Raw genomic sequence first — 57671 nt, 5'->3', positions numbered from 1 at the left:
TTGAGGATGCGGGCGAAGCATTGTAGGTCTTCGCGCAGGCTCAGGTCCTTGTGCTCGATGATGCGCGTGAGGTATTTGATGGCTGGCCGGTACTGCCCGCTGCCGAAATACACGCAAGCGATTTTGTAGTAAAAAACCAGCGTGCGGTGCAAATCGAGCTGGTTTTTGTGCTCGCCGAGCTGCTCCAGCAGCTCCGGCAGCAGCTCCACGCCGTCGCTGAAGCGGGCTTCGAGGAAAATCGCATTCAGTCGGTTGGTCCAGATGTACTGAAAAAGTAACGTGTCAGTATTGGGTGTGGCGCGGCGAGTCTGGCTGGCGGCAAAGTCTTCGAGTACTTGCAGCACCTCCATGAACTTACTGTAATACAGCATATTGAAAAGCGCGGCCAGCAAATTATGCAAGCCCTTAATGTAGAGCATGGTTTGGCTTTCCTTTTGGTCGGGCTGCTGCTCAAACAGGTCTACCCACTTCTGGGCGTAGCGGTAGCAGGATTTAAAGTCTTGATTGATTGTATTATACCACACGTGCGCCTGGTAGAAGTACAGCTTCTCCCAGAAGCCGCTGCCGGGCGGCAGGCGCTCGGGCACGTGGGCCCGAAAAAATTCAGTAAATTGCTCGTGGTCAGCTTGGTTGCGGGCGTGGCCGGCCTGCAAGTACAAGCCATAGAGCCGCAGCGAGGCATTGGACAGGGCGTGTTGCTGGCTGAGGTGCGCGGCCGTGGCTGTGGCCTCGGCCGCCAATTCCTCGGCCCTACCGTGTAAGCTGCGCGTGATGTACTGCGATTCGATAAGCTTCTCAAAATCAAGGGCCAGCAGGGCTACGTGGGGTAGCTCGGCCACCTGAGCCGCCTGCTTCACGCGGGCCAGCATCCGCAGTGCCTGCTGGTAAAAGCCCTTGTTATAGAGCACACGAGCGTAGTCGAGCTGCTCGTGCAGCTGAATATCAAGGTTTTGGCCGGCGTGGTAGAGGCGCAGACTGGCCAGCAGCTGCCGGTAAAGGTTGGCCTTGAGATTGGCGAGCTGCGCCCGCTTGAGGGTGGGAACCTGGGCTAGCACGCGCTCCTCGTCGGGCTGCTCCTGGGCATCGAAAGCATCGAAAAGCTGCAAGAATTTCAGGCCCTCGGTAGAGCCCTGGCGGTTGGTAAAGAGGCGAAAATGCCGCTTTTCGGACTGCGTAAGAGATTTTATCAACTGAAAAACCGCCTCAGGATTCTTATTAGACATTGTAGGATAGTTTCTAGCAACTTATTTATTTTCAGTAAATTACGCAGACAAAAGGCTGACTTGGAAATAATAGAAATGCTTAAAAAATGTTTTTGTCGCGGCGCGACCGTCCGCTACTTGCAGCCTAATAACAAAGCTGGCCTCGTGCCGGCACGTTTTTTACCGCTATGGGCCCGCACCACATCCAGATTTTCGATACCACGCTCCGTGACGGCGAACAGGTGCCGGGCTGCAAGCTAAACCAGCAGGAGAAGCTCGTTATTGCGCGGCAGCTCGAAGCGCTGGGCGTGGACGTGATTGAGGCCGGCTTCCCAGTGTCGAGTCCCGGCGACTTTGCCGCCGTGGCCGCCATCGCCGCCCAAACTCGCGAGGCCACCGTCTGCGGCCTCACCCGCGCCGTCGAAAACGACATTCGGGTGGCGGCCGAAGCCCTACGCGGGGCGCGCCGGCCGCGCATCCACACCGGCATTGGCACCTCCGATTTGCACGTACAGCAGAAGCTGCGCACTACCCGCGCCGACGTGCTGCAACGCGCCGTGGCCGCCGTGAAGCTCGCCAAGAGCTTCGTGGAGGATGTGGAATTTTACGCCGAAGATGCTGGCCGCACCGATAATGAGTTTCTAGCAAGAGTCTGCGAGGCGGCCATTGCGGCCGGCGCTACCGTCCTCAACATCCCCGACACTACTGGCTACTGCCTGCCGCAGGAATATGGGGCCAAAATTAAGTACCTGTATGAGAACGTAAAAGGTATCGAGAAGGCTACCCTCTCCACGCACTGCCACAACGACCTGGGCTTGGCCACGGCCAACTCCATCGCGGGCGTCACGAACGGGGCACGCCAGATTGAATGCACCATCAACGGCGTGGGCGAGCGCGCCGGCAATACGGCCCTGGAAGAAGTGGTGATGATACTGCGCCAGCACCCCTACCTAAATCTCAATACTAACGTCAAAACCAAGCTCTTAGCCGAAACCTCGGCCCTGGTTTCGCACCTGATGAGCATGCCGGTGCAGGCCAACAAAGCCATCGTAGGGGCCAATGCTTTCGCGCATAGCAGCGGCATTCACCAGGACGGGGTAATCAAGTGCCGCGAAACCTACGAAATTATTGACCCTAAGGAGGTTGGCGTAGCGGATTCGAGCATCGTGCTCACTGCCCGTTCGGGCCGCGCGGCCCTCGCCTTCCGCCTCCAGAAGCTGGGCTACGACCTGGAGCGCCCGGCGCTCAACACGGCCTATGTCAGCTTCTTGCAAATGGCCGACCGCCAGCGCGAAGTATTTGATAATGACTTACATATTCTCATTGAGCAAGAAAAACTGGTAGTTATCGGCTAACCGGCCAAGGAAGCGGAGTGGCAGGCGCTGCCAGTGGGTGGGAGCAGGGAAATCAGGGGGTCGGGTTAAAATCCCATAAACGCCACTCTTTCACACCCTTAACACGACCAAAATTTCCCCCTGTCGCTTCGTTTTCTTGGCCGGTTAGTCGGCTACCATTTGTATTTTTTATTGAGCTTCTTGAAATCATAAAGGCCGTCATGCTGAACGCAGTGAAGCATCTCTACCGCTTCCTCCGTGCCGTTCAACGAGGCAGCACAGATGCTTCACTACGTTCAGCATGACCGTTCTACTTACTTCTTGATTCCTACTATCCTATCCCTACCCCCCCAAATGTCCCGCACGCTATTCGATAAAATCTGGGATGCCCACGTAGTCTGCTCCGTAGAAGGGCTGGATGTGGTTTATATTGACCGTCATTTAATTCACGAAGTCACTAGTCCTCAGGCATTTGACGAGTTAGCGGCCCGCGACCTGCCGCTGTTCCGGCCGCGCCAGATTATTGCCACCGCCGACCACAACGTGCCGACGCTGCACCAAGACCAGCCCATCGCGGAGCCGCTGTCGCGCTCGCAGGTGGATAAGCTGACCGAGAACTGCGCGAAATACGGGATTGAGTTGTACGGCTTGGGGCACGCGCGCCAGGGCATTGTGCACGTGATTGGGCCGGAGCTGGGGCTGACGCTGCCGGGCACCACCATCGTGTGCGGCGACAGCCACACCAGCACCCACGGCGCGTTTGGGGCGGTAGCCTTCGGCATCGGCACCAGCCAGGTGGCGCAGGTAATGGCCTCGCAGTGCCTGCTGCTGAGCCGGCCCCAACGGATGCGCATCGCGGTGGAAGGCGAGTTGGGGCCGGGCGTGACCGCTAAAGACCTGATTCTCTACGTTATCGCACAGCTTGGCACGGGCGGGGCCACCGGGCATTTCGTGGAGTACGCGGGCAGCGCCATCCGCGCCCTGAGCATGGAAGGCCGCATGACGGTCTGCAACATGAGCATTGAGATGGGCGCGCGCGGCGGCCTTATCGCTCCCGATGCTACCACGTTTGCCTACGTAGCGGGCCGGCCGTTTGCACCAAAAGAGGCGGCTTGGGACGCGGCGCTGGCCTACTGGCAGATGCTATTTTCGGACGACAGCGCCGAATTTGACGTGGAGCATACGTTTGATGCCCAGGCTATTACGCCGATGATTACTTACGGCACCAACCCCGGCATGGGAATTCCGCTCACCGGCCGCGTGCCGAGCGAGGTACCGGCCAGCGAAGCCGAAAGCTTCGATAAATCTCTGAAATACATGGGCTTCGAGCGGGGCGAGTCGTTGCTGGGCAAGCAGATTGACTACGTATTCATCGGCAGCTGCACCAATTCGCGCATTGAGGACCTGCGCGCCGTGGCCGCCTACGTGCGCGGCAAGCACAAGGCCGGGCATGTGAAAGCCATCATCGTCCCCGGCTCCAAACAAGTGGAGCAGCAGGCTATTGCCGAAGGCATTGACCAGGTGCTCGCCGCCGCCGGCTTTGAGCTGCGCGAGCCCGGATGCAGCGCCTGCCTGGCCATGAATGAGGACAAAATACCCGCCGGCAAGTATTGCGTGGCGACTTCCAACCGCAACTTCGAGGGGCGGCAGGGGCCGGGCTCGCGCACGCTGCTGGCCTCGCCGCTGGTGGCGGCCATCACGGCGGTGCAGGGACGGATAGTGGATATTACGAAGTACTTGAATTAGATAATATAAGGCAAAAGGACGTCATGCTTAATCTAGCGTCCGCTTGCCGAAGCATCTCTACCGCATTATCCGCGCCGTTCAATAGAGCGGCAGAGATGCTTCACTGCGTTCAGCATGACGTTCTTTTTTCTGCTATACAAACAATGGATAAATTCCAAACCCTGCATACCACTGGCGTGCCGCTGCCGCTCGAAAACGTTGATACCGACCAGATTATCCCGGCCCGGTTTCTAAAGGCAACGACGCGGGCGGGCTTCGGCGAAAACCTGTTTTGCGACTGGCGCTACAACGCCGACGGCTCGCCCAAGCCGGAGTTCGTGCTGAACGACCCGCGCTATGCCGGGCAGGTGCTGGTAGCGGGCAAGAACTTTGGCTGCGGCAGCAGCCGCGAGCACGCCGCCTGGGCGCTGTACGACGCGGGTTTTCGGGCGGTAGTTTCGAGCTACTTCGCCGATATTTTTCGGGGCAATGCCCTGAATACCGGTCTCCTACCCCTGCAAGTGAGCGACGACGTGCTACACCGTCTGTTAGTCGCTATCGAAACCAACCCGCAGTTGGAATTAGCCGTCGATTTGCCTTCCCAAACGTTGGCGGTGCCAGCCTGGGGCGAAACCTTCAGCTTCGCCATTGATGCTTATAAGAAGGAGTGCCTGCTGAACGGCTACGACGATATTGACTTTTTAGTGAATCAGAAATCGGCCATCGCGGCCTTTGAAAAACAACGCGCCTGGACATGGTAATCAAGAAAATAGCTTTGCTGCCGGGCGACGGTATTGGGCCAGAGGTGTGTCGGCAGGCTGTAAAGGTGCTCGATGCCGTGGCCGAGCGCTTTGGGCACCGTTTCGAGTTTACCTCGCACCTGGTGGGGGCCTGCGCCATTGATGCCACCGGCGACCCCCTACCCCCCGAAACGCTGGCCGCCTGCCGCGCCGCCGATGCGGTGCTGTTCGGGGCCATCGGCGACCCGAAGTATGACAACGACCCAGCCGCTAAGGTTCGCCCCGAGCAGGGCCTGCTGCGGATGCGCAAGGAGTTGGGCTTGTTTGCTAATATTCGGCCCGTAACGGCTTATAAAGCCCTACTAAAGCACTCGCCGCTGAAAGCCGAACGCATTGAAGGCACCGATTTAGTGATTTTTCGGGAGCTGACGGGCGGCATCTACTTCGGCGAGAGGGGCCGCACGGCCGACGGCTCGGCCTACGATACCTGCACTTACTCGCGCCCCGAGATTGAGCGCATCGCGCACCTGGCGTTTCAGTCGGCCGCCGGCCGCCGCCAGCACCTGACGCTGGTGGACAAGGCTAACGTACTGGAAACCTCACGCTTGTGGCGCGAGGTGGTGCGCGAAATCGCCCCGCAGTACCCCGCCGTGACGGTGGACTACCTGTTTGTGGACAACGCCGCGATGCAGCTCATCACCGACCCCAAGCAGTTCGACGTGGTGCTGACGGAGAATATGTTCGGTGACATTCTCTCGGATGAAGCATCGGTCATTGCCGGGTCGATGGGGCTGTTGCCCTCGGCTTCGGTGGGCGCGGCGGTGGCGGTGTTTGAGCCCATTCACGGCTCCTACCCCCAGGCCAGGGGGAAGGGCATTGCCAACCCGCTGGCGGCTATTCTGTCGGCGGCCATGCTGCTCAACCACCTGGGTCTCACGGCCGAAGCCGACCTGGTGCGCGAGGCGGTGGACGAGGCGTTGAACAATCAAATTCTGACTCCCGAGCTGAACGCCACGGCTCCTTATACCACTGAGCAAGTGGGTAGTTACGTAGCCTTCTGGATTGCGGACTCCAATGAGCAGCAGTGGAACGCCCACAACATTGCGGTGGGCGTGAGCACGATTATTTAAGCGAAGTACGGGTGCGGCGAGTCCGCGCGTGAGCACGTTTTTCCATACCAAAAAGCGCGGACTCTCCGAGTTCGCGCCACCCCATCTAACTCCATGCCCCTTAATAAATTCAGCCGCATCTATACCCAGGACGACAGTTTGCCCGCCTCGCAGGCCATGCTGATTGGCGCGGGGCTGTCGGACGCGGACTTGCGCAAGCCGTTCGTGGGCATCTGCTCCACGGGCTTCGAGGGCAACACCTGCAACATGCACCTCAACGGCCTGGCCGATGAGGTGAAGCGCGGCGTGGCGGCCCAGGGCCTGGTAGGGCTGCGCTTCAACACGATTGGCGTGAGCGATGGCATTACGAACGGCAACGCGGGGATGCGCTACTCGCTGGTGTCCAGGGAGATAATTGCCGACTCGATTGAGGCGATGGCGGGCGCGCACTACTACGACGCGCTGGCTTGCGTGGTGGGCTGCGATAAGAATATGCCCGGCGCGCTCATCGCAATGGCGCGGCTCAACCGGCCGTCGCTCATGGTGTATGGCGGCACCATTCGGGGCGGTGAGTTTAAGGGGCAGCAGCTCAATATTGTGTCGTGCTTTGAAGCATATGGAAAGAAAGTGAACGGGCAGATTTCGGAGGAAGACTACCAGGGCATCATCCACAATGCCTGCCCTGGGCCGGGCGCGTGCGGCGGCATGTACACCGCTAACACGCTGGCTTCGGCCATCGAAACGCTGGGCATGAGCGTGCCGGCCTCGTCGTCCTTGCCCGCCGAAAGCCCGGCTAAAATGCAGGAATGCCTCGACACCGGGGCCTACCTGCGCCACCTGCTGGAGCTGGACCTCAAGCCCCGCGACATCCTGACCCGCGCGGCATTCGAGAACGCGATGGTAATGATAACGGTGCTCGGCGGCTCCACCAATGCCGTGCTGCACCTCATCGCCATTGCTCACGCGGCCGGCGTGCGGCTGACGATGGACGACTTCCAAGCCGTGAGCAACCGCGTGCCGGTACTAGCCGACCTCAAGCCCAGCGGCCGGTATCTGATGGAGGATTTGTCGAAAATCGGCGGTATCCCCGCTGTGCAGCGCACGTTGCTCGACCACGGCTTATTGAATGGCGACCTGCTGACCGTGACCGGCCGCACCCTGGCCGAAAACCTGGCCGACGTGCGCCCCCTGGGCGCGGAGCAGGATTTATTGCGTCCGCTCAGCAATCCCATCAAGGCCGATGGGCACATTCAGATGCTTTATGGCAACCTCGCCCCCAAGGGGGGGGTAGCAAAAATTACGGGTAAGGAAGGACTACGGTTTGAAGGCCCGGCCATCGTTTTCAACTCGGAAGAAGAGTTGAACCAGGGCATTATCGACCACAAAATTAAGGCCGGGCAGGTGGTCGTGATTCGCTACGTGGGGCCGAAGGGCGGGCCGGGAATGCCCGAAATGCTCAAGCCAACTTCAGCCATCATGGGCGCGGGCTTGGGCGATAAAGTGGCCCTGATAACGGACGGCCGCTTTTCGGGCGGCACCCACGGTTTCGTCATCGGCCACATCTGCCCCGAAGCCTACGACGGCGGCGGCCTGGCTTTAGTAGAAGATGGCGACTGGATAGTGCTGGATGCCAGCGCCAACACCATCGATGTGCAACTGCCGGACGAGGAGCTGGCCGCCCGCCGCGCCGCCTGGCGGCGGCCGCCGCTGCCCGTGCGCCAGGGCGTGCTGCTCAAGTACATCCGCAGCGTGAGCGACGCCAGCCACGGATGCATAACTGACTTATTAGAAGAAGATTATGTTTCAGAACCAGCTCTCAGCCCAGCCCACCGCTAGCCCGGCCGCCGCCCCTACCCTCGCCCCCATGACCGGCGCGGTAGCCACGCTGCAAGCGCTGGTAGCCGAGGGCGTAGACACGATTTTTGGCTATCCCGGCGGGGCCATCATCCCGATTTACGACGCGCTATACGACTTTAAGGACCAGCTCCACCACGTGCTGGTGCGCCACGAGCAGGGCGGCATCCACGCGGCGCAGGGCTACGCCCGCGCCTCGGGGCGGGTAGGCGTGGTGCTGGCTACGAGCGGGCCAGGCGCGACGAACCTAGTAACTGGCCTGGCCGATGCGCTCATCGACAGCACGCCGCTGGTGTGCATCACGGGGCAGGTGTTCGCGCACTTGCTGGGTACAGATGCGTTTCAGGAGACGGATATTATCAACATTACTACCCCCATTACGAAGTGGAACTACCAGGTAACCAAGGCCGAGGAGATACCGGAGGCGCTGGCAAAGGCATTCTACATTGCGCGCAGCGGCCGGCCGGGACCGGTGCTGATTGACATTACCAAGAACGCGCAGCAGCAAGCCTTCGACGCGCCGGACTACCGGCCGTGCACGCACATCCGCAGCTACCGGCCCGCGCCGGTGGTGCGCCCGGAGTATATCGAGCAGGCGGCGGCGCTGATTAACAGCGCCAAGCGGCCATTCATCCTCTGGGGGCAGGGCGTAGTGCTGGGCGCAGCCGAGCGCGAGTTTCGGGCATTTGTGGAGAAAAGCGGCATCCCGGCGGCGTGGACTATTCTGGGGGTAGGGGCGCTGGCCACCGACCACCCGCTGAACGTGGGGATGCTGGGCATGCACGGCAACTACGGCCCCAACGTGCTCACCAACGAGTGCGACGTACTGATTGCCATCGGGATGCGCTTCGACGACCGGGTAACCGGCCGGCTCGATAAGTACGCCCGGCAAGCGCAGATTATTCACCTCGACATCGACCCCACCGAGATTGACAAGAACGTGCAGACCACCGTGCCGGTGTGGGGCGACTGCAAGGAAACCCTACCCCTGCTCACGGCGCTGGTTGAGCACAAGGCGCACCCTGAGTGGCTGGCCCGCTTCCACGACCACATGGCCCAGGAAGTGGATGCCGTGATTCGGGAAGAATTATTCCCGACTTCGGATGAGCTGACGATGGGCGAGGTGATGCAACAGCTGAACGAGCTAACTGGCGGCGAGGCCGTTATCGTGTCCGACGTGGGGCAGCACCAGATGGTGGCCTGCCGCTACGCCCGCCAAAACCAGTCGCGCAGCCATGTCACGAGCGGCGGGTTGGGCACGATGGGCTTTGCGCTACCGGCCGCCATCGGGGCCAAGTTTGGCGCCCCCCACCGGCCGGTGGTGGCCGTGATTGGCGACGGTGGCATCCAGATGACGATTCAGGAGCTGGGCACCATCATGCAGACCGGCGTGGACGTGAAAATCATCATCCTCAACAACCAGTTTCTGGGCATGGTGCGGCAGTGGCAGGAGTTATTTCACCAGCGCCGCTACTCGTTCGTGGATATTCAGAGTCCTGATTACGTGGCTGTAGCGGCGGGCTACCGAATCGCCGGCCAGCGCGTGGATGCCCGCCCCGACCTACGCCCCGCCCTGGCGCGGATGCTGGCGCATCCCGGCTCCTTTTTGCTGGAAGTGATGGTGACGAAGGAGAATAACATTTTTCCAATGGTGCCGCAGGGGTGCAGCGTGGCGGAAATCCGGCTGCGATAAAATAAGCAAAAAAGAACGTCATGCTGAGCTTGTCGAAGCATCTCTACCGCATCGTTGGATGACGTGGATGAAGCGGTAGAGATGCTTCGACAAGCTCAGCATGACAGACGACTTTATTCAGCCAAACCTATGGACCGCCAGGAATACAACATCACTGCGTACACCGAAAACCAGGTGGGCTTGCTCAATCGCATTGCCATCATCTTTTCGCGCCGCAAAATCAATATTGAGAGCCTCAACGTGTCGCCCTCGGAAATTGAGGGCATCCACCGCTTCAACATCGTGATTGTGGAAACGGAGGAGGTGGTGCACAAGCTGGCCAAGCAGATTGAGAAGCAGGTGGAAGTGCTGAAAGTCTATTTTAACACCAACCAGGACGTAATTTGGCAGGAAATGGCGCTTTATAAAGTGCCCACCGACATCATAGCCGAAAAGGTGCTCGTGGAGCGCCTGCTGCGCGAAAACGGGGCCCGCGCCGTGGTTATTCGCAAGGATTATACGGTGTTTGAAACCACCGGCCACCGCGAGGAAACAGACAACTTAATCAAAGCCTTGCAGCCCTACGGGTTGATTGAGTTCGTGCGCTCGGCGCGCATCGCCATCATCAAGGCCAGCGACGGCTTTCACCTCAAACTGCAGGAATTTGAGCAGCGCGAGCCGAGCGAGGAGGTGGCCGAGAATGAGTTTTTGAACGACCGCGACGCGGTATTTACGATGTAATGTAGCGTGGACTCTGCGAGTCCGCGCGTTTGAACGAAACCCTTTTTTACCCCCACGCGCGGACTCGCAGAGTCCACGCTACAAAACCCCTATCCCAATGGCAACCATTCACTTCGGCGGCGTACCCGAAACCGTTATTACCCGCGACGAATTTCCGCTCGCCAAGGCGCTCGATTTTCTTCAACACGATACCATTGCCGTGATTGGCTACGGGGTGCAGGGCCCCGGCCAGGCGCTGAACATGCGCGACAACGGCTTCCATGTGATTGTGGGTCAGCGCGAAGGCACGCCTTCGTGGGAGCGCGCTTTGCGCGATGGCTGGGTGCCGGGCGAGTCGCTGTTCAGCATCGAGGAGGCGGCCGACAAGGGCACCATTCTCTGCAACCTACTCTCTGATGCGGGGCAGATTGCGCTGTGGCCGACCCTCAAAAAGGCCCTTACCCCCGGCAAAACGCTGTACTTCTCGCACGGCTTCGGCATCACATTTAAGGACCAGACCAACATCATTCCGCCCGCCGATGTGGACGTGATTCTGGTGGCTCCTAAGGGCAGCGGCACCAGCCTGCGGCGGCTGTTCGTGGCCGGTGGCGGGCTGAATTCGTCGTTTGCGGTATATCAGGATGCCAGCGGGCACGCCTACGAGAAGGCCATTGCAATGGGCATTGGCGTGGGCTCGGGCTACTTGTTCGAGACGGATTTTAAGAAGGAGGTGTATTCCGACCTCACCGGTGAGCGGGGTGTGCTGATGGGCGCGCTGGCCGGCATCATCGAGGCGCAGTACCAGGTGCTGCGGCAGCGCGGGCACTCGCCTTCGGAGGCGTTCAACGAAACCGTGGAGGAACTGACCCAAAGCCTGGTGCCGCTGGTGGGCGAAAACGGCATGGACTGGATGTTTGCCAACTGCTCGGTGACGGCCCAGCGCGGCGCGCTTGACTGGAAGGGTAAATTCCGCGATGCGACCCTACCCGTGCTGAATGAGCTGTATGACAGCGTAGCCAGCGGCGAGGAAGCCCGCCGCACCATCGAGCGCGGCTCGACACCCAACTACCGCGCCGAGCTAGAGGCCGAGTTGAAAGAAGTGCGTGAGTCGGAGCTGTGGGCCACCGGCGCGACTGTGCGCGAGCTGCGTTCGCGCAGCAGCGCGAGCGTGGAGGCGTAGATTTTGTAAAACGGAGTGCCACTTCGTTGTACAACAAGGCCGTCATGCAGACCGAAGGGAAGCATCTCGCGTGCAGCAGTAACTTCTTATGCAAGGGATTACTACCACATGCGCGATGCTTCCTTTCGGTCTGCATGACGGCCTTTTTTAATATATTAGTTGGTTACCCCCTACCCCATGCCCGACCTGCTAGCCCCGGCCGCTACCCCCGTTACCCTGGAAAACGTGGAGGCCGCTGCGCGCCGCCTCAAAGGCGTGATTACCAAGACGCCTCTGATGCTGAACCTGGGGCTCTCGCGCACTTACGACGCGACCATTTTGCTCAAGCGCGAGGACTTGCAGGTGGTGCGCTCCTATAAAATCCGGGGGGCTTACAACAAGATTTCGACGCTACCGATTACCGTGCCGGGCCGCCAAATAGTGTGCGCCAGCGCCGGCAATCACGCCCAAGGTGTGGCCTACGCCTGCCAGCTGCTGGGCTTGCAGGGCGATATTTTCATGCCCGCCCAAACGCCCGCCCAGAAGGTGGATAAAGTGCGCCTCTTCGGCAAAGACATGGTGACGGTGCACCTCACCGGCCGCACCTTCGACGACTGCTACCAGGCGGCGCAGGCGTTTTGCGATGCGCAGGGCGGCACCTTCGTGCATCCGTTTGATGACCTCGCCATTGTGGAGGGGCAGGCCACGGTGGGGCTGGAAATACTAAAAGCCGCTCAGCATAAGTCGATTGACTTTTGCTTCATGCCCATTGGCGGTGGCGGGTTGGCCTCAGGCTTGTCGAGCATGTTTCGGCAATTAAGCCCGAATACCAAGCTCATCGGGGTGCAGCCGCTGGGCGCACCGAGCATGCACGATGCCATCCGGGCCGGGCGGCGGCAGGCCCTACCCCACCTCGATACCTTCGTGGATGGCGCGGCCGTGAAGTGCCCCGGCGAACTCACGTTTGAGATTTGCCAGGCCCTGCTCGATGAGGTGCACCTGGTGCCCGAAGGCCAGGTGTGCGAAGATTTGCTGAAGATGTACAACGAGGAAGGCATGGTGCTGGAGCCGGCGGGCACGCTCGCCATCTCGGCCCTGCACGCCTACGCCGACCAGATTCGGGGTAAAACGGTGGTGTGCGTGGTCAGCGGCTCCAACAACGACATCACCCGCATGGAGGACATCAAGGAGCGCGCCCAGCGCCACCAGGGCCTCAAGCACTACTTCATGGTAACCTTCAACCAGGCTCCCGGCGCGCTCCGGCGCTTCGTGAACAACGTGCTGGCCGAGGGCGAGGACATTATTCAGTTTCAGTATATCAAGAAAAACAACAAGGAGAAAGGCCCCGTTTTCATTGGGGTGGAAGTCAAAATGCCGCACGACGTGGATGGCATCAAGGCCCGCATGGCGGCCGAGGGTTTCGGGTTTGAATATCTCAATGGAAAGCAGGATTTTTTGAATTTATTGGTGTAACGGTATAGCTTTGTGAAGCACCTACCCTACCCCATGTTTCTACGTCTGCTCACGTTGCTGCTCCTGCTGCTGGGGGCTACCCTTCCCTCACGTAGCCAATCGGCACCCGCGCCGCCGGCCGGCCGCGAGCACTTGCTGTTGGATTTTGGCTGGCGCTTCGCCTTCGGCCACCCCTCCGACCCCAAGCTGGACTTCTATAACGGCACGGGTTATTTTTCCTACCTGGCCAAAACGGGTTATGGCGACGGGGCGGCGGCGGCCAACTTCGACGACCGGGCCTGGCGGCAGCTCGACCTGCCCCACGACTGGGCCGTGGAACAGCCGTTCAGCGAAAAGGCCAGCTTCAGCCACGGCTTTAAGGCCATCGGGCGGCCGTTTCCGAACGCCAGCGTGGGTTGGTACCGCAAGTCATTCACAGTGCCGGCCAGCGACCTGGGGCGGCGCATCAGCCTGGATTTTGACGGGGTGTTTCGCAACTCCATCGTGTGGGTGAACGGGCACTACCTGGGCACTGAGCCCAGCGGCTATCTGGGTTTTCAGTACGATATTTCGGACTACCTCCACTACGACGGCCAGCCCAACGTGATAGCCGTGCGCGTGGATGCCACGATGGAGGAGGGCTGGTTTTACGAAGGAGCGGGCATTTATCGGCACACGTGGCTGACTAAAACGGCGCCCGTGCACGTGGCCCCCGATGGCACGTTTGTGACGACGCAGCTGGCCGGCAGCACGGCCACGCTCACGGCCCAGACTACCCTGCTGAATGGCGGCCCTACCCCCCAAAATGCGGACGTAGTGCAGGAAGTAGTGGATGCCGCGGGCCAAACCGTGGCCACTGCCCAGACCGCGCCGGTACGGCTGGCCGGAACCGGGCAGCACGAGGTTGCCGTGCAAATTCCGGTGGCCAACGCTCATTTGTGGTCGCTGGAGTCGCCCTACCTCTACACGCTGGTGACGCGGGTGCGGCAGGGCGGCCAGGTGGTGGACGAGTACCGCACCCGCTTCGGCGTGCGCACCATTCGCTTCGATGCCAACGAGGGCTTTTTCCTCAATGGGAAACACGTGAAAATCACCGGTACCAACAACCACCAGGACCACGCGGGGGTAGGGACGGCCCTGCCCGACGCCTTGCAGGACTGGCGCATTGCGCAGCTGAAAGCCTTCGGCTGCAATGCCTACCGCACCTCGCACAACCCGCCCACGCCCGAGTTGCTCGATGCCTGCGACCGGCTGGGGATGCTCGTTATCGACGAGAACCGGCTGATGGGCATCACCCAAAATAACCTGGGCGCCCTGCGGCGAATGATAGTGCGCGACCGCAACCACCCGAGCATTATCAGCTGGTCGATTGGCAATGAGGAATGGGCCATTGAGAGCAACGTGCTGGGGGCGCGCATCGGGGCCACCATGCAGGCATTTGCCAAAACCGTGGACTCGACGCGGGCCATTACGGCGGCCATCAGCGGGGGCTGGGGCCAGGGTACGTCCACGGCGATTGACGTGATGGGCTTCAACTACATCGGCCAGGGCAACACCGACGCGTACCACGCCAAATTTCCGGACAAGCCCAGCTGGGGTACCGAGGAAGGCTCGACCCACGCCACGCGCGGCATCTACTTCACGGACAAGGACAAGCATTACATCGCGGCCTACGACGCCAAGCCGAGCCCCAAGTTCTACAGCATCGAGGGTGGCTGGCAGTACTACGCGGCACGGCCCTACCTGGCGGGCATGTTCATCTGGACGGGCTTCGACTACCGGGGCGAGCCAACGCCCTTCGGCTGGCCCTCCATCACCTCGTACTTCGGCATGATGGACTTGTGCGGCTTCCCGAAGGACAACGTGTGGTACCTGAAAGCGTGGTGGACGGACCAAACTGTGCTGCACCTGCTACCCCACTGGAACTGGGCCGGCCGCGAGGGCCAGCCCATTGCCGTGTGGGCCTACAGCAACTGCGACGAGGTGGAGCTTTTCCTGAATAAAAAGAGCCAGGGCCGCAAGCCGATGACCAAAAACTCGCACCTCGAATGGCAGGTGCCCTACGCGCCCGGCACCCTGGAGGCCGTGGGCTACCGCCAGGGCAAAAAAATTGCGACCGATGTGGTGCGCACCACCGCCGAGCCGGCGGCCATTCAGCTGCGGCCCAACAAGCCCACCGTGCAGGCCACCCGCGAAGACCTGGCCGTCGTCACGGTGCAGCTCACCGATAAAAACAACCGCCCGGTGCCCACCGCCAACCAGGAAGTTACCTTTAGCCTGAGCGGCCCCGGCCGCATTATCGGGGTAGGCAACGGCGACCCGACTTCGTTGGAACCCGACCGGTTTATTGAAACGGTACGCGTCCTAACCCTCGACAACCTGAGGGAGCGCGGAGCCGACAGCCCGACCAGCGGCCCGGAAATCAGCGCTGACTTTGACGATGCTGGCTGGGCACCGGCCTTCACCTCGCGCCAGTACGATGCCGCGCAGCTGGTGCCTACCTCCAGTTATTACGTAACGCGCGGCAGCTTCGAGCTGCCGCAGACGCTGGCCGGCTCGGCGGTTACGCTGTTCTACCAGCCCATCGGCCGCGAGCAGACCATCTACGTGAATGGCCACGCCGTTGCCCAAAACCTGACCGGCGAGCAGGCGACCAAAAACAGCTTTACCCTGGATATCGCCTGGCTGAAGCCCGGCAAAAACAGCATCGTGTTCGTGGCTACGCCCCTGCTCAGGAAGCAGTACTGGGACGTGCCCAACATGCTGCCCGGCACCATTCAGGTGCGCACGCCCGCCGCGGCCTGGCAGCGCAAAACCTTCAATGGCCTGGCCCAGGTGCTGGTGCAATCGACCCAGGCGGCGGGCGATATCACGCTCACCGCCACCGCGCCCGGCCTGAAAACCAGCGTGTTGAAGATTAAGTCGGTTGCCGCTCCCCAGCGCCCGGCCCTTTAGCGGGGGGTAGGGCGGGCTGGTACGAATCGAGCTGATTATTATCAGTTTAAGCATTCGCACGGCGAAGTCAGGGGCCGGGGACTACTTTCCGGCCTCATTCTCTTTTTCCTACCCCCATGTTCTTCTCCCTACTCCCACGGCTGGCGCTGGCGGCGCTTTTGCTGCCGGGCGGGGCAGCGGCCCAGGCCCCTACCCCCCCTGTTTCGGTATACAACATCCGCGCCTACGGGGCCGTGGGCGACGGCCGGGCGCTCGATTCCGGGGCCATCAACAAGGCCATTGAGGCGGCGGCGCAGGCGGGCGGCGGCCAGGTGTACCTGCCGGCCGGCGACTACCTCTCGGGAGCTATCCGGCTGAAAAGCAACATCTCGCTCTACCTGGAGCAGGGCGCTACCATTATTGCCACCACCGACAACCCGGCCGCCGTGTACGACCAGGCCGAGCCGTCGGCCAATACCACCTTCCAGGATTCGGGCCACAGCCACTGGCACGACGGCCTGATTTGGGGCGAGAATCTGCATGACGTGTCCATTCTGGGGCCGGGCAAAATCTGGGGCAAGGGCCTGCTGAAAGATTACGCCAAGGATGCCAAGCTGGCCAATAAAGCCATTAGCCTGCTGCGCTGCCGCAACGTCATTATCCGCGACGTGACCTTGCAGCACGGCGGCTGGTTTGCCATTCTGGCCACTGGCGTGGATAATTTAACCATTGATAACCTGAAGATTGACACCAACCGCGACGGCATGGACATCGACTGCTGCCGCAACGTGCGGGTGTCAAACTGCCTGGTCAACTCGCCCTACGACGATGGCATTTGTCTCAAAAGCTCCTTCGGCCTGAACGAGGCGCGGGCCACCGAAAACGTGACCATCACCAACTGCCAGGTGAGCGGCTACGACGAGGGCACGCTGCTCGACGGCACCTTCCGGCGCACTAACAACCCCGAGTACACGCTGCATCCCACGGGCCGCATCAAGTTCGGCACCGAGTCGAACGGCGGCTTCAAGAACATCGCCATTTCCAATTGCGTGTTTGACTACTGCCGCGGCCTAGCCCTCGAAACCGTGGATGGGGGCTTGCTGGAAGACGTGAGTATCAGTAACATTACGATGCGCGACGTGGTGAACTCGCCCATTTTTCTGTACCTGGGCGAGCGGATGCGGGGGCCGGCCGGCACGCCCGTGGGGGCGCTGCGCCGCGTGAGCATCAGCAACCTGGTGGTGTACAATGCCGACCCCGAATTTGCGTCCATCATCACGGGCGTGCCCGGCCACCCCATCGAAGACGTGCGCCTCCACAACATCCGCATTTACTACAGAGGCGGCGGCACCGCCGCGCAGGCGGCCCGCACCGTGCCCGAAGCCGGCAAAAGCTACCCCGAGCCGTCGATGCTGGGAGCCATTCCGGCCTACGGCTTCTACATTCGCCACGTCAAGGATTTGAAAATGAGCGACGTAGAAGTTCGCTACCTAAGCCCGGAAGCCCGCCCGGCCTTCGTGGCCGACGGTGTGCAGGGCCTCACCCTACGCAACGTCACGGCCCAAAAATCAGCCGAGGGCAAGGTGCTGACGCTGAAAAACGTGACTGATTTTCAGCTGCGCCAAAGCCTTGACTTGCCCGACACCCAGCTGGCAAAAACCGCCGAAAAAGCGTGGTAGCGGCGCGCCGTGGCCCGGCCAACGGCTACGGGCCGGGGGCCAACGCCGGCCTACCGCCTGGGTCCGGCTTCGGCCACTGGCCCCGGATGGCCCCCAGCCGTAGCAGCAGCTGGCCCCGGCCGGTAGCCGAGATTTTGGCCAGCGGGCTTTGGTAGAAATACGCGCCGGCTTCCACCAGCAGTGGCCCTGTTAGGATGACTTTGGCACCTGGTAACAACTCCAGGGCTGCGCCGGCTGGCACGCGCAGGCTGGTGCCGGGGCCGATGCGCAGCGTGGCCCCTACTCTCGTTTTTCCGCTAAGCGTCAGCGTATTGGTTAGCTCCGCTTCGGCGCTAAGCGTCGCGTCGGCGCGCGGCTCTGCGCCGGGCGGTTGGCTGCTCGTCAGCGAATTATCGCCGCTGAAAACTACGCCCGCTAGTACGCTGGCTGCGCCCAGCGGCGGCTCGTCGGCGTAGGCGAGCACGAAGGCGCAGCCCCGCACCCGAAAGGCGCTGGCCGAGTCGGGTGCGGCCGGTACGGCGCGCAGCAGGCCGGTATGGTGGGCCACGAAGCGGCAGTTGGTGAAGCTCATCCGGCGCGCTTCGTGGTCGGAGTCTACCAGGAAAATGCCGTAGGCGGGCTGGCCGCGGTAGGGCCGGTCCTCGAAGGTGCAGCCCACGAAGCGGGTGGCGTAGGCGGCCAGTGCGCAACCGGTGGTGAATGCGCCATAGAGTCGGCAGTTTTCAAAACGAAAATCGGTTTGCCGCACCCAGGCCGACCAATTCGTAGTGCCCCACAACAGGCAGTTGCTGAACACGATATCCTGAGTAGTGGGCGGCCCGTCGCCGTAGCGGTCCGATACCAGGCCCTGGCCGGCATTGTCTACCAGGCGGCAGTTCTCGAAGCGAACGTGGCTAGCAAAGCCGCCTTCCGGCTCCACGTCCACGCCCGCGCCGGGGTTGGAAAACAGCGCCTTACCCAGCGCCGCAATCAGGACCCGCCCAGTATGGCTGAAACTGCAATTGGTGGCCCGCAGGCCATTGACCCCGGTCAGGGACAGGCCCTGGCGGCCGTTGTAGTGGAAGGTCGAGCTTTCGAGGAGAATATTTTCCCGGTTGGGGTCGTCGAGGCTTTTGGCCAAGTGATTGAGTACCTGCACACCATCGCGGCCGAAGTGGTGCACAGCCAGCCGCCGCAACGTAATGCGCCGCGAGTCGCCCACGAAAATACCGTCGGCGCTGAGCTGGATACCGGTGTCGCCCCAGTGCCCACCCACCAGCAGGTGCGCGGCGTTACCGTCCAAATTCAAGCCGCTAATTTCTACGTTATCACACTTTTGCAGATTAATACAATTCCCTACCCTGGCCCCCCAGGCCCAGTCCGTGAAGAAGGCTTTGGGCGACTCGTAGGGTAGGCGCGTGGCGGGGTCGAAGGCCCCGTAGCGCAGGCTGTCGACGTAGCGGATAATGGTATGGGTGCTGTCCTGGCCCACGATGCGCAGGTTGCGGCAGCCGGTGAGGGGTAGCACGTCGGCCCCGTTGCCGGCCGCGTCCTGGCGGCCTACCCGGTAGGTACCGGCCGGAATGAAGAGCATGGCCGGCCTGGCCCCGGCGGGCATGAGGGCGCGCTTGTTGAAAAAATCGGCGGCTCGCTGGAAGGCGGCGTGGTCGTTGGCTCGGCCGTCGCCCACGGCCCCGAAGTCGCGCTTGAGGTCTTTGCGGAGGGTAGCCTGGGCGGGGGCGAGTAGCGGTAGCAGCGTCAGCCATAAGAAGGCGAGGTGGCGCAGGCCGCTCACCCTACCCCTTACCCTTCGGGCGGAAGCGGAATTAGGCCCTGGAAATGACCTCATCAACTCGGCTACTTTTATCACGGCGGTAAAAATACCCCGCTCGCCCCCTGATTCCCCGTAACTTTGACCCCCGTCATGCCCGAACGCAATTCTACCCCCAGCGCGTCGGCCGCGAAGTATATCTTCGTCACCGGCGGCGTCACCTCTTCTCTCGGTAAAGGAATAATTTCCGCCTCCCTGGCCAAGCTTTTGCAGGCCAGGGGGTTCCGCGTCACAATTCAAAAATTCGACCCATATATTAACATTGACCCCGGCACGCTCAATCCTTATGAGCACGGCGAATGCTACGTGACCGACGACGGGGCCGAAACCGACCTCGACCTGGGCCACTACGAGCGCTTCCTGAACGCGCCGACCTCGCAAGCTAACAACGTGACCACCGGCCGCATCTACGACACCGTGATTCGGCGCGAGCGCGAGGGCGCGTTTCTAGGCAAAACGGTGCAGGTAATTCCGCATATCACCGACGAGATTAAGCGCCGGATGCTGCTGCTGGGCCAAAAAGGCGAGTTCGACGTGGTAATAACCGAGATTGGCGGCTGCATCGGCGACATTGAGAGCCTGCCCTTTGTGGAGGCCGTGCGCCAGCTGCGCTGGGAGCTGCCGCCCCACGATTCGCTCGTGATTCACCTCACCCTGCTACCCTACCTGGCGGCGGCCGGCGAGCTGAAAACCAAGCCTACCCAGCACTCGGTCAGGGACTTGCGCGAGGCGGGCCTGCAGCCCGACATTCTGGTGTGCCGCTCCGAGCACCCGATTCCGGCCGAGATGCGCAGCAAAATCGCGCTCTTCTGCAACGTCAAAATCAACTCCGTTATCGAAAGTCTCGATGCCGACAGCATCTACTCGGTGCCGCTGCTCATGCTGAAGGAGGAGCTGGACGCCCGCGTGATTGCCAAGCTGCGCCTCAACGGCGGGCACCCGCCTGACCTGGAGGAGTGGAAAGAGTTTCTGGGCCGCCTCAAGAACCCGACCGAGGAAGTAACCATCGCGCTGGTGGGCAAGTATGTGGAGCTGCCCGACGCGTACAAGTCTATCATTGAGGCATTTATTCACGCCGGAGCGGCTAACGAATGCAAAGTGAAGGTGCGCACTATTCAGAGCGAATTTCTGACCCCCGAAAACGCCGTGCAGCAGCTCGAAGGCTGCGACGGCGTGCTGGTGGCCCCCGGCTTTGGCGAGCGGGGCTTTGAGGGAAAGGTGGCGGCCGTGCGCTACGTGCGCGAAAACGGCATCCCGTTTTTCGGTATTTGCCTCGGGATGCAGGTAGCCGTGGTGGAATACGCCCGGCACGTGCTGGGCCTGCCTGATGCCAGTTCGACGGAGATGAACCCGCTCACGCCCGACCCGGTAATCGCCCTCATGGCCGACCAGAAGGACATCACCCAAAAGGGCGGCACCATGCGCCTCGGGGCCTACGCCTGCGAGCTGAAGCGTGGCTCCAGGGCCGCCAAAGCCTACGGCCGCAACACCATCAGCGAGCGCCACCGCCACCGCTATGAGTTTAATAATGAGTACTTAGCGCGTTTCGAAGAAGCGGGCATGTCGGCTTCGGGCATCAACCCGGCCACGGGCTTGGTGGAAGTGATTGAGCTGCCCAAAACGGTGCATCCGTGGTTCGTGGGCGGGCAGTTCCACCCCGAGCTAAAGAGCACCGTGGAAAACCCGCACCCGCTGTTTGTGCGCTTCGTGAAGGCCGCCATTCAGCGTAAGAAAGGACTGTAAAATCGTTTGTCCTGGCGAGCGCGGCGCGGCAATCGTCCCAGAATGACACCCGCACGACTCGTTCTGAGGCGATTGCCGCGCGGTGCTCACCAGGACAAACGTTTCTCAGCATCGGCCCCCGCCCCGCCGTACCTTTGCGTTTCGTATTTTTTTTAGGATTAAATGGACCGCAACCAAGCGACTGGCCTCTTTCTCATTTCGGCCTTGCTCCTGATTTACTTGTTTTTCTTCTCGCCTAAAGCGGAGCCGGAGAAAAACAAGGCGCAAGCCCCCACTACCGCCGCCACGCCCGCGTCGGCCACCGCCCCTACCCCCGCCCTCGCGCCCGATGTCAAGCTGGACTCAGCGGCCGGGCCGGTGCGCGGCATCGAGTTGAAAAATCCCGAGCTAACGCTCCTCTTTTCGACGCAGGGCGGGCGCGTAACCGCCGTGCGGCTGAACGGTTACAAGACGTTTTTTGGCAAGCCGCTGAATTTGTTTGATGCCCAGAGCGCCCGCTACAATACTACGCTCACTACTACGGGCGGGCAAAAAGTGGACTTCGCGGGGCTGAATTTTCAGGCCGATGCGCCGACTACTACCCCCGACGGCGGGCAGCAGCTGACGTTCCGCGCGGCCGTGGGCGGCGGCACCGTGACGCAAACCTACACGCTGCCCAAAACTGGCTTCGAGGTGAAATACAACCTGAAGCTGGCCGGCGTGCCGGTGCAGGAGCCGCTGAAATTCAGCTTCGTGGACCACGTGCGCCAGACTGAGCAGGACCTCAAGCAGAACCGCAACCACACCACCATCAACCACTACCAGGCCACCGGCGACCACAACGCCCTGGCCGAAGCCAGCGAAAAGCCCGAAGAAGTGACCGTGGCCGCGCCCCTGCTGTGGGCCGCCGACAAGCACGACTTTTTCGTGGCCGGCTTCGTGGCCGACTCGCAGCCCTTCGCCAGCGGGCAGTTTAACGCGACGGTGAACCTGGCCGACTCGACCTTTATCAAGACGCTGAGCACGACGCTGGCCCTACCAGCGGCCGACGTGACGAGCGCGGCTGGCGGGCAGTATCGCTTCTTCTACGGCCCGAACCAGTTCAGCTTGCTCAAGAGCGTGGCCCCCGGCTTCGACCGCAACGTGTACCTGGGCTGGGGCGTGTTTCGGTGGGTGAACCGCTTCGTGATTATCCCGGTGTTCAGCTTTTTGCAGCAGTACATCAGTAACTACGGCATTATTATCCTGCTGCTGGTAGTGCTTATTAAGCTGGTAACCTGGCCCTTGACCTATAAAACCTACGAGAGCCAGGCCCGCATGAAGGTGCTCAAGCCCGAAATAGATGCGATAAAGGCCAAGCACCCCGACGACCAGGTGAAGAACCAGCAGGAGACGATGAAGCTGTATAATCAGTTTGGGGTGTCGCCGCTCAGCGGCTGCGTGCCCACGTTGCTTACGCTGCCGATTTTGTTCGCCATGTTCCAGTTTTTCCCCAACGCCATTGAGCTGCGGCAGGAGCCTTTCCTGTGGGCGAAGGACCTGAGTACCTACGACAACCCGATTCTGCTGCCCTTCACCCTGCCCTACCTGGGCAGCCACATCAGCCTGTTCACGGTGCTGATGACGATTTCGACGCTCTTCATGACCTACCAGAGCAATCAGATGAACGCCTCGGCCATGCAGGGGCCGATGAAGTTTTACAGCTACCTCATGCCGCTGATTTTCTTCTTCGTTCTTAACAGCTTCGCCGCGGGCCTTACCTGGTACTACTTGGTTTCCAACGTGGTAACCCTGGGCCAGCAGGCCCTGACCCGCTCCTTTGTGAACGATACTAAGATTCGGGCGCAGCTCGATGCCAACAAGATTAAGAACAAGGACAAGAAGCCCGGCGGCTTCCAGGCCCGCATCGCCGAGGCCATGCGCACCGCCCAGGAGCGCGACGCCCAGGCCAAAAAGAAGGGGTAGGGAAATATGTGGTAGGCGTTAGCTTACCGGGAAAAGTATTGGGGAAGCGCTAGCTGGCCGTAAGTAGCAAGCAACTACCTTACGGCCAGCTAACGCTTCCCCAATACTTTTTTTATGCGCTTCCTTCTCTGGCTCCTGCTGCTAACCCTGCCCGCCTGCGCGCAGAAAAAAATGCCCCGCGCCAGCCGGGCCGCTACTGCCCCTACCCCCCCGCGAGCGGCTCAGCCCGAGCCGGTGCTGGTGTTTCAGCGCACGCCCTGCTACGGCACCTGCCCGGCCTACACGGCCACCATTTTCGCCGATGGCCGGGTGGAGTATGAGGGCCAGCGCTTCGTGCCGGTGGTGGGCAAGCGCACGCTCAGCCTACCTCCCACCAAAGTAGCCGCCCTGCTGGCCGAGGCTCAGCGCATCGGCTTCAGCCAGCTCGACGAGCGCTACGCGGGCAATACCTCCGACCTGCCGGCTACCCTCATCAAAGTGCACCCGGCCGGGCAGCCGGCCAAAAGCGTGTTTGCCGAAGAGAATATTCCGGCCAATTTGCAGGGCTACATCAACTACTTGAAAGGGCAGCTGGACCCGCTGGCGGGCATGGCGCTGAAAGAATGAGGACTACTCCTTCCGCACCCGCTCTAGCTCCAGCTGGTTCATGGGGTTGGGCGCGAGGCCGCGCACGTTGCGCTGAGTGAGACGAATCACCTCGTCGTAGTAGAGCGACAGCACGGGCGCGTCGCGCACCACCAGGCGGTCCATTGCCTGGTAGAGGGCCGTGCGCCGGGCCGCGTCATGCTCCCGGATGGCCTGCTGGTAGAGCTGGTCGTATTCGGCTGCTTTATAGTGCGTTTTGTCGGGACCGGCGGGGCTGAAGTTGGGCGAATAGAACAGGGCCAGGTAGTTTTCGGCATCGGGGTAGTCGCCGAGCCAGCTCTTGGTGAAGAAGGCGACGCGGCCGTTGTCCACCAGCTCCTGCTGGGCTGCCGACTGGTTGATGTCAATCTGCACCTGTACGCCCACGTTGGCCCAGTTTTTCTGCAGGTATTCGCCCACCGCCTTGCGCTCGGCCACGGTGCTGAGGCGCAGCTGCAGCGGGTGGCGCGGGCCGTAGCCGGCCGCCGCCAGCAGCGCCCGCGCCCGGTCGGGCTGAAAGGTGTAGCCGGGCACCTTAGCCGCCGAAAAGGAGGGTAGTGCGGCCGGCACAAAGCCCGCCGTGCCCGGCCGCCCCACGTGGTTGAGCACGTAGGCCAGCAGTTCGGGCCGGTTGAGGGCGTAGCCCAGGGCCTGGCGCACGCGCGGGTCGCGCAGGGCGCGGCCTTGCGCCGCCTGCTCGCCGGTGAGGTGGGCGCTATCGAGCTGAAAGCCCAGGTACTCCGTGTTGAGGTAGGGCGCTTTTTGAAGGTTGAAGCGGCCCCGGAAGTCGGCCCGCACTGTACCATCAGGGTTCAGAATCAGGTCGCGGGAGCCCTCGCGGATACCGCTCAGAAAGTCCAATTTTCCCTGCAAAAAGGTTAGAAACTCGGTTTTGCGGTCGGCGATGAAGCTGATGGCTACCGCGTCGAGGTAGGGTAGGGCGCGGCCCTGCGCGTCGCGTCGCCAGTAGGTTGCGTTGCGTTGGTAAAGCAGCACGTTGCCCTCGTCCCAGGCGTGAAACCGGAACGGCCCGGTGCCCACCGGATGCGCCCGGAAATCCTTACCGTACTTTTCCACTGCCTCGTGCGGCACCACGTAGGCGTAGGGCATGGTGAGCAAGCTCAGAAACGGAATAAACGGCGCTTTCAAGTGAATGCGCAGCGTAGAGTCGTTCGCCGCCACGAAGCAGGTGTCGCTGATATTTCCCTGCTTGTCTTCCAGCACCTTACCCCGAAAAATCCAGCCGCCCGGCGAGGCCGTTTTGGCATCAAATAAGCGGCGAAAGCTATAAACGAAGTCGGCAGCCGTTACCAGCCGCCCCCTACCCCCCTGAAACGCCGCATCGTCGTGGAAGCGCACCCCGCGCCGCAGCGTGAAGGTATACGTCAGCCCGTCGGGCGAAATGTGGTAGCGGCGGGCCAGCGCGGGCGCGAGCTGCAGGGTCGAATCCAGCGCCAGCAGGCCGTTATACAGCTGCGCGGTGGCCCAACTATTGGCCTGGTTGCGGGCAAAGGCGGGGTCGAGCGAGGTGAGGGCTTCGGGCTGGTTGTAGCGAAACACCCGGCGCTCGTCGGCCGCCGAAAGGCCGTTGCCCTGGCAGGCGGCCAGCAGCGCCGGGCCGGCCAGCAGTGCCAGCCAGCGGCCAAGTCGGAGGCGCAGCGCGGGTAGAAACATCAGCTTGGAGTGTCGGTTGCAAAGGTAGGGGCGCGGGCGGGCCGCGCCGGGCACCGCCGCACGGCTGGCTTGGCGCGACGCATCCGGGTGCGGCCGGGACGTGGCGCTTGGGGTATCCGTTTTTTATAGCCTTATTTTGTAGATTGAACGCGGTTAGCTTAGTCGTTCAATTCGTGCGTTTCCTCGTATAGCTTTTGTTATGGGTAAGATTATCGCGGTAGCCAACCAGAAGGGCGGCGTCGGCAAAACCACCTCAGCCATTAACCTGGCCGCCTCGCTGGCGGCTCTGGACTACCGCACCCTGCTCGTGGATGCCGACCCGCAGGCTAACGCCACTTCGGGCGTGGGCTTCGACCCCAAGGACATCGAAAACAGCGTGTATGAGTGCATGGTGGACGGCATCGCGCCGCAGGATATCATCCTGCAAACTAATATTCTACCCCACCTCGACCTCATGCCCTCGCACATTGACCTGGTGGGGGCCGAAGTGGAGATGATAAACCTGCCCAACCGCGAGGAGAAGATGAAGGAGGCCCTGCGCCCCCTGGCCGACCAGTACGACTTCATCATCATTGACTGCTCGCCCTCGCTGGGCCTCATCACGGTGAACGCCCTCACGGCGGCGCACTCGGTCATCATCCCGGTGCAGTGCGAGTATTTCGCGCTCGAAGGCTTAGGTAAGCTCCTGAATACCATTAAGATAATTCAGAGCCGGCTCAACACCAACCTCGAAATCGAAGGCATTCTGCTCACGATGTACGACGTGCGCCTGCGCCTCAGCAACCAGGTAGTGGAGGAAGTGCAGCTGCACTTCCAGCAGCTCGTGTTCGACACCATCATCCCGCGCAATGTGAAGCTGAGCGAGTCGCCGAGCTTCGGCATTCCGGTCATTCTGCATGATGCCGAGAGCAAAGGGGCCATCAGTTACCTCAACCTGGCCCGCGAAATCGTGGAGAAAAACAGCGTGGAGGCCCGGCCGGAGGAAGCGGCTGAGGACGAGCTGGCGTAAGTGTAGCCTGGGCTTTGCATTCCGCGCTTACGTGTTCTTATCTAAGCTACTAGCTAAAAGTGTGTGCTTTCCTCACCCGCCCATCCGCTCATTGGCATCGACCCCGAAATCCGGTTTGGCCGGCCGTGTATTGCGGGCACTCGCATCAGTGTGCGCGACGTGTTAGGCTGGCTGGGTAAAGGGATGGATGTGGCCGGGATTCTACAAGATTTTCCAGAACTGACGCAGCAAGCAATTGAGGCCGCCCAGGCCTACGCAGCTGACCAGCCAACAGATTACACAAAAACGTTTGGCCGCGAACCGGACTTTCGCGTCACCTACCGATTATTTACCGTTGAGGAGGGGGGCCGGAAAACTCCGGCTTATCAAGGCATCCGTTGGGATTTTTGCTACGAAGACAAGACCATTGTGCCAGGATGGCGTTTTATGATTTATCCAGAGTTTCTGGACCCTGACGGCTACGTTATCCCCAATGGCCCTTTTTCGCCAGTCGGGCAGGCTAATATGTTTATTCTAATGCCGGAAAGACGTGACTTTCACCGCCAGCACATCCGGCCTGGTGTACGGGGCTTCTTTATGGATGGGCTGCCAGCCGGTGTGTGCGAAGTAACGGAAGTGTTGAGCTTGCGATAGCCATAATACCAGCAACTTGCACCCCCTTTTTCCAACACTCTTACCCTGCTAATGCCTACCCATCCCCGCAATCCCCTCATCAGTTCTGACCCGACCGTGCGCGGGGGGCGGCCCTACCTGACCGGCACGCGCATCGGCGTGGCCGATATACTTGAATGGCTCGGCAGCGGCCTGACGGAAGCGGCTTTGCTGCGCGACTTTCCCGAGCTAACCCCCGAAATGATTCACGCCTGTCTGCGCCATTCGTCGGACCGCGGGCACTGGTCGTATTGAATTACGGCCCGGCTTGCCCTTCGCCCGCCAGGGCGTAATTTTGACCTTCGGCCGCTGCTTGCCTTTTGGGCCGCGCCGACGGAATTATGTCTGTAGAGAAGAACGAAGAGAAAATTCAGGCGGCCCTGAGCGCCAACCCCGGCGTGGCCGGCGTGGCCAAGCGCAAAATCGGGGGCCTGGGCCGGGGCCTCAACGCGCTGATTGAGGGCAGCTACGATAAAAAGGGCGACCGCGAGCAGCGGCTCGTGGCCAACCCGCTCAACTCGGTGGGCCAGCTATCGGTAGACCAGATTGAGGCCAACCCTTTCCAGCCGCGCTCGCACTTCGACCAGGAGGCACTGGCTGAGCTGGCCGACAGCATTAAGATTCAGGGAATTATCCAGCCCGTGACGGTGCGCCAGCTGGGCACCAACTCCTACCAGCTCATCTCGGGCGAGCGCCGCCTGCAAGCTAGTAAGCTGGCCGGGCTCGATACCATTCCGGCCTACATCCGCAAGGCCGATGACCAGCAGATGCTGGAAATGGCGCTGATTGAGAACATTCAGCGCGAAAACCTGAACGCGATTGAAATCGCGCTCAGCTACCAGCGGCTGCTCAGCGAGTGCCAGCTGCGCCAGGAAGACCTGGGCGAGCGGGTGGGCAAAAACCGCTCAACCGTGACCAACTACCTACGCCTGCTGAAGCTGCCGCCCAGCATCCAGATTGGGCTGCGCGACTCAGTGATTGGCATGGGCCACGCCCGCGCCCTCATCAACATCGAGGACCCGCAGCAGCAGGTGGACTTGTTCCGGCGCATCGTGGCCGAGGACTTGTCGGTACGGCGGGTGGAGGAAGTCGTGCGCGCTGGCTTTGGCCGGCCGGCGGGGGGTAGCGCCGCGGCGAGCCGGCCCCAGCCCACGCCGGTGGTGCCGGTGGCCGAGCTGCGCCGCACCGAGCGCCAGCTCACCGACCACTTTGGCTCGAAGGTGCAGCTGCGGCCGGGCGCGCAGGGCCGGGGCGAAATCAAGATTTCCTTCGATTCGGTGGAGGATATGCAACGCATCCTGCACATTCTGCACCCTGCGTAGGGGCCGCAATTTGGCGCGCCAGCTGGCGTTAGCGGCTTGCTTATGAAAAACATCTTGCTTCTCCTACCCCCCCGGCGCGGCTGGGGCTGGCTCCTGGGCTTAGTGCTGCTGCTGGCGGGCGCGGCCCCGGCGTGGGCGCAGTACCCAACCTCTACTACCCCCAACCCGCTGGGCGCGGGCACCGGCCTGAACGCGCCGCCCATCGTGCGGCCCGATACCTCCACGGTGCGCAAGCTGAGCAAGAAGGAAAAGCGTAGCCAGGCCGCCGCCGACTCGGCCAAGCGCACCGAGCGGCTGTTTGGCCTGCACCTCACGCGGCCCGAAAAGGCCGGCATTCTCGCTTTGGTGCCCGGCACGGGCCAGATTTACAACCACAAATACTGGAAGCTGCCCCTCGTGTACGGCATGGTGGGCGGCCTGGGCTATTGGGTGAGTTATCAGGTGAGATATTACGGCTACTACAAATTTGCCAACAACCTGCGGCCTACCTCTACCAAAACGGTAGCCCAACAGATAAATGACGCTAAAGACTACGAAATAAGCGACAAAGATGGCGTGCGTACCGCACTAGCTGCCGCCGTCGCCGCTAATCCTAATGTTACCCTCAACGGCCTCATCTTCTACCGCCGCAACCTCGACTTGTCCATCCTGATAAGTGGGCTGGGCTTTGGGCTGCAAATTCTGGATGCGGTGGTAGACGCGCACCTGCACGACTTCGACGTGAGCGATAACCTGTCGCTGAACTGGCAGCCGGTACTGCTGCCGGTGCCGGGGCAGCTGGTGCCAGCTCCCGGCCTGGGCCTGACGTTGCGCACGAAGTAGCTTGCTGGCTGAAATCGTTTGTCAGTGCGAGCCTGCGAAGCAATCGCACCTGATTTCAACCAATGATTCAAAAATGAACATTCTTCTAATTGGCTACGGCAAGATGGGCCAGACGATTGCCGGGCTGGCTGTCGGCCGGGGCCACGCCATCGTGGGCATCGTGGACCACGCGGCATCCGGCTCGCGCATCGCGGATTTTACCCCGGCGCAGGTAGATGTGGCCATCGAGTTTACGCACCCCGAGGCGGCGTTTGGCAACGTGGCGGCCTGCCTGCGCCAGGGCCTACCCCTGGTCTGCGGCTCTACGGGCTGGCTGCACCACCTGGAGGAAGCCGAAGCGCTGGTGGCGGAAACCAACGGCGCACTCTTCTACGCCTCCAACTACAGCGTGGGTGTGAACCTGTTCTTTCACTTTAATGAGTACATCGCGGCCAAAATGCACCAGTTTGCGGCTGGCTACGATGTGCAGGTGCGCGAGATTCATCACGTGCACAAGGTGGACCAGCCCAGCGGCACGGCCCTCACGGCAGCCCAGGGCATTCTGGCCAATTTTCCGGCCAAAACCTCCTGGCGCAACGCCCCCGCCCAAAGCCCGGGCGAGCTGACCATCCTCAGCGAGCGGCAGGGCGAGGTGGTGGGCACCCACGAGGTGCGCTACACCTCCAGCGCCGATACCATCGAGCTGCGCCACGAGGCCCACTCGCGCGAGGGCTTTGCCCTGGGCGCGCTGCTGGCGGCCGAGTGGCTGCCCGGCCGCCACGGTGTATTCGGCATGAAAGAGCTACTGGGTTTATAAAGCGGCGGGCTACGTTGTTACTTTGTTGAATAATAACTGGCGCGCCGAGTGCCTACCCCCCGTTTCATGCTGCTTCGCAAAGCCGACCCCACTGCCCCGCCTAAACCGCCGAAGAGTAAAAGCCGCGAGTGGGTTGACTCGCTGCTGTTTGCCGTTATCGCGGCCACGCTCATCCGCTGGGCCACGTTTGAGGCATACGTCATCCCGTCGCCGAGCATGGAGCACTCGCTGCTAGTGGGCGACTACCTCTTCGTGAGCAAGCTGCACTACGGGCCCCTCACGCCCCAAACGCCCTTGCAGGTGCCCCTCACGCACCAAACAGTGCCGATTCTCAACGTGAAGAGCTACTCCGATGCCATTCAACTGCCGACGTATCGCTTTCCGGGCTTCAGTTCCATTAAGCGCAACGACGTGGTGGTGTTTCACGTGCCGCACGAGCAGCAGTACCCAGCCGACCTGCGCACCAACTACATTAAGCGCTGCATCGCCATTGCGGGCGACACGCTGGAAATCCGCAACGGCCAGATTTTTCTGGATGGCAAGCCCGGCACCATTGGCGGCTCGCCCCAAACCACGTACTTCATGGCCGTGGACACGCCCAACGACGAGGTGCGCCAGGCCCTGCACGACCAAGGAGTAGTGGACTACGACCAGCCCGACGGCATTCCGGGGGCCAGTACCGACCCCGAAACGGGTAAGCTAGGCTACTACATCAGCTGCCCGGCGGCCGTGGCCGATTACTTTAGAAAGCAGCCCTACGTGAAGGCGCTGACCGTGACCGCACCGGCCGTGCAGCTCTTCCCCGACGTGGCCGATTTTCACGTGTCGGGAGCTGCGAGCGCGGTGCAGCGCAAGTGGCAGCTCGACAACTATGGCCCGCTGCCCATCCCCAAAAAGGGCCAGACGATAGCGCTCTCGCCCGGCAACGCCGCGATTTACTACAAAATCGTGAGCCAGTACGAGCACAACAAAAATATCACCTGGAGCCCCAGCGGCATGATTTTGCAGGATGGCAAGCCGCTCACCAGCTACACCATCAAGCAGAACTACTACTGGATGATGGGCGACAACCGCCACAACTCCGAGGACTCGCGCTTCTGGGGCTTCGTGCCCGAAGACCACGTAGTGGGCAAGGCCGTACTCATCTGGCTCTCGCTCGACCCCTTCGGCGACTTCTGGCACAAGGTGCGCTGGAACCGCCTGTTCCACACCATTCAGTAGGGCGGGGGTAGGGCGGACTTTTAGTCCGCGTTTGAACGATGGACGAACGGTGCGGGCGCGGACTAAAAGTCCGTGCTACTGCGCGCTACATTGCCCTGCCCCCGAGTGAATCATTCGGCTGGCGGCTTTTGTTGTTATGCCGATTAGCTAGTAGCTTGCAGTCTGCTAGTTTTCGCCTACCGTATATGGACCAGAAAGTGCTTGTACTCAATGGCGATTACACCGCCATTACCTTATGCAGCGTGCAGAAGGCGTTCGTTCTATTGTTTTTGGATAAAGCCGAGATGGTGGCTAAGTCGGAGCATGGCACCCTCCGCACCGTCTCACAGGCCTATCCCAAGCCGAGCATCATCCGGCTGGCGCGCTACGTGCGCGTGCCCTACAAGGGCATCGCGCTCAGCCGCCACAATATTTTCAAGCGCGACCAGTACGAGTGCCAGTACTGCGGCTCGACCAAAGTGCTGACCCTTGACCACGTATTGCCCCGCTCGCGCGGCGGCGACTCGGGCTGGACCAACCTCGTCACGGCCTGCTCGCGCTGCAACCACGCCAAGGGCCAGCGCACGCCCGCCGAAGCCAACATGCCGTTGCGCAGCCAGCCCAAAAAGCCTACCCTCGCGGGCTTCCTCAAGCTCTCGGCCGGCACCCTCGACCAGAACTGGCACGCCTACCTGGGGTAGGGAAGTCGGCTGAGGATGCGCTGAGCTAGGCGCTTATAGCCCTGCTTGCCGACTAGCAACTTCGAGCAACATATCACCTTAAAAGGGGCATCTTCTTCGGAAGGTGCCCCTTTTTTTGGCAGGAGCAGCTTCGCTAGCAGCCGATAGTACGGGGAGTAAGCGTCGACCCAGCCAAGCTCCGCAGTAGCAACTGCGGGTTTTGAATGTCGTATGAAAGGCCGCTTCGGGTAGCTGCCGCTTGGCTCGCTGGTGCCAGTGGGGGTAGGCAGCTTCCCGAAGCGCTAGTATTCCCGCAGCTTTTCAACCCTACATTTTCAATGGACAAGGAAAATAATTTCAGCCGCCGCCAGATACTGGGTGGCTTAGGGGCCAGCCTAGCCGCCGCGGCCGTGTCGCCGGTGCTAGCCGCTCAAAGCGATGCTCCGGTGAACCCGCCGGCCGCGCCGCTCGTTGACCCCACCACCAAATACCCCCGGCCGCCGTTTCAGGGACAGTCGCAGCCCTTTCCGGGGCTAGCCAGCCAAATGACGCCCCGCCCCGACCACGGCGAAACCAGCTACAAGGGCTCGGGCCGCCTGGCCGGGCGCAAGGCGCTCATTACCGGGGGCGACTCGGGCATGGGCCGTGCCGCCGCCATCGCCTATGCCCGCGAAGGCGCCGACGTGGCCATCAACTACCTCCCGGCCGAGGAGGCGGATGCCAAAGAAGTGATTGCGCTCATCAAAGCGGCGGGCCGCAAGGGCGTGGCCATTCCGGGCGACTTGCGCGAGGAGGCTTTTTGCCAAAAACTAGTGGCCGAAGCCGTGCGCCAGCTCGGCGGGCTCGATATCGTGGTCAGCAATGCGGGCCGGCAGCAGCAGCACGCCTCGATTCTGGACCTCTCGACCGAGGATTTTGACGCCACGATGAAGACCAACATCTACGCGCCCTTCTGGATTATCAAGGCTGCCCTGCCGCACATGCCGCCCGGCTCGGCCATTATCGGCACGACTTCCGAGCAGGCCTACGACCCTTCGGCAAATCTGTATGATTATGCCCAGACCAAGGCCGCGACTATGAACTACGTGAAGTCGCTGGCCAAGCAGCTCGCTCCCAAAGGCATTCGGGTGAACGGCGTGGCACCGGGCCCCATCTGGACGCCCTTGCAGGTAGCGGGCGGCTCAACCCAGGAAAACCTCAAGGATTTTGGTGGCAAAACGCCCATGGGCCGGCCGGGGCAGCCTGCCGAGCTGGCTTCCATCTATGTGCAGCTGGCCGCCAGCGATGCCAGCTACGCTACTGGGCAGGTATACGGCTCGGCCGGCGGCGGGGGCCAGCCGTAATTTACTAGCTACCAGCACACAAAGAGGAGGGCTGGCCGGTGTTATCACCGGCCAGCCCTCCTCTTTACTTTTTGTCTAGGCAGCTTAGTTGACGTCGCGGCTGGCCTCAAACAGGAACCAAGCCCGACGCTCGCCCTCGTCGATGTACACTTCGAGCAGGCTGGCGGTGGCTACATCCTTAATATCATCAGCGATTTCGTGCGCCTCGCGCAGCCCTTTTACTAAGGTGCGGTTGTCGTTTTGCAGGTCGATGAGCATATCCAGCGGATTCTCGTACACGTCATCGTTATCCTTGATGCGCTGCTTGCGGCCAATCTCCCCAATGGAATGCACCGTGGGGTAGCCCAGCTTCCGCACGCGCTCGGCGGTAGGGTCGATGATGGCAAAAATCTGGTCGGCCTGCTTGTCCAGCATCAGGTGGTAGTCCCGGAAGTGGCGGCCGCTCATGTGCCAATGGTAATTTTTGGTCTTCACGTACAGCGCGAACAGGTCCGAAACTATCAGGTTAAGGCTGTCGCTTAGCTTGGCGCGGCCGGTTTCGTCAAGGTCCGACGGGGTATGTAGCAGCTTGGGTTTTTCGAGGGAGGTAGCCATAGAAGAGGGGGTTGATTGGAAACGTGGGAGGGAGCGGCCTGGTGAGCGGGCCGTGCCTATCCTAGCTTACGCAAGCCAGCCTGGGTGGTTTAAGCAAATCGAATTAATCTAAATTTTACACGACCGTCCCCGACCTTTGCCGGCCCGGCCGCCGGGTCTTTATCGTTTTTAGCGCGTGTACGATTTCCTGACTACCTCCCCCTGGCCCGACTACGAGCTGCTCGACAGCGGCCATTTCCAGAAGCTGGAGCGCTTCGGGAAGTACGTGCTGGCGCGCCCCGAGCCGCAGGCCATCTGGGACCCCGCCCTACCCCCCGCCGACTGGCATAAGGCCGATGCCACCTTCGCCCGCACCCCCGGCAGCACCGAAAAAGGGCATTGGAGCCTGCAAAAAGGGATGCCCGAGCAGTGGGTTATCGGCTACGAGCGGCCCGATGGGCTGCGCCTGCGGTTCCGGCTGGGGCTGTCGTCGTTCAAGCACGTAGGGCTGTTCCCGGAGCAGGACCCGAACTGGCAATTCATTTATAACCAGACCAAAGCGCGGCGCGCTACCCTGCCGCGGGTGCTCAACCTGTTTGCCTACACTGGCGCGGCCACGCTGGCCGCCCGCGCCGCTGGGGCCGATGTCACGCACCTGGATTCGGTGAAGCAGGTCAATTTCTGGGCCCGCGACAATATGGAGGCCAGCGGCCTCGACGGCGTGCGCTGGCTGGTGGAAGATGCCATGAAATACGTGCGCCGCGAGGTGAAGCGCGGCAGCCAGTACCAGGGCCTCATTCTGGACCCGCCCGCCTACGGCCGCGGCCCCAACGGCGAAAAATGGCAGCTCGAAGATGAGTTGAACGAGATGCTCAAGCTCAGCCAGCAATTGCTGGACCCAGTGGACCATTTCTTCGTCGTCAACCTGTACTCGCTGGGCTTTTCGGCGCTGATTCTGGATAATCTGACCCAGGCCATTTTCCCCGGCCCCAAGGCTGTGCGCGAGTTGGGTGAGATATACTTGCACGACGCCGGCGGGCGCAAGCTGCCACTGGGCACGTTCTGCCGATTCGCCGTTTGAATAACGTCCGTCCTTGCGCGCAACGCGAGGCAATCGCACCCGAACGAGACCCGCACGATTTCGTTCGGGTGCAATTGCTTCACGTTGCTCGCAAGGACAAATCATTATTAAGACTACCATCCTTTATGCACATCCCTACCCTGCGCCGTCGCCTGGCCCTTATCGATATGGGTACCAATACCTTCCACCTCCTAATAGTGGAAGACCGGCCCGGCCAGCAGCCGCACGTGCTGCTGCGCACCAAGGTGGGCGTGCGCCTGGGCGAAGGCGGCATCAGCCAGGGCGAGATTGCGCCCGCGCCCTACGACCGCGCCCTGCAAACGCTGCGCGGCTTTAAGGAAGAGATTGAGCTGCACCAGGCCACGGAGGTGCGCGCCACGGCCACCAGCGCCATGCGCGTGGCCCGCAACGGCCCCGACCTGGTGCGCGACATTCTGAAGCTGACCGGCATTCAGGTGGAAGTAATCGGCGGCGAGCGTGAGGCCGAGCTGATTGCCAAAGGTATTCGCCAGGCCGTGCCGTTGGGGGCTGCCAAGCACTTGCTGATGGACATCGGCGGCGGCTCGGTCGAGTTTATTATTGCCAATGCAGACACCATTTTCTGGAAGCACAGCTTTGAAATCGGTGCGCAGCGGCTGCTAGACCAGTTTTTCCCGAACCCCAGCGGCGTATTTCTGCCCGCGCAGCTGCGGGCCGAGCTGGAGTTTCTGGCCGAGCAGCTGGCCCCGCTCACGGCCGCTGTGGCTGAGTTCGGACCGCTGGCCGGCTTAGTGGGCAGCTCCGGCAGCTTTGACACGCTGGCCGACTTGAGTGTAAACCAGATTCGCCGCGAGGCCGACCTGCCGCCCCACACCGAACTGACTGTGGCCGATTTTGAGCACCATTTCGCGCAGCTCCTCACCCTCAACCACGCCGGGCGCGTGGCCCTGCCCGGCATGTTTCCCATGCGCGCCGATATGCTGGTGGTGGCCAGCGTTATTATTAAATACGTACTGACTACCTACCACTTAACGCAAATCACGACCTCAGCTTTTGCTCTTAAAGAAGGGCTTTTGTCCGAGCTACTGGGGCAGTAGCTCGAAGTTTCCACTTCGAGCTACTGGCTCGATGCCAAGCCCGCCCTACCCCCCGCCACGCGGTGGATGAAGGCCAGCTTATCGGCCACGACTGGGCTGATGAGGAATGGGTAGGAATCAGGCTGGCCCATGCTGCGGTTCAGGCTGTTCATGGCGAAAGTGAGGGGCAGCCACATGTCCATAATCTGCCTGAAATCAGCTAGTTGATACGGGTTTTGCATGGCGGCGCGCCAGCTGGGGGGCGCGCTGGCATCGAGCGGGTCGAGGCGCAGGCCGAAGGCGTGGGCGGTTTGTAGCGTGTCGAGAATGTGCAGGTAGTGCGCCCAGGTTTCGGCCCAGTCTTCCCAGGGGTGGCTGCTGGCGTAGGCGCTGATATAGCGCTGCGGCCAGTCGGGCGGCGCGCCCTGGGCGTAGTGCCGTTGCAGCGCCGCGCCGTAATCAGTGCGCTCATCCCCAAATAGTTGGCGAAACTCGGCCAGCGGCGGGGCCTCGGCAATGAGGCGGTCCCAGTAATAGTGGCCCACCTCGTGGCGGAAGTGGCCCAGCACCGTGCGGTACACCTCGTTCATGGCCTGCCGGGCCTGCTCGCGGGCCAGGTCGTCGGCTTCGGCGATGTTGATGGTAATGAGGCCATTATCGTGACCCGTGAGCACGCGCTGGCTGTCGCCGGTGCCTTCGTCGGCCTTAAAGTCAAATTGCAGGCCCTCCTTGGGGTACACGCTTTTGCTCACCACGGGCAGGTGCAGGCACAGCAGGCTATATACCAGGCGGTGCTTGGCGGCTTCCAGGCTGCGCCAACGGCCCAAGTAGCCAAGGTGGCTCAGGTCGGGGATGGTGCGGTTGAGGGCGCAGGCCGCGCAGAAGGGGGTAGGACTACCACTGGGCACCAGCCAGTTACAAACGCCATGCTCATGGTTTGCGCAGTAGGCATACGTGCCGGCCGCGGGCTCGCCAGCCAAGCGAAAGCTATGGCCATCAGGCTCAGCTACCAGGGGCAGCAGCTGCCGCCGGGTGGCCTCAAAACCCAGCGGAAACTGGCATTTTTCGCAGCGGCTGTTCTCAAAGTACAGTACTTGGCCGCAGTGCGTGCAGGTAAAAAGCTTCACGGGAAAAGGAGTTGGCGCGAGCTTGCTCAACGGCCCAGCCGGCCGCTGGGTTGAGTTCGGTGATTATTAAACTATACTAGCAACACGGGTAATTTTTAGGGGGTATCTTTTAAGAAAATTGTGATAATTTGAATTTTTTAGTTGTTTATTTAGGGCCTGACAAGGAACAATAGCTACTTTCTAGGAATATCCCCCTCCTTTCAACCAGCCCTTCTTCTGTATGCCTAATCCGCTCCTTGCTTCTTATCAAAACCAGCCGCAGGTGTGGGACGAGATGTTTCGGGCCGGGGGCGTGCGGGCCGAATACCAGCACTTCGTGGCGGCCATCGAAAACCTGACGGGGGCCGAGATGACCCGTAAGGACGAGTTGGCCAAGAAACTCTTTATGAGCCAAGGCATTACCTTCACCGTGTACAGCAGCGGCGAGGGTATTGAGAAGATTTTTCCGTTTGATATTATTCCGCGCATCATCTCCAATGCCGAGTGGCTGCGCGTGGAGGCGGGCATCAAGCAGCGGCTGAAGGCGCTCAATATCTTTCTCAAAGACATTTACCACCAGCAGTTTATCCTCAAGGATGGCGTGGTGCCGACGGCGCTGGTGTACTCGTGCCCGCAGTTTTTGCGCGAGATGATGCACGTGGACGTGCCCCACGACGTGTACACGCACATTGCGGGCGTGGACTTGATTCGGGACCACGACGGCGAGTTTTACGTGCTTGAAGACAACCTGCGCACGCCTTCCGGCGTGTCATATATGCTGGAAAACCGCAGCATTACCTATCGTATTTTCCCCGACCTGCTGCCCAAAAGCAACGTGCTGCCGGTGAAGGACTACCCCGGTTTGCTGTATCGTAACCTGCTGGCCCTGGCCGACCGCCAGCGCACCGACCCCACGGTGGTGCTGCTCTCGCCGGGCATCTACAACTCGGCGTATTTTGAGCACAGCACGCTGGCCCGCCTCATGGGTATTGAGTTGGTAGAGGGCCGCGACCTGCTGGTGCACAACCACTTTGTATACATGAAGACGACCCGCGGCCTGCAACGGGTAGACGTTATCTACCGGCGCGTGGACGATGAGTTTCTGGACCCGCTGGCCTTCCGGCCCGATAGCTCGCTGGGCGTGCCGGGCCTCTACTGGGCCTACCGCAAGGGCAACGTGGCCATCGCCAACGCGATGGGCAACGGCGTGGCCGACGACAAAGCCGTGTACTGCTACGTGCCCGACATGATTCGTTACTACCTCAATGAGGAGCCGATTCTGAAGAATGTGCCCACCTATCAGCTCGATAATGTCGAGCACCGCGAGTTGGTGTTCAGCCAGATGGAGAAGATGGTGATTAAGCGCACCAACGAATCGGGCGGCTACGGGATGCTCATCGGCAACGCTGCCACGGAGCAGGAAATGGCCGATTTCCGCACCGCCATCACCGCCGACCCGCGCAGCTTCATTGCCCAGCCCATCATCAGCCTGTCCTCTACCCCCTGCTACCTCGACGGCAAGCTCCAGCCCCGCCGCATCGACCTGCGGCCCTTCGCCCTGTGCGGCCCCGATGGCATCGACATCGTGCCCGGCGGCCTCACGCGGGTAGCCCTGCGCGAAGGCTCACTGATTGTGAACTCGTCGCAGGGCGGGGGAAGTAAAGACACTTGGGTGTTAAGTAGTTAGTAGCGCGAAGTTTCTACTTCGTGCGCGAACGCAGCGAGCATCATCGTTCGCCTCGTCCGGTTCCACTTGCTCGCTAACGCTCACGCACGAAGTGGAAACTTCGCGCTACTTCTTGGACAAATGCTCCTTACTATATGTTGAGCCGCGTTGCTGATACTATTTACTGGCTGGCCCGCTACATGGAGCGGACCCAGACCATGCTGCAAGTTATTCGGATTCAGTATATTGCTTCGCAAGATGAGCCGTACTACTGGGGCTGGCAACCGCTGCTACACACCTACGGCGACCTTAGCGAGAAGGAGATTGCCAAGCGTGCGCCCCATACGCCGCAGGTGCTCTACCACTTGCTGTTCGACCGGGATAATGCCGCCTCGGTGTACCGCAACATTGTGCAGGGCCGCGAAAACGCCCGCGCCGTGCAGGACCACATTACCAAGGAAGTGTGGCAGAGCCTGAATGACTACTACCACCTCATCCGGCACGATGCGCTGGCCCACCATACGCTGGGCGAAGACCCCGTGTCGGGCATGGATAATCTCTTGCGGCAGAGCGTATTATATATAGGCACGGTAGAAAATACCATGCCCCGCGACGAAGGCTACCTCTTCCTGCGGCTGGGCAAGTTTCTGGAGCGCGCCCTGCAAACAGTGGACCTGCTACGCCTCAACCAGCACTTGTTTGAGGCCGGGGCGGGCACCAACGGCCACGAGCTGCGCTACCTACTCTATAGTTTGCTGGGCTACGAGCTGTACGTGAAGACCTACCAGGGTGATTTTGAGGCCAATAACGTGCTGGAAATGGTACTTTACAGCCTCAACTTCCCGCATTCGCTGCTCTACAGCCTGGGCCAGCTGCTCACCTATTGCGAGCGCCTGAAAGATAGGAGCCGCCCCGAAAACTACGAGCAGCTGCGCTTCCTTATCGGCAAGGCCCGCACCACGGTGGCTTACAGCACCTTGCAAGCCCAGCAGGCCGGCGGCCTACCCCCCTTCCTGGACCAGGTGCGCGCCGAGCTGCTTGCCATCACGGCCGCCCTCAGCACCTCGTATTTCAGTTAATAGTTAACAGTCATCCCATTAGTAGGACTTATTTAAATCATTTGTCATTGCGAGCGTAGCGCGGCAATGACAAACGATTCCAGGTAAATTCTGTGCTCATTGTTAACTGCTCCTTGCAAACATGTCTTCTTATAAAATTCAGCACCGTACCCGCTACGTATACGCCGCACCGGTTATCGATTGCGCCAATCAGTTGATGATATACCCGCTGCCCGATGAGCGGCTGACCGTGAAGAGCCATGTGGTGCGCATTTCGCAGCACCCGGAGGTGGCGCTTTTTACCGATTATTTCGGCAATCAGGTGGGCGTATTTTCGCTCATTCAGCCCCACGACGAGCTGGTGATTGAGTCATTGGCCGAGGTGGAAACCCACGCCATTCAGTTTCCGATGGATGAGGAAACCGCCGAGACGCAGTGGGCGGCGCTGGCGGCGCTCTGCACCGACGCGGCGTTTATGGATTTTCTGCGGCCGTCCCCGTCCGGCCTCGAAGCGGAGCTGCGGCAGGCGCTGGGTGGCATCGTCACGGCCGGGGCCAAGCCGCTGAAGCAGGCGCTGGAACTATCGGAGTACGTGCACGATAACTTCCAGTATCAGCAAGGCGTGACGAGCATTGAAACGCCGCTGGAAGATATCTGGCGGCTGCGCGCCGGCGTGTGCCAGGACTTCGCGCACCTGCTGCTGCACCTGCTGCGCCTCAACGGCCTGCCCGCGCGCTACGTGAGCGGCTACGTGTGCCCCCGCGAGGAGGGCGTGCGCGGCGCGGGTGCCACCCACGCCTGGGTCGAGGTCTACCTCCCGTTCTACGGCTGGCTGGGCCTCGACCCCACCAACAACTGCATCGTCAACGACGGGCATGTGCGCATGGCCATCGGCCGCCACTTCGCCGACTGCACGCCCGTGAAAGGCACCTACAAAGGTACCGGCGCGCACACCCTGGAAGTGACGGTACACATCGAAAACGGCCACCCCATTGCGGGCAACGACGCGCCCGAAACCCCCATCTACGTGCGCCAGGCCCCTACCCCCATCGCACCCGCCGCCGTCAACTCCTACCGCAAATACCTGGATTGGGAGCAGCAGCAACAGCAGCAGCAATAGACTCGCGCTCCGGCGCTAGTTCTTAATCAGGATGGGCACCGTGAAGCTCACGGCCACGGCTTTGCCCGACTGCTGGCCCGGCACGAAGCGCGGCAGCTTCTGAATGGCCGCCAGCACGGCCGCGTCGAAGGCGGGCGTGAGGCCCTTCACGATTTTCGTATCGCCTACGTTGCCATCGGCTTGCACGATGAAGCTGGCAAATATTCTACCCTCCTGGCGCGGCCCGGCCGGGTACTGGAAGTTGTCCTGAATCTGCTGCACGATGGCGGCCATACCGCTGGTGCCGGGTAGTTGGGGCATCTGGTCCACGTAGGTGTAAATCTGCTCACCGCTGGCCGTAAACTGGGGCAGGGTGAGGGAGGATGTTTTTATTCTCGTGATAATAACCGTAATATCTTCTGGTTTGCCATCTAAGCCATTAACACTGAAATACTGAGCAATACCCGGTTGTAACTTGCCATTGCGCAGCAAATCTTGCTGCTTAGCTTCCCGAACCCTACGGTCCATAATCTCGCTTCTAATCTTCTGAGTCGCCTCATCCGGTACCGGCGAAATTTGCGCCCGTCCGGTTTGCACGTCCATTTTCTGGCAAGCCACTAAAAACAGCCCGCCCAGCACGGGTAAGGCCAGCCACTGTTTCCAGCGGCGCACGGGGGTTTGATTCTGCAACATGGCGAGGCGGGTTAACGTGAAGGAAAAAGTAAACGGTTGAAGCAAAGCGAGGTAGCGGCCGCCCGCCGCACTGCGTAAGGCTAGCCGGGCCAGCAGGGCGGGGTAGGGCGCGGCAGCATTAGCGGGCGCGGCGGGGGTAGGGAAGCGCGCGGCGGCCTGGTCGGCCAGCAGCTCGTGGGTGAGGCGCAGGGCCGGCAGCAGCAGGTGGGCGAAGGGATTGGGCCAGAGCGCGGCCCGCCAGACTTCCAGCCACAGCACGTCGTAGCTGTGGCCCTGGCGCACGTGGGCCAGCTCGTGGGCCAGCACCGGGGCGGCCTCGGCGGGCGTGAGGCCGGCCGTTTCATCCCAGAAAATGGTGCGGCCAAAAGAGCTGGTCGGCAGCCGCCCGCCGGTGCAGGCCAGCGTGTAGCCGGGCCGGGCCTCGCGTGGCAGGTGACGGGTAGCGCGGTGCAGCCGCCAGCCCTGGTAGGCCAGCCGGCCCAGCAGCAGCCCTACCCCCCCCGCATACACCCAAGCCACCCAGCCGAAGCCGCTACCCGCGGCCACCGGAGCCGCGGCGGGCAGCATCAGCCCCGGCAAGGGGGGTAGGGCCGCGCCGGGCGCGCTGCCCCCCGCCAACCAGGCAGGCAGCGCCGGATGCGGCAGCAGCGGCAACGCGGCCGCCAGCACCGGGGCCAGCAGCAGCAGGGCGCGGTTGTAGCCAAAGCAGCGCTCGCGGCGCAGCGCCAGCCGGTACACCAGCCACAGCGCGCCCAGCGGCAGCAGCGTGCCGCCCAGCCAGGTTACCAAAGAAGTAGTCATAGCACAGCGTCGGGTTCGGGTGAGGCAGTTGTTGGGGCTTCGTCGAAGAAGGTCGTCGGCTCGTCGGGCTGCGCCTGACGCAACAGGGCATCGAGCTGGGCGGCATCCAGGTTTTCATCCTGGGCAAAAAAGGAAACCAACTGCCCAAGCGAGCCACCGAAGTAGCCCCGCAGCAGCTTGCGCAGCGAGAAGCGCCGGTAGTCGTCCTGCGCCACCAGGGCGTGGTAGCGGTAGCCGCGCCCCACCGGCTCGTAGCCCACGAAGCCCTTCTGCTCCAGAATCCGCACGATAGTAGACACGGTAGTGAGCGCCGGCAGCGGCGCGGGCAGCGCCGCCCGCAGGTCCTTGACCAGGCTGGGGCCGCGCTGCCACAGCAGCTGCATCAGCTGCTCCTCGGCGCGGGTAAGTTCGGGAAAGGGTGGTTGCATAAGGGAGGGGCAGAGAATTAATGTACAGTCAGAGTTTGTTGCCAGCACCGGCGACCGGGCGCGTCGCGCACTTCGGCCACGTAGGTGCCGGGTAGCAGGGTAAGGCTGACAGTCCGCTCGCCAGGGCGCAGGCAATGCACGGCCACGGGTACAGCCCCGCGCTGGATTTGCTTTTCGCGCTGCTCATATACCAGTAGCACTTGGGGTTGAGGCCGTAAGCTATCGGCCGGGATGAGACAGCGGGTTAGCCGGGCGGCCCGGTCGCCAAAGCCATTGCCGGTGCCGGCCAGACTCAGGCGGTTGAGCACGTAGAGGTCGCAGGTGAGCGCCCGGTTGGGTAAGCTGGCCGAGGGTACCAGATAGGCTCCCGATGGCAGCCGCGACCAACTGGCCGAACTGACCTGGGCGGCCTGCGTTTGCTCAATCGTGAGCGGGTCAACACCCGACAGCTTCCGTACCCAGGTAGCCATCGACTGGGCAGAACTGGCCTCGTTGAGGTGGCCGTGGCCGGCCAGTACTACTACCCGCGCCTTAGGGTGAGGCCCCAGGGTGGCAGCCAGTAAGTTGCGCGCTTCGTCCTGCTCGCGGTCCTCACTCATCGCATCATAGGCTACCAGCCGAAACCCGAATTGCCGCGCCCGCCGGATAAGGTTGCCAAAATGAGGCTCGTTTATATAGAAGCCCGTACTGGCTACCGGGTAGCCGCGCCGCCGCAGGCCCGCCGAATCAGTAGCTTCCAGCGCTTCCAGCGCCAGGTAGCGAAATCCCTGCTTATAGAGTGCTGGCAGTAAGCTGCCCACCAGCCAGCGCCCACGCGGCTGGGTATGCTCCTCATTGAACATCACCACTTGCCGCTGGTTGGTTTGGGCCAGGATGGCCGCCGCCGCCGGTAGTGGTGCCTTAGCGGCTGCCGCCAGCGGCTGGCCGTAGCCTGGCTGCTGGTGCCAGTAGTACGCCGCACTATCTACTTCATCCGCCATAGCCGCGTAGGTAGCCAAGGCTTGCCAATAAAAGCCCGCTTGCTCAGTAGCTGGCCCGCGCAAATAAATTAGTCGTTGCTGGCGCAACTCCAGCAGCGGCAGCAGATAGTTGACCGAGCCGGGCGGCCCCACCCGAGCGGCTTTGCTCGCCAGCACGAACGGATTTTCCGGCGCTGGGTCCACCCAGGCAGTGCCTAATAACCCTATACCAAACAGCCAGCCAACCAGATGCCATTTCATATTGCTCTGCTTATAAAAAGCGACCGTATTAATCTGATGCTAAGTACGAGACTTTTTAACGTAAAACTTAGTTAATAACTAATTTTTACGTTAAAATGATTTAACTACTTGATTAACAGCAAGTAATTTTATTACTACTTACCGTCTTTTCTACGCCGGTGATGGCATAGGTAGGTTTGCGTTTCCCAAAATAACCTAGCTGTTTCCCTTCACCAATGGCGGCCTACCAGCTCTTCCCTACCCCCATGACTTTCCCGTACCAACAGCTCTTCACCTTCGCCGAGCAAGTGTTTCTGGCGATGGGCTGCCCGCCCGACGATGCCACACTAGCTACCGAAACCCTGCTTTCGGCCGACTTGCGGGGGGTAGACTCGCACGGCGTGGCGCGGCTCTCGGGCTACGTGCGCCTCTGGGAGGCGGGCCGCATTAATGCCCGGCCGCGGGTGGGCGTCACCTACGAAACGCCCAGCACGGCCGTAGTGGACGGCGACGGCGGCCTGGGCCTGGTAGTTGGCCCCCGTGCCATGCGCGTGGCCCTGCAAAAGGCCGCGCAGGTGGGCACCGGCTGGGTGTCAGTCAAGAATTCCAACCACTTCGGCATCGCGGGCTACCACGCTATGCTGGCCCTGGCCCAGGATATGATTGGCATCGCCATGACCAACGCCTCGCCGCTGGTCGCGCCCACGCATTCGCTCGATAGATTATTGGGTACTAACCCAATAGCCGTGGCCGTACCGGCCGGCGAGCAGCCCGATTTCGTGCTCGACATGGCCACCACCACGGCCGCCAACGGCAAGCTCGAAATTGCGCAGCGCAAGGGCCTGCCCATTCCCGAGGGATGGGCCCAGGACGCGGCCGGCCACCCCAGCCTCGACGCCAATGCCGTGCGGAACGGTGGCGCACTGCTGCCGCTGGGCGGGGCCACCGGCTCGCACAAAGGCTACGGCCTGGGCGCGGTGGTCGATATTTTCTCGGCCGTACTCAGCGGGGCGAACTACGGGCCGTGGGTGCCGCCGTTCGTGGCGTTTTTGCAGCCGCCGGCCGACCCGGTGGGCCAGGGCATCGGGCACTTTTTTGGGGCCATGCGGGTCGATGCCTTCCGGCCCGCCGCCGAGTTTAAAGCCCACATGGACAATTGGATAACCACCTTTCGCCAGGCCCGCGCCACGGCGGGCCAGCACGTGCTCATCCCCGGCGACCCCGAGCGCGAAACTGCCGCCCACCGCCTGCTCAGCGGCCTACCCCTGCTCGATGCCGTAGTGCAGGATTTGGAGGGGGTAGGGGCAAAGTTTGGGGTGAAATTGTAGCGCCACCGGACACACAAAAAGGCCGCCTACTTCTAAGAGTAGGCGGCCTTTTTGTGTGTCCGAGCTATTAGCCAACAGCTATAAATCATCGGCTAATAGCCCAATCAACCTAGCCTTTCAGCTGGCTGGCGGCCGAGCTGAGGGCTTGGCCAAGCTGCATGAGCTTCTCCTTGCTGTCAGCCGTGGCCGACGAGGCAGCCTTGGTGGTGTGCTCGCCCAGGGTACCCAGGGCGCTGGCGATGGTACTGCTGTCGCCGCTCGAAATGGCGGTGTCCAGCTTCTTCAGCTCCGAGCTGATGCCCGATAGCTGCGTGTTGCCTTGCAAGGTCTTAATCCAGCCCTGAATGTTGGGGCCAGCGGCGCCAGCGGCGCTAGAGAGACCGCCTTTCAAGGCGTTAATAGTGGCGTCGAGTTGGCTGGTGGAATCTGCCATGATGGAAAAGGGGAAATGAGGTGAAAATGTAGAGTATCAACCCCCAGCCGGAATAGTTGTTGGCCGAATAACGTGCAACATTCCGGCTTTATCTAAAAAGATATTTTTTTCAATTATGGAACTTATTCAGAAAGCCGGCCCCAATGTCGGGCCCGGCGTAAGTTGCGCCATGATTTGTCGCGCTACCCTGCTGCTGGCTGGCTCCCTGCTGCTGGCTGCCTGCTCGCCCACCGACCCCGCCGCTTCGGCCGACGTGGCCATTCCGGCCGGGTGCCAGCCGGCCGCGCCATTTGTGGTGCGGCACCCGGCCTGGGCCACCAACGCCAGCCTCTACCAGGTAAATGTGCGCCAGTACACGCCGGAGGGCACGTTTCGGGCCTTTGAAAAGCACCTGCCACGCCTGCAAAAAATGGGCGTGAGCATTCTTTGGCTGATGCCGGTGCAGCCCATCGGGGCGGTGAAGCGCAAGGGCACGCTCGGCAGCCAGTATTCGGTGCGCGACTACCGGACGGTGAACCCCGAGTTTGGCTCGCTGGCTGACTTGCAGCACCTTATCGCGACGGCGCACCACTTGAAAATGCACGTCATCCTGGACTGGGTGGCCAATCACACCAGCTGGGACAGTGAGCTTTCCAAAGCGCACCCCGACTGGTTTACGAAAGATGCCAAGGGTAATTTCCGGCCGCCCGTGGCCGACTGGCAGGACGTGATTGACCTCGATTATACCAAGCCCGAACTGCGCCAGTATATGACCACCAGCTTGGTATATTGGGTAAAGGACGTGGGCTTCGACGGGTTCCGCTGCGACGTGGCGGGGCTGGTACCCACTGACTTCTGGAATGACACCCGCGCCGAGCTGGAGAAAATCAAGCCCGTATTTATGCTCGCCGAGTGGGACGAGCTGCATAACCCGCCCTTTCTGAAAAAAGGCGAGTTTACCCCGAATACCCACTTACTGGAAAAGGCGTTTGATGCCACCTACGCGCTGCGGCTGCACTACTTGCTGGATAGCATTGCGCAGGGCCGGCGGCCGGTGGCGGCCCTACCCCCCTACTTCGCGGCCGAGCGGCGGAGGTACCCGACCGGGGTGTATTTGATGAATTTCACCAGCTCGCACGACGTGAACAGCTGGGAAGGGCCGGAAAGCCAGCGCCTGGGGGCCAATGCGCAGGCGCTGGCCGTGCTCGCAGCGCTGGTGCCAGGCATTCCCTTGGTTTACAGCGGCCAGGAAGCGGGCTCAACCAAGAAGCTGCGCTTTTTCGACAAGGATACCATTCAGTGGAACGGCTACCCGCTGAACGCTTTTTACGCCGTGCTGCTGCATTTGAAGAGCGAAAGCGCGGCCCTGCGCAACGGCGATGCCTGCGCCAAATTCACCATCTGGCCCGCGCCGGCCGGCTGCTTCGTGTTTGAGCGCGCCAACGGCGACGGCCAGGCGCGGGTGTGGGTGGCCATCAATTTGAGCGACCAAGCCCAGGCCCTACCCCGCCCCGACGGACTGGTGACCGACGCCTTCGCCGACGTGGGCTCGCCCGTCACGACCCCTACCCTGCCGGTGCCGGCCCACGGCTGGCGCGTGCTCATGACCCGCTAAGCGCCGTAGCTTTTACCCCCGCCGCGTCTTCTGTATTTCACCGTCTACCTCAACCTCCCATGAAACAACTTTTTCTTGTGTGGCTTTTGGCCGGCGCTACGCTGGTACAGGCGCAAACCATTCAGCATAATGCTATTGTAATCGGCCGCGTCGATAGCTTGACTTCAGCGGTGCTAAAGGAGAAGCGCAAAATCTGGGTGTACGTGCCGGCCAGCGCCCACGACCCTTCGTATGCCCAGCAGCGCTACCCGGTGCTGTACCTGCTCGATGGCGATGCGCATTTTGCCTCCGTGATGGGCATGGTGCAGCAGCTTAGCGCGGTCAACGACAACACGGTGTGCCCGGAGATGATTGTGGTGGGCATTCCCAACACGGACCGCACCCGCGACCTGACGCCGACGCATGTGGCCAGCAACCCAGAGATGTCGGCTAGCGAGTTAAAAACCTCGGGGGGCGGTGAAAATTTCACCGCGTTTTTAGAAAAGGAGTTGATTCCCTACGTCGATACCCACTACCCGACCACCCCCCACCGCACGTTCGTGGGCCATTCGTTCGGTGGCCTGTTGGTGATGAATACGCTGCTGCATCACCCCAGCCTGTTCGACAACTACATGGCCCTGGACCCCAGTATGTGGTGGGATGGGCAGAAGCTGCTTCGGGAGGCCCCCGGCCTGCTGACCCAGCCCCAGCTTGCTGGCCGGGCGCTATTCGTGGGCATTGCCAACACGATGCCGACTGGCTTCGACACCGTGCAGGTGCGGAAAGACACTTCCTCAGCCACCGATTTTATGCGCTCTAAGCTGACGTTGCGCGATGAGTTGGCCCGCCACCCTGGCAACGGCTTGCGCGTCATGTCCAAGTACTACCCTACCGATACCCACAGCTCGGTGCCACTACCCGCCACCTACGACGCGCTGCGCTTCCTGTTCCAAGCCTACGCCCCCTCGCCGCAGGTTCTATTTAATTTATTTGAGCCCGGCTTACTACCCAATCCCGCCGCTTTCGTGGAGGCACACTACCAGCGCATATCAGCGGCGATGGGCTACCCGGTACTGCCGCCCGAGCCGATGGTGAACGGCCTCGCCCAGTACCTGCTCCAAAGCAAGCAGCTGGCCCAGGCCCTGGCCATGTTTCAGCTGAATGCGCGTAATTACCCTACCAGTTTCAGCGCCCACGACAGCCTGGGTGATTACTACAGTGCCCAGGGCCAGCCCGCCCCGGCGGCGGTAGCTTACACCAAAGCCTTGCAGCTGAAAGACACCCCCGCTACCCGGCAAAAGCTCAGCAAGCTCCGGGCGAAAAAGTGAGCGCACCGGCCGGCAAACCCCGGCCCGCAGGGCGCATTTTTCAGTTTGCTACCCCCTGCCGCTCGTATGAGGGCCGAAACACGCGCCGCACCGAGCGAGCCTTTACTCTATGACCGACCATCCGCTTGCCTCCCGCTTCGTGGTGCGCCACCCCGAGTGGGCCGCCAACGCTACTATTTACGAAGTAAATGTGCGCAACTACACGCCCGAGGGTACGTTTCGGGCCTTTGAAGCGCACTTGCCGCGGCTGGCTAAGATGGGCGTGGTTATCGTGTGGCTGATGCCCGTACATCCCATTGGGGAAATCGGGCGCAAGGGGGCACTGGGCTCACCCTACGCGGTGCGCGACTACTTTGGAGTGAATGCTGAGTTTGGCACACTGGAAGACTTGCGGCACCTCGTGCAGGCGGCCCACGCGCTGGGAATGAAGGTTATCCTCGACTGGGTAGCCAATCATACCAGCCGCGACAATGCCCTCATCGAGCAGCACCCCGCCTGGTACCAGCACGATGCCCAGGGCCAGCTGGTGCCGCCCGTGGCCGACTGGACCGACGTGGTGGCCCTCGACTATACCAACCCCGAAATGCGCGCCTACATGGTGGAGGCCCTGTGCTACTGGGTGCGCGCAGCCGACGTGGACGGCTACCGCTGCGACGTGGCCGGCTTGGTACCCACCGGCTTCTGGGACGAGGCCCGGCCGGCGCTGGAGGCCCTCAAGCCCGTGTTTATGTTGGCCGAATGGGATGAATTATACCCCTCGGGCGGCCTTACTTGGGAGGAATTTAATTCCGATACCCACCTGCTCGAAAAGGCTTTCGATATGAGTTTCGGCCTGCGCCTGCACTATTTGCTCGACCAGATTGCCGAAGGCAAGGCCGCGCTGGCAGACATTGATACCTACCTGGCCGCCGAGCGCGAAAAATACCCACCTACGGTGTATTTGATGCACTTTACCAGCAACCACGACGTGAACAGCTGGGACGGCACCGAGTACGAGCGCCTGGGCCCGCTAGCCCTACCCTTCGCCGTGCTCACGGCGCTGCTGCCGGGCATGCCGATGCTGTACAGCGGCCAGGAAAGCGGCCTGGACCGCCGGCTGGCTTTCTTCGATAAAGACCCCATCGCCTGGGGCTCCTACCCCCTTCAGGACTTCTATACCAAGCTTTTGCAGCTCAAAAAGCGCCACCCGGCCCTGCGCAATGGCGACCCCGAAAGTCGCTTTCAGCGACTTTCGGGGCCGGCCGGCTTATATGGGTTTATTCGCGAAAAGGCGGGCGCGGCGGTGATAGTACTCCTCAACGCCACGGCCGAAGCGCTGGTGCTACCGGGGCAAAAAATGCCCGTTGCGGCCCAAAAAGGCTTGTTCGATGTGTTCAGCGGCGCGCAGTGTACGCTGGCGCAACTGCCGGCCCGCACGGTGCCGGCCCACGGCTGGCGCGTGCTGCGCACCCGCGATTAGCCCTACCCTCCCCGCCGGGCCGGACGCAAAAAAGAGCGTCGCGCCCCATTAGTAGCGCATCCTGGCCGCAGCTCACGCCTCAGCTCAACAGCCTGGCCAGGATACGCCACCGTGGGTGGCACGACGCTTTTTTGGATGGCCGCCAGGGTGAGGCGGCTCGCTTTCTTACTGGAAGGCGCACGTGGGCCCCAGGCAAGAAAACGCTAGCACGCCCAGTAGGAAAAGCCACCACGACCAGTGCGGGCGCGTGGGGGCCGGGGGGCGAGCAGCCGCGGCGGGCTCCGGGAAGGCCGCCGCGTAGTTGGCACTTGTTAGCATAGCTGAGAAGGATGAGTGGTACACGAGCGGGCTAGCGTCTTGGCCCCCAGGGGGGGTAGGCGGCAGCCCCATCGTCCGTACAAAGGTGGCTGACCTGCTAGCGCGTGGCAATCACATAATGATGTGATTTATAGCGGGCAGCTCCCAGCCTCCGTTCAGTTCAGGCCCTCGCGCAGGGCCTTGCTCACGGCCTCGGGGGCCGAGCGCACGTGCAGCTTTTCGTAGATGTTTTTGATGTGCGAGCGCACCGTATCGAGGCTGATGAAGCAGTGGGCGGCAATCATCTTGTAGCTGTAGCCTTCTACCAGCAGGCCCAAGATTTCGCGCTCGCGGGGGCTGAGGGCGGCCGGCCCGGCCGGGGCCGGCGCGAGGCGCCGCCACCCCAGGCCACCCGGCCGCGCAAACAGCCGCAGCACCTGCCGGGCCACCGCCGGCGTGATGGGCGCCCCGCCCTCGCGCAGCTCCTCAATGGCCTCAAGCAGCCGGGCGGGCGGCGTTTTCTTGAGCAAATACCCATCGGCTCCGGCCAGAATGGCCTCGAACACCCGCTCATTATCATCAAACACCGTGAGCATCACCACGCTCACGTGCGGGGCGGCGGCCTTTATCAGGCGCAGGCCCTCGATGCCCGAGCAGCCGGGCAAGTCAATATCCATCAGCACGGCATCGGGCTGGAGGTGGCGCACATCGGCGGCGGCCTGCTGGCACGAGCCGAAGGCCCCCACCAACACCAGACCGGGCGCGGTGCCCAGCAGCTGACTCAGGCTGGTCCGCAGGTCAGCATTGTCTTCGTAGAGCACCAGGCGCAGGGGTGGCATGGGGGGTAGGGACTTAAATAATAAGGGGAAGATAAGGCTCCTCCCTACCCGGCACAATCACATAAAGGGGTGATTGTGCAGTAGAGATGCGACCCTTCGCGTCTCTCGGTGCCGGAGCGATTATTCAAGCGGGAAGAGCCTGTCTCCACGGGAGAGACGCGAAGGGCCGCGTCTCTCCCGTGCGCTACAGCGGCACGCGCAGCCGCACGGTGGTGCCCTGGCCGGGGGCCGTGGCCAGGGTAAAGTGCCCGCGCAGGGCGGCGGCGCGGGTGCGCAGGTTGGGCAGGCCGTGGCCGCCGCCCAGGGGCGCGGTGGCGGGGTCGAAGCCCACGCCATCGTCGGCCACCAGCAGGTGCAGGTGGCCAGCGGTGTAGGTGAGGTTGACGGTTGCCTGGTGGCAGTGGGCGTACTTGGCCAGGTTGTTCAGCGCTTCTTTATAGAATAGAAAGAACTCGCGGCGGCTTTCCATCGGCAGGCGCAGGGCGGCCACGGCGGGGTCGGCGGTGAAGACCAGGGCCACGCCCTGCACTTCGAGCAGCTCGGAGGCCAGGGCGCGCATCCGGGCCGTGACGTCGGCCAGGCCGTCGTGGGCGGGGTTGATGGTCCACACGATATCGTCCATCGCGTCTAGCATCCGGCGCGACGAGTCCCCAATTTGGTTGAGCAGGTCGGTGACCTGGGCGGGACTTTGGCTCAACTGATGCCGCCGGGCCAGCGCGCTCAGGATGGAAATGCTGCTGAGCGTGGAGCCCATATCGTCGTGCAGGTCGCGGGCAATGCGGTGGCGCACCTGCTCCAGGGCTAGCAGCTGGCGCACCCGCAGCCGGTAGGCCAGCCAGCCGGCCAGCGCCAGCGCCCCCAGCGCCAGCGCCCGAAACCACCCGGTGCGGTACCAGGGCGGGGCCACCAGCACTTGCAGCACCGCCCCGGCCGGCGCGCCCATCGCCCGCACCCGAAACGTGTAGCGGCCGGGGTCGAGGTTGGTGTAGGTGGCCTCGCGGCGCGGGCCGGCCGCCAGCCAGCCGGGGTCGAAGCCTTCGAGCTGATACAGCAGCGGGGCGCGGTCGGCCCGGCGCAGGTCGAGGGCCGCGAACTCCAGGGTGAACACGTAGTCGCGGGGCGAGAGGCGCAGCAGGCGGCGCTGGCCCACGGCCGTGTCGGGCAGGGCCACGGGCTGGTTGAGGCGGCGCAGGCCGGTGAGCAGCACCGGCGGCGGGGCCGGGGGTAGCAGCGCGGCGGCCCGAAAGCCCACTACCCCCTCGGGACCGCCGAAGTAGAGCCGGCCGCCGGGGCCAGCGCTGGCGGCCCCGGCGTTATACTCGTCCTGGGGCAGGCCATCGCGGGTATCGAAAGTCGTGAGCTGGCCGGTGGCGGGGTTGAGGCGGGCCAGGCCCCGGTTGGTGCTGGCCCACAGCGTGCGGGTAGTTGAGTCGGGCAGCAGCCCATACACCACGTCATTGGGAAAGCCCTGCGCCTCGCCGAAGGTGGTGAAGCGACCAGCCCCCGCGTCATCGAGCCGGCAGAGGCCGCCGCCCTCGGTGCCCACCCACAGCCGGCCCGCCGCGTCGAGGGCCAGCGCCCGCACGAAGTTGCTGGGCAGGCTGCGCGCGTCGCGGGCGGAGGCCCGAAAGGTGGTGAAACGGCCAGCCACCGGGTCATCGAGCCGGCAGAGGCCGCCGCCACCGGTGCCTACCCACAGCCGGCCGGCCCGGTCGCGCAGCACGCAGCGCACGAAGTTGTTGGGCAGTCCGCCGGGCCGGCCGGCCTCGCGGCGGTAGGTGGTAAACTCGCCTCGCCCGGCGTTAGCCAGTCGGCATAGGCCGCCCTCGGTGCCTACCCACAGCGCGCCGTCAAGCGGGTCGCGGTAGAGGCAGCGCACGAAGTCGTCGGCCAGCGAGCCGGGCCGGGCCGCCGCGTGCCGAAGGTGCCGGAAGCCCACCGCCCCGGCCGGCCGGTAGTCGAGGCCCTGGGCCTGGGTGCCCACCCACAGCCCGCCGGCCGCATCGGGCAGCACGCAGCGCACGAAGTCGCTGGCGAGGCTGGCGGGGTTGTCGGACTGGTGGCGCAGGCGCTCAGTCACGGCCCCGGTGCGGGGGTTGAGGGCCAGTAATCCCTGCTGCTCGGTGCCGAGCCATAGCGCCCCTGGCGTGGCCGCCACCGCCCACACCGGCCCAGGGGCAGGCCCGGCCGGTAGCCGCCCGAAGGCCGAGGGCCGCACATCGAGGCAGCGCACGCCCGCGTTGCTACCCACCCACAGCTGGCCGGCGCGGTCGGGAGCCAGGGCCAGCACCTCGCCGGCCAGCCGCCGCGCGGGGCGCACGGTGAAGCATTGGCCCGCCGCCCACGACACCAGCTCCGCGGCGGTACCCACCCAGGTCGTGCCCTGGGCATCGGTCCACAGTCCGCGCACGGCCGGGCGGCCGGGCCAGGGCCGCCACCAGGCGCGCGGCGGGCCGGCCGGGGGCAGGTAGCAGAGCGCCCCACCTTCGGTGCCCACCCACAGCCCGCCGCCGGGCGCACTGGCCAGGGCACTTACCGGCGCGGAGCCGGGGGGTAGGTAGCGCGGCTCGGGCCGGAGCGCTTGCGCCACCGAATCGAAGCGGCAAAGCTGGCCCTCGCCGGTGCCGGCCCAGAGGGTGCCGGCCGCGTCGCGGGCCAGGGCGCGCACGGCTGCGTGCCGCCCCGCGCTGGCCGCCCCGCCCGGCGCGGTGGGCCGAAAGCGGCGCAGCCGGCGGCGGCTAGGGTCGTAGCACCACAGGCCATCCTCGGTGCCGAGCCAGACGCAGCCGCGCGCATCCAGCAGCAGCGCGTTCACGAAGTAGGTCTGGCCCGAATCGGCCATGATGGGTCCGAAGTGCTCGGTGCGCGGGTCGTAGTAGCTGAGGCCAGTGCCGGTGCCCACCCACAGGCCGCCGCGCCGCGGGTCGGGGGCCAGGGCCCGCACGAAGTTGCTGGGTAGGCTGCCCACGCGCCGCGCATCGGCCCGAAACGTGCGGAAGCTGCTGCCATCGTAGCGGCTCAGGCCGTCCTGGGTGCCGAGCCACAGAAAACCCTGCCGGTCCTGGGCCAGGCACTGCACGGAGTTATTGGTCAGGCCATCGGCGATGGTGAGGTGGCGCCCCGGCGGGGCTTGGGACCGGCCGAGTTCGGCCAGCGCCAAAAGCAGGGGTAGGATAAGCAGCCAGCCCCTACCCCACTGCCCGCCCGCCTGCCGCCGCGTGTTCATTCGCCTGGGGTTTAATTCCTATCGGCCAGGAAGATACAGCTTATAAATTAGGAGTGGCAACGTGGGGCTTATTCCCGTCCGATGCATCCCGCCCAAACCTCATCCACGCCCGTGGCGGCCCGGCGAACGCGGGCACGGCCTGCCAGCAAGCGCGGCCCGATGGGCAGCGAACTACCTCCGAAACAGCCTTCCCTACCTCCGACCTAGCTTTTGCTACCTCCGACCTAGCCTTCCCTATCTCCGACCTAGCCTTCCCTACCTCCGAAGTAGGTTTTCCTATCTCCGGAGTAGGTTTTCCTACCTCCGAAGCACAAAAACCTTCTTCGGGAGCACCTTTCCCTACCTCGGAGGTAGAAAGAGGTGCTCCCGAAGAAGGTTTTTGTGCTTCGGAGGTAGGAAAACCTACTCCGCGACCCGCGCCGGCCGCCAGGTATTATTGCCCTTGTTCACGTCGGGCAGAATGTTGGTGGGGTTGAGCACTACCTGCGTGAGGGGGGTAGTGGTGTTGGCCCGGAAGGTCCAGGTGCCGCCGCGCTGCCAGATTTCGACGGGCAGGTGCACGGTGGTTTTCTTGCCGCCGGTTTCCGTGATTTCGGCCGTCACGGGCATGGCCGCCTGGCCCTTATTTTCGATGGTGATGAGCGCGCCCTTAGTGGGGTCCTGGCCCACGTAGGCCACGCTCTGCACGGCCTGGTCGAGCAGCCAGTTCTCAAAAAACCACTCGTGGTAGAACCACGTCAGGTCTTCGCCGGCCACCTCGTTCATAGTGCGGAAGAAGTCGCGCGGCTGCGGGTGCTTAAAGGCCCAGCGCCGGATGTAGCTGCGAAAGGCGTAGTCGAAGCGCTCCGGCCCCAAAATTTCCTGGCGCAGCAAGTACAGCCCGTAGCCGGTTTTGGAGTACGCCGCGAAGCCCAGATTGCGGGCCTGCGTCACGTCGGGCACGGTATAGGGCACGTCCATCGTGGGCAGCTGCATCTGAAATATGGTGTAGGGCGCGAGGCGGGCCGCCACGTCGCCCTGCGCTTTGTACTCGCCGTTGTTGAAATTCTGGCTGCTCAGAATGTTGATAAACGTGTTAAAGCCCTCGTCCATCCACGGGTACTTGCGCTCATTGGAGCCCACAATCATCGGAAACCAGTTGTGGCCGAACTCGTGGTCCGTGACGCCCCAGAGGCTGCCCTTGGTGGCCTTCGCGCCGCAAAATACGATGCCCGGATACTCCATACCGCCCACCACGCCGGCCACGTTGGTGGCCACGGGGTAGGTGAACTCATACCACTGCTTCGAGTTGTATTCGATGCTCTTCTTCACGTACTCCGTCGAGCGGCTCCAGGCCGTATCCTGCGCGGCCTCCACGGGGTAGAGCGACTGCGCCAGCGCCCGGCGGCCGCTGGGCAGGTTCATCTTGGCCGCGTCCCACACGAATGCCGAGGAAGCCGCCCAGGCCACGTCGCGGGCCTGCTGGCAGCGGAAGTGCCAGGTGAGGCGGCCGCCCCGGCCGGCCGGGCGCGAGCCGGGCTGCGTGACTTCGGCGGGCGTGCGCACGAGCACGGTTTTATCCGAGCCCGCGGCCTGCACCAGCCGGCGCTGCTCAGTAGCGGTGAGCACTTCCTGGGGGTTCACCAGCTCGCCCGAGCCGCCCACCAGGTAGTTGGCCGGCACGTTGAGGGTGTAATCGAAGTTGCCGTAATCGAGGTAAAACTCGGCCGACATATACGGCAGCGTGTTCCAGCCCGAAATATCATCGTAGACCTCCATGCGCGGGTACCACTGCGCCACCTCAAATATCTCCCCGTTCGGAGTTTTGAGGCGGCCCAGGCGGTCGGCCCCATACTCCGGGATGTTGAAGCCGTAGTCAATATTTATTTTGAGCTTATCGCCCTTGGGCCGCATCGGCTCGGGCAGGATAATCTGCATCCGCGTATCGTTCACGCGGTAAGTAGCCTGCATTTTCTTGCCGTGCAGCTCAATCTGCACCGTCTGGAGCGAATCGCCGCCCTGAAAGCCCCGCGCCGCGTTGCCGAAGCGCCCGCCCGCCGGCGGCGTCACGGCCGCCCCCCGCGAGTCGGCCCGAAACAGGTTCTGGTCGAGCTGGAGCCATACGAAGGGCAGCTCGTCAGGGCTATTATTGGTGTAAGTAATGTTAACGGTCGCCGTTACCCGCGCCGCTTTCTCATCAAGGCGGGCGGCAATCTGGTAATCGGCCGCGTTCTGCCAGTAGGTAGCGCCCGGCTTACCGCCGCCGGTGCGGGTCGCAGGCGCGGTCTGGTCCAGGTAATCGGGCTGAAACAGCACCTTGGCATCAAAAGGCGGCATATTGGCCGGCGGCACGATGAGCGGCAGGTTGGGTTGGGCCTGGGCGGCCGCCGCGCTGAGCAGCAGCGCCGCGCCAGCCAGCAGCTTGGTAAATGAATTTCTTTTCATAGAAAAAGGCAAAAAGGAGGACCTCCACGCCAAAAGTAGCCATTTCGGCGGAAGCCCCGCCCTGGAACCGCTATTTTTCTTGCGGAGGGCTTACGCCGCATGGCCGTTACTTTGCGCATGGCTTCTTCCGATTCGCTGCGCCTGCTGGGCGTGCACCACCTCGCCATCATCTGCGCTGACTACCCTGCTTCCAAGCAGTTTTACACCGAAGTGCTGGGCCTGGCGGTCATCCGCGAAGTGTACCGCGCCGCGCGCGATTCCTACAAGCTGGATTTGGCCGTGAACGGGCAGTACGTCATCGAACTGTTTTCTTTCCCTACCCCCCCGCCGCGCCCCAGCCAGCCCGAGGCCACGGGCCTGCGCCACCTGGCCTTCGCGGTGGCCGACCTGGCAGCCGCCCGCCAGCACTTGGCGGCGCACGGCGTGGCCTGCGAGCCCGTGCGCACGGATGAGTTCACGGGCCGGCGCTTCACGTTTTTTCAGGACCCCGACGGGCTACCGCTGGAGCTTTACGAAGGCTGACTTATGCTAAAAAGCTACCTGCTGGTGCTGCTGCTGGCCCTAGCCGGCTGCGTCGGCACCCGCCCCCCCACGCACCCCCTGGCGGCCGATAACTACTGCGAGCCGCCCCTGCCTTACCACTACGACGCGGCCCTGGCCCCGCAAACTGACCTGAACGTGGCCCTTACCCCGGCGCTGCTGGCCCGCTACCCGCGCCGCACCCTGCTCACGGCCAACGCCCTGGGCCTGCTGCCCGGCCTGCGCCAGCTGCTGGCCCTGCAAGCCACTGCTCGCCAGCAGCCCGGC

At 62.3% G+C, this 57671-nt stretch carries 47 protein-coding genes (2 of these 47 only partly in view); 34 read left to right on the top strand and 13 right to left on the bottom strand.

Annotated elements, in window-relative coordinates; translation table 11 throughout:
• Nucleotides 1-1190: the 5' portion of a hypothetical protein gene (locus LC531_RS20580; RefSeq protein WP_223653634.1), read on the bottom strand. Its footprint begins 322 nt before the window's first position; only the first 1190 of its 1512 coding nucleotides appear in the window; it begins with the start codon at nucleotides 1188-1190; its stop codon lies beyond the left edge, outside the window.
• A gap of 200 nt (nucleotides 1191-1390) precedes the next feature.
• Between LC531_RS20580 and LC531_RS20575 the strand changes: the two genes are divergently transcribed.
• The 11 genes from LC531_RS20575 to LC531_RS20525 all read left to right on the top strand — a co-directional run bounded on the left by LC531_RS20575 (nucleotide 1391) and on the right by LC531_RS20525 (nucleotide 17580).
• Nucleotides 1391-2557: a 2-isopropylmalate synthase gene (locus tag LC531_RS20575; protein ID WP_223653632.1), complete on the top strand. Its 1167-nt coding sequence runs from the start codon at nucleotides 1391-1393 to the stop codon at nucleotides 2555-2557.
• 333 nt (nucleotides 2558-2890) lie between these two features.
• Complete coding sequence (gene leuC, locus LC531_RS20570) at nucleotides 2891-4282, top strand: 3-isopropylmalate dehydratase large subunit (protein ID WP_223653630.1); 1392 nt, start codon at nucleotides 2891-2893, stop codon at nucleotides 4280-4282.
• 143 nt (nucleotides 4283-4425) lie between these two features.
• Nucleotides 4426-5022 (top strand): 3-isopropylmalate dehydratase small subunit, encoded by a 597-nt coding sequence (gene leuD, locus LC531_RS20565; RefSeq protein ID WP_223653628.1) that lies wholly within the window; start codon nucleotides 4426-4428, stop codon nucleotides 5020-5022.
• The gene (leuB, locus tag LC531_RS20560) at nucleotides 5016-6131 is read left to right on the top strand and encodes a 3-isopropylmalate dehydrogenase (protein ID WP_223653626.1); all 1116 of its coding nucleotides are present in this window, start codon (nucleotides 5016-5018) and stop codon (nucleotides 6129-6131) included. Before leuD ends, leuB begins: the two co-directional genes overlap by 7 nt.
• Before the next feature lie 93 nt (nucleotides 6132-6224).
• Nucleotides 6225-7946: a dihydroxy-acid dehydratase gene (gene ilvD / locus LC531_RS20555; protein ID WP_223653624.1), complete on the top strand. Its 1722-nt coding sequence runs from the start codon at nucleotides 6225-6227 to the stop codon at nucleotides 7944-7946.
• 28 nt (nucleotides 7947-7974) lie between these two features.
• Entirely contained in the window at nucleotides 7975-9657 is a 1683-nt protein-coding gene (ilvB, locus tag LC531_RS20550) for a biosynthetic-type acetolactate synthase large subunit (RefSeq protein WP_223654023.1), read from the top strand.
• Between the two features lie 129 nt (nucleotides 9658-9786).
• Nucleotides 9787-10377, top strand: a complete 591-nt coding sequence (ilvN, locus tag LC531_RS20545; protein ID WP_223653622.1) for an acetolactate synthase small subunit — start codon at nucleotides 9787-9789, stop codon at nucleotides 10375-10377.
• A 97-nt stretch (nucleotides 10378-10474) separates the two neighbouring features.
• On the top strand, nucleotides 10475-11536 hold the full coding sequence (gene ilvC / locus LC531_RS20540; RefSeq protein WP_223653620.1) for a ketol-acid reductoisomerase: 1062 nt from the start codon (nucleotides 10475-10477) through the stop codon (nucleotides 11534-11536).
• A 177-nt stretch (nucleotides 11537-11713) separates the two neighbouring features.
• Nucleotides 11714-12988 (top strand): threonine ammonia-lyase IlvA, encoded by a 1275-nt coding sequence (ilvA, locus tag LC531_RS20535; RefSeq protein WP_223653619.1) that lies wholly within the window; start codon nucleotides 11714-11716, stop codon nucleotides 12986-12988.
• Between the two features lie 33 nt (nucleotides 12989-13021).
• Nucleotides 13022-15922: a beta-galactosidase GalA gene (galA, locus tag LC531_RS20530; RefSeq protein ID WP_223653617.1), complete on the top strand. Its 2901-nt coding sequence runs from the start codon at nucleotides 13022-13024 to the stop codon at nucleotides 15920-15922.
• A gap of 116 nt (nucleotides 15923-16038) precedes the next feature.
• Nucleotides 16039-17580, top strand: coding sequence for a rhamnogalacturonidase (locus LC531_RS20525; RefSeq protein ID WP_223653615.1), 1542 nt, complete (start codon nucleotides 16039-16041; stop codon nucleotides 17578-17580).
• A gap of 25 nt (nucleotides 17581-17605) precedes the next feature.
• On the opposite strand, the gene LC531_RS20520 is transcribed toward LC531_RS20525, so the two are convergent.
• Nucleotides 17606-19429, bottom strand: coding sequence for a right-handed parallel beta-helix repeat-containing protein (locus LC531_RS20520; protein WP_223653612.1), 1824 nt, complete (start codon nucleotides 19427-19429; stop codon nucleotides 17606-17608).
• A gap of 54 nt (nucleotides 19430-19483) precedes the next feature.
• On the opposite strand from LC531_RS20520, the gene LC531_RS20515 reads away from it, so the two are divergent.
• The 3 genes from LC531_RS20515 (at nucleotide 19484) to LC531_RS20505 (ending at nucleotide 23683) form a co-directional block, all read left to right on the top strand.
• Nucleotides 19484-21133 carry a CTP synthase gene (locus LC531_RS20515; RefSeq protein ID WP_223653611.1) on the top strand — a complete coding sequence of 550 codons (1650 nt, stop codon included), beginning with the start codon at nucleotides 19484-19486 and terminating at the stop codon, nucleotides 21131-21133.
• 162 nt (nucleotides 21134-21295) lie between these two features.
• Nucleotides 21296-23077: a membrane protein insertase YidC gene (gene yidC / locus LC531_RS20510; RefSeq protein WP_223653609.1), complete on the top strand. Its 1782-nt coding sequence runs from the start codon at nucleotides 21296-21298 to the stop codon at nucleotides 23075-23077.
• A 114-nt stretch (nucleotides 23078-23191) separates the two neighbouring features.
• Nucleotides 23192-23683 (top strand): DUF6438 domain-containing protein, encoded by a 492-nt coding sequence (locus tag LC531_RS20505; RefSeq protein WP_223653607.1) that lies wholly within the window; start codon nucleotides 23192-23194, stop codon nucleotides 23681-23683.
• Between the two features lie 3 nt (nucleotides 23684-23686).
• Here LC531_RS20505 and LC531_RS20500 read toward each other — a convergent pair whose 3' ends face one another.
• Entirely contained in the window at nucleotides 23687-25375 is a 1689-nt protein-coding gene (locus LC531_RS20500) for an ABC transporter substrate-binding protein (RefSeq protein WP_223653605.1), read from the bottom strand.
• Between the two features lie 199 nt (nucleotides 25376-25574).
• On the opposite strand from LC531_RS20500, the gene LC531_RS20495 reads away from it, so the two are divergent.
• The 9 genes from LC531_RS20495 to LC531_RS20455 all read left to right on the top strand — a co-directional run bounded on the left by LC531_RS20495 (nucleotide 25575) and on the right by LC531_RS20455 (nucleotide 33198).
• Nucleotides 25575-26384 carry a ParA family protein gene (locus LC531_RS20495; RefSeq protein ID WP_223653603.1) on the top strand — a complete coding sequence of 270 codons (810 nt, stop codon included), beginning with the start codon at nucleotides 25575-25577 and terminating at the stop codon, nucleotides 26382-26384.
• Between the two features lie 63 nt (nucleotides 26385-26447).
• Nucleotides 26448-27017, top strand: a complete 570-nt coding sequence (locus LC531_RS22950; RefSeq protein WP_332874860.1) for a DUF433 domain-containing protein — start codon at nucleotides 26448-26450, stop codon at nucleotides 27015-27017.
• 51 nt (nucleotides 27018-27068) lie between these two features.
• Nucleotides 27069-27290 (top strand): DUF433 domain-containing protein, encoded by a 222-nt coding sequence (locus LC531_RS20485; protein WP_223653601.1) that lies wholly within the window; start codon nucleotides 27069-27071, stop codon nucleotides 27288-27290.
• 86 nt (nucleotides 27291-27376) lie between these two features.
• Nucleotides 27377-28357, top strand: coding sequence for a ParB/RepB/Spo0J family partition protein (locus LC531_RS20480; RefSeq protein WP_223653599.1), 981 nt, complete (start codon nucleotides 27377-27379; stop codon nucleotides 28355-28357).
• 42 nt (nucleotides 28358-28399) lie between these two features.
• On the top strand, nucleotides 28400-29179 hold the full coding sequence (locus tag LC531_RS20475; RefSeq protein WP_223653597.1) for a DUF5683 domain-containing protein: 780 nt from the start codon (nucleotides 28400-28402) through the stop codon (nucleotides 29177-29179).
• Between the two features lie 73 nt (nucleotides 29180-29252).
• Nucleotides 29253-29975, top strand: a complete 723-nt coding sequence (gene dapB, locus LC531_RS20470) for a 4-hydroxy-tetrahydrodipicolinate reductase (RefSeq protein WP_223653595.1) — start codon at nucleotides 29253-29255, stop codon at nucleotides 29973-29975.
• 66 nt (nucleotides 29976-30041) lie between these two features.
• Nucleotides 30042-31196 (top strand): signal peptidase I, encoded by a 1155-nt coding sequence (gene lepB, locus LC531_RS20465; protein WP_223653593.1) that lies wholly within the window; start codon nucleotides 30042-30044, stop codon nucleotides 31194-31196.
• A gap of 185 nt (nucleotides 31197-31381) precedes the next feature.
• Nucleotides 31382-31876: an HNH endonuclease gene (locus LC531_RS20460; protein ID WP_223653591.1), complete on the top strand. Its 495-nt coding sequence runs from the start codon at nucleotides 31382-31384 to the stop codon at nucleotides 31874-31876.
• A 317-nt stretch (nucleotides 31877-32193) separates the two neighbouring features.
• Entirely contained in the window at nucleotides 32194-33198 is a 1005-nt protein-coding gene (locus tag LC531_RS20455) for an SDR family oxidoreductase (protein ID WP_223653589.1), read from the top strand.
• 84 nt (nucleotides 33199-33282) lie between these two features.
• On the opposite strand, the gene LC531_RS20450 is transcribed toward LC531_RS20455, so the two are convergent.
• Nucleotides 33283-33792: a Dps family protein gene (locus LC531_RS20450; RefSeq protein WP_223653587.1), complete on the bottom strand. Its 510-nt coding sequence runs from the start codon at nucleotides 33790-33792 to the stop codon at nucleotides 33283-33285.
• A gap of 175 nt (nucleotides 33793-33967) precedes the next feature.
• Between LC531_RS20450 and LC531_RS20445 the strand changes: the two genes are divergently transcribed.
• Nucleotides 33968-34852, top strand: coding sequence for a class I SAM-dependent methyltransferase (locus LC531_RS20445; protein WP_223653585.1), 885 nt, complete (start codon nucleotides 33968-33970; stop codon nucleotides 34850-34852).
• 125 nt (nucleotides 34853-34977) lie between these two features.
• On the top strand, nucleotides 34978-35928 hold the full coding sequence (locus LC531_RS20440) for a Ppx/GppA phosphatase family protein (RefSeq protein ID WP_223653582.1): 951 nt from the start codon (nucleotides 34978-34980) through the stop codon (nucleotides 35926-35928).
• 20 nt (nucleotides 35929-35948) lie between these two features.
• On the opposite strand, the gene LC531_RS20435 is transcribed toward LC531_RS20440, so the two are convergent.
• On the bottom strand, nucleotides 35949-37034 hold the full coding sequence (locus LC531_RS20435) for a zinc-binding metallopeptidase family protein (RefSeq protein ID WP_223653580.1): 1086 nt from the start codon (nucleotides 37032-37034) through the stop codon (nucleotides 35949-35951).
• A 220-nt stretch (nucleotides 37035-37254) separates the two neighbouring features.
• Between LC531_RS20435 and LC531_RS20430 the strand changes: the two genes are divergently transcribed.
• From LC531_RS20430 to LC531_RS20420, 3 genes are all read left to right on the top strand, one after another.
• On the top strand, nucleotides 37255-38700 hold the full coding sequence (locus LC531_RS20430) for a circularly permuted type 2 ATP-grasp protein (RefSeq protein ID WP_223653578.1): 1446 nt from the start codon (nucleotides 37255-37257) through the stop codon (nucleotides 38698-38700).
• Between the two features lie 134 nt (nucleotides 38701-38834).
• Nucleotides 38835-39758, top strand: coding sequence for an alpha-E domain-containing protein (locus LC531_RS20425; protein ID WP_223653576.1), 924 nt, complete (start codon nucleotides 38835-38837; stop codon nucleotides 39756-39758).
• A gap of 121 nt (nucleotides 39759-39879) precedes the next feature.
• On the top strand, nucleotides 39880-40857 hold the full coding sequence (locus LC531_RS20420) for a transglutaminase family protein (protein WP_223653575.1): 978 nt from the start codon (nucleotides 39880-39882) through the stop codon (nucleotides 40855-40857).
• Nucleotides 40858-40872: 15 nt separating this feature from the next.
• On the opposite strand, the gene LC531_RS20415 is transcribed toward LC531_RS20420, so the two are convergent.
• Genes LC531_RS20415 through LC531_RS20405 form a run of 3 tightly spaced genes read right to left on the bottom strand, consistent with a single transcriptional unit; the run spans nucleotide 40873 to nucleotide 43978 of the window.
• Nucleotides 40873-42330, bottom strand: coding sequence for a TonB family protein (locus LC531_RS20415; RefSeq protein ID WP_223653573.1), 1458 nt, complete (start codon nucleotides 42328-42330; stop codon nucleotides 40873-40875).
• Nucleotides 42327-42758, bottom strand: a complete 432-nt coding sequence (locus LC531_RS20410; RefSeq protein ID WP_223653571.1) for a BlaI/MecI/CopY family transcriptional regulator — start codon at nucleotides 42756-42758, stop codon at nucleotides 42327-42329. The genes LC531_RS20415 and LC531_RS20410 overlap by 4 nt, the downstream gene beginning before the upstream one ends.
• A 17-nt stretch (nucleotides 42759-42775) precedes the next feature.
• Nucleotides 42776-43978, bottom strand: a complete 1203-nt coding sequence (locus LC531_RS20405) for a hypothetical protein (protein WP_223653570.1) — start codon at nucleotides 43976-43978, stop codon at nucleotides 42776-42778.
• 245 nt (nucleotides 43979-44223) lie between these two features.
• Here LC531_RS20405 and LC531_RS20400 point away from each other — a divergent pair, with 245 nt between their 5' ends.
• Nucleotides 44224-45285, top strand: coding sequence for an Ldh family oxidoreductase (locus LC531_RS20400; protein WP_223653569.1), 1062 nt, complete (start codon nucleotides 44224-44226; stop codon nucleotides 45283-45285).
• A 109-nt stretch (nucleotides 45286-45394) separates the two neighbouring features.
• On the opposite strand, the gene LC531_RS20395 is transcribed toward LC531_RS20400, so the two are convergent.
• Entirely contained in the window at nucleotides 45395-45718 is a 324-nt protein-coding gene (locus tag LC531_RS20395; RefSeq protein WP_223653568.1) for a hypothetical protein, read from the bottom strand.
• Nucleotides 45719-45833: 115 nt separating this feature from the next.
• Between LC531_RS20395 and LC531_RS20390 the strand changes: the two genes are divergently transcribed.
• The 3 genes from LC531_RS20390 (at nucleotide 45834) to LC531_RS20380 (ending at nucleotide 50078) form a co-directional block, all read left to right on the top strand.
• The gene (locus LC531_RS20390; RefSeq protein ID WP_223653567.1) at nucleotides 45834-47312 is read left to right on the top strand and encodes an alpha-amylase family glycosyl hydrolase; all 1479 of its coding nucleotides are present in this window, start codon (nucleotides 45834-45836) and stop codon (nucleotides 47310-47312) included.
• 59 nt (nucleotides 47313-47371) lie between these two features.
• Nucleotides 47372-48619, top strand: coding sequence for an alpha/beta hydrolase-fold protein (locus tag LC531_RS20385; protein ID WP_223653566.1), 1248 nt, complete (start codon nucleotides 47372-47374; stop codon nucleotides 48617-48619).
• Nucleotides 48620-48728: 109 nt separating this feature from the next.
• Complete coding sequence (locus LC531_RS20380; RefSeq protein WP_223653565.1) at nucleotides 48729-50078, top strand: alpha-amylase family glycosyl hydrolase; 1350 nt, start codon at nucleotides 48729-48731, stop codon at nucleotides 50076-50078.
• Between the two features lie 165 nt (nucleotides 50079-50243).
• Here the strand turns inward: LC531_RS20380 and LC531_RS20375 are convergent, their stop codons facing one another.
• The 4 genes from LC531_RS20375 to LC531_RS20360 all read right to left on the bottom strand — a co-directional run bounded on the left by LC531_RS20375 (nucleotide 50244) and on the right by LC531_RS20360 (nucleotide 56864).
• Nucleotides 50244-50396, bottom strand: coding sequence for a hypothetical protein (locus LC531_RS20375; protein ID WP_223653563.1), 153 nt, complete (start codon nucleotides 50394-50396; stop codon nucleotides 50244-50246).
• Between the two features lie 155 nt (nucleotides 50397-50551).
• Entirely contained in the window at nucleotides 50552-51214 is a 663-nt protein-coding gene (locus LC531_RS20370) for a response regulator (RefSeq protein WP_223653562.1), read from the bottom strand.
• 184 nt (nucleotides 51215-51398) lie between these two features.
• A complete protein-coding gene (locus tag LC531_RS20365) occupies nucleotides 51399-54440 on the bottom strand; it encodes a sensor histidine kinase (RefSeq protein WP_223653561.1) in 3042 nt (1013 codons plus the stop codon).
• Nucleotides 54441-54842: 402 nt separating this feature from the next.
• Nucleotides 54843-56864, bottom strand: coding sequence for a M1 family metallopeptidase (locus tag LC531_RS20360; protein ID WP_223653560.1), 2022 nt, complete (start codon nucleotides 56862-56864; stop codon nucleotides 54843-54845).
• Between the two features lie 117 nt (nucleotides 56865-56981).
• On the opposite strand from LC531_RS20360, the gene gloA2 reads away from it, so the two are divergent.
• Nucleotides 56982-57386: an SMU1112c/YaeR family gloxylase I-like metalloprotein gene (gene gloA2, locus LC531_RS20355; RefSeq protein WP_223653559.1), complete on the top strand. Its 405-nt coding sequence runs from the start codon at nucleotides 56982-56984 to the stop codon at nucleotides 57384-57386.
• 3 nt (nucleotides 57387-57389) lie between these two features.
• A protein-coding gene (locus tag LC531_RS20350; protein ID WP_223653558.1) for a hypothetical protein crosses the window boundary here: on the top strand, nucleotides 57390-57671 show its start. 669 nt of this gene lie beyond the right edge of the window; 282 of the gene's 951 nt are visible here — the first part of the coding sequence; it begins with the start codon at nucleotides 57390-57392; its stop codon lies beyond the right edge, outside the window.

Source organism: Hymenobacter psoromatis (assembly GCF_020012125.1).
Classification (GTDB): domain Bacteria; phylum Bacteroidota; class Bacteroidia; order Cytophagales; family Hymenobacteraceae; genus Hymenobacter; species Hymenobacter psoromatis.
The sequence above is the reverse complement of the archived record's forward strand: the minus strand, read 5'-3'. Positions and strand labels throughout refer to the sequence as shown.

What these genes read in the sequence shown, in the direction of transcription:
- LC531_RS20450 (WP_223653587.1), bottom strand. Translation starts at nt 33,792, where the DNA reads ATGGCTACCTCCCTCGAAAAACCCAAGCTGCTACATACCCCGTCGGAC.
- ilvN (WP_223653622.1), top strand. Translation starts at nt 9,787, where the DNA reads ATGGACCGCCAGGAATACAACATCACTGCGTACACCGAAAACCAGGTG.
- LC531_RS20375 (WP_223653563.1), bottom strand. Translation starts at nt 50,396, where the DNA reads ATGCTAACAAGTGCCAACTACGCGGCGGCCTTCCCGGAGCCCGCCGCG.
- LC531_RS20365 (WP_223653561.1), bottom strand. Translation starts at nt 54,440, where the DNA reads ATGAACACGCGGCGGCAGGCGGGCGGGCAGTGGGGTAGGGGCTGGCTG.
- LC531_RS20575 (WP_223653632.1), top strand. Translation starts at nt 1,391, where the DNA reads ATGGGCCCGCACCACATCCAGATTTTCGATACCACGCTCCGTGACGGC.
- leuD (WP_223653628.1), top strand. Translation starts at nt 4,426, where the DNA reads ATGGATAAATTCCAAACCCTGCATACCACTGGCGTGCCGCTGCCGCTC.
- LC531_RS20425 (WP_223653576.1), top strand. Translation starts at nt 38,835, where the DNA reads ATGTTGAGCCGCGTTGCTGATACTATTTACTGGCTGGCCCGCTACATG.
- ilvC (WP_223653620.1), top strand. Translation starts at nt 10,475, where the DNA reads ATGGCAACCATTCACTTCGGCGGCGTACCCGAAACCGTTATTACCCGC.
- LC531_RS20420 (WP_223653575.1), top strand. Translation starts at nt 39,880, where the DNA reads ATGTCTTCTTATAAAATTCAGCACCGTACCCGCTACGTATACGCCGCA.
- LC531_RS20485 (WP_223653601.1), top strand. Translation starts at nt 27,069, where the DNA reads ATGCCTACCCATCCCCGCAATCCCCTCATCAGTTCTGACCCGACCGTG.
- LC531_RS20395 (WP_223653568.1), bottom strand. Translation starts at nt 45,718, where the DNA reads ATGGCAGATTCCACCAGCCAACTCGACGCCACTATTAACGCCTTGAAA.
- yidC (WP_223653609.1), top strand. Translation starts at nt 21,296, where the DNA reads ATGGACCGCAACCAAGCGACTGGCCTCTTTCTCATTTCGGCCTTGCTC.
- ilvA (WP_223653619.1), top strand. Translation starts at nt 11,714, where the DNA reads ATGCCCGACCTGCTAGCCCCGGCCGCTACCCCCGTTACCCTGGAAAAC.
- LC531_RS20430 (WP_223653578.1), top strand. Translation starts at nt 37,255, where the DNA reads ATGCCTAATCCGCTCCTTGCTTCTTATCAAAACCAGCCGCAGGTGTGG.
- LC531_RS20515 (WP_223653611.1), top strand. Translation starts at nt 19,484, where the DNA reads ATGCCCGAACGCAATTCTACCCCCAGCGCGTCGGCCGCGAAGTATATC.
- LC531_RS20390 (WP_223653567.1), top strand. Translation starts at nt 45,834, where the DNA reads ATGGAACTTATTCAGAAAGCCGGCCCCAATGTCGGGCCCGGCGTAAGT.
- LC531_RS20370 (WP_223653562.1), bottom strand. Translation starts at nt 51,214, where the DNA reads ATGCCACCCCTGCGCCTGGTGCTCTACGAAGACAATGCTGACCTGCGG.
- LC531_RS20480 (WP_223653599.1), top strand. Translation starts at nt 27,377, where the DNA reads ATGTCTGTAGAGAAGAACGAAGAGAAAATTCAGGCGGCCCTGAGCGCC.
- LC531_RS20405 (WP_223653570.1), bottom strand. Translation starts at nt 43,978, where the DNA reads ATGAAATGGCATCTGGTTGGCTGGCTGTTTGGTATAGGGTTATTAGGC.
- LC531_RS20460 (WP_223653591.1), top strand. Translation starts at nt 31,382, where the DNA reads ATGGACCAGAAAGTGCTTGTACTCAATGGCGATTACACCGCCATTACC.
- ilvD (WP_223653624.1), top strand. Translation starts at nt 6,225, where the DNA reads ATGCCCCTTAATAAATTCAGCCGCATCTATACCCAGGACGACAGTTTG.
- lepB (WP_223653593.1), top strand. Translation starts at nt 30,042, where the DNA reads ATGCTGCTTCGCAAAGCCGACCCCACTGCCCCGCCTAAACCGCCGAAG.
- LC531_RS20440 (WP_223653582.1), top strand. Translation starts at nt 34,978, where the DNA reads ATGCACATCCCTACCCTGCGCCGTCGCCTGGCCCTTATCGATATGGGT.
- LC531_RS20400 (WP_223653569.1), top strand. Translation starts at nt 44,224, where the DNA reads ATGACTTTCCCGTACCAACAGCTCTTCACCTTCGCCGAGCAAGTGTTT.
- leuC (WP_223653630.1), top strand. Translation starts at nt 2,891, where the DNA reads ATGTCCCGCACGCTATTCGATAAAATCTGGGATGCCCACGTAGTCTGC.
- LC531_RS20505 (WP_223653607.1), top strand. Translation starts at nt 23,192, where the DNA reads ATGCGCTTCCTTCTCTGGCTCCTGCTGCTAACCCTGCCCGCCTGCGCG.
- LC531_RS20360 (WP_223653560.1), bottom strand. Translation starts at nt 56,864, where the DNA reads ATGAAAAGAAATTCATTTACCAAGCTGCTGGCTGGCGCGGCGCTGCTG.
- LC531_RS20455 (WP_223653589.1), top strand. Translation starts at nt 32,194, where the DNA reads ATGGACAAGGAAAATAATTTCAGCCGCCGCCAGATACTGGGTGGCTTA.
- LC531_RS20525 (WP_223653615.1), top strand. Translation starts at nt 16,039, where the DNA reads ATGTTCTTCTCCCTACTCCCACGGCTGGCGCTGGCGGCGCTTTTGCTG.
- dapB (WP_223653595.1), top strand. Translation starts at nt 29,253, where the DNA reads ATGAACATTCTTCTAATTGGCTACGGCAAGATGGGCCAGACGATTGCC.
- LC531_RS20495 (WP_223653603.1), top strand. Translation starts at nt 25,575, where the DNA reads ATGGGTAAGATTATCGCGGTAGCCAACCAGAAGGGCGGCGTCGGCAAA.
- LC531_RS20410 (WP_223653571.1), bottom strand. Translation starts at nt 42,758, where the DNA reads ATGCAACCACCCTTTCCCGAACTTACCCGCGCCGAGGAGCAGCTGATG.
- leuB (WP_223653626.1), top strand. Translation starts at nt 5,016, where the DNA reads ATGGTAATCAAGAAAATAGCTTTGCTGCCGGGCGACGGTATTGGGCCA.
- LC531_RS20500 (WP_223653605.1), bottom strand. Translation starts at nt 25,375, where the DNA reads ATGTTTCTACCCGCGCTGCGCCTCCGACTTGGCCGCTGGCTGGCACTG.
- LC531_RS20385 (WP_223653566.1), top strand. Translation starts at nt 47,372, where the DNA reads ATGAAACAACTTTTTCTTGTGTGGCTTTTGGCCGGCGCTACGCTGGTA.
- LC531_RS20475 (WP_223653597.1), top strand. Translation starts at nt 28,400, where the DNA reads ATGAAAAACATCTTGCTTCTCCTACCCCCCCGGCGCGGCTGGGGCTGG.
- LC531_RS20380 (WP_223653565.1), top strand. Translation starts at nt 48,729, where the DNA reads ATGACCGACCATCCGCTTGCCTCCCGCTTCGTGGTGCGCCACCCCGAG.
- galA (WP_223653617.1), top strand. Translation starts at nt 13,022, where the DNA reads ATGTTTCTACGTCTGCTCACGTTGCTGCTCCTGCTGCTGGGGGCTACC.
- LC531_RS20415 (WP_223653573.1), bottom strand. Translation starts at nt 42,330, where the DNA reads ATGACTACTTCTTTGGTAACCTGGCTGGGCGGCACGCTGCTGCCGCTG.
- ilvB (WP_223654023.1), top strand. Translation starts at nt 7,975, where the DNA reads ATGACCGGCGCGGTAGCCACGCTGCAAGCGCTGGTAGCCGAGGGCGTA.
- gloA2 (WP_223653559.1), top strand. Translation starts at nt 56,982, where the DNA reads ATGGCTTCTTCCGATTCGCTGCGCCTGCTGGGCGTGCACCACCTCGCC.